This is a genomic window from Arthrobacter yangruifuii, assembly GCF_009192775.1.
GTDB lineage: Bacteria > Actinomycetota > Actinomycetes > Actinomycetales > Micrococcaceae > Arthrobacter_B > Arthrobacter_B yangruifuii.
Window position 1 is genome coordinate 570,379 of the sequence record NZ_VTFX01000004.1, and the last position, 57,671, is coordinate 628,049.

A 57,671-nucleotide genomic window follows, 5' to 3' on the forward strand; every position below is an offset into this window, starting at 1 on the left:
CGCGGTGTCGAAGACGCGCTGGGAGTCCGGATCGGACTTGAGCAGTTCGCGCAGCTCGTCGGCTTCGCCGTACCGCTTGGCGTCCTTGTTGTGCACGTCCTGCAGGGACAGGCCCTTGCCCATGACGTCCGGCGGCATGGCCTTGGTGAGCCGCTCCCCCACGGAGAACGGGTAGCCCATGACGCGGGAGGAGTCCTTCAGCGCCTGCTTGGCCTTGATGGTGCCGTAGGTGACGATCATGGAGACGCGGTCCGCGCCGTATTTCTCGGTGACGTAGTGGATCACCTCGGAGCGGCGCCGATCATCGAAGTCGACGTCGAAGTCAGGCATGGACACGCGGTCCGGGTTCAGGAAGCGTTCGAAGATCAGCCCGTGGTTCAGCGGGTTCAGGTCGGTGATGCGCATGGCATAGGCCACCATGGAACCGGCGCCCGAACCGCGGCCGGGACCGACCCGGATGCCGTTGTTCTTGGCCCAGTTGATGAAGTCGGCCACCACGAGGAAGTATCCCGGGAAGCCCATCTGGGTAATGATGCCGATTTCGTATTCGGCCTGTTTGCGGACGTCGTCGGGGATGCCCTTCGGGAACCGGTAGTGCAGGCCGGTTTCCACTTCCTTGATGAACCAGGATTCCTCGTTCTCGCCGGGCGGGCAGGGGAAACGGGGCATGTAGGACGCCTTGGTGTTGAATTCGACGTCGCACCGCTCGGCAATGAGCAGCGTGTTGTCGCAGGCGTCCGGGTAGTCGCGGAAGATGGCCCGCATCTCGTCCGGGGATTTCAGGTAGAACTCGTCGGCGTCGAATTTGAAGCGCTTGGGATCGGCCAGGGAGGAGCCTGACTGCACGCACAGCAGGGCGGCGTGGGCGGAGGCGTCTTCGGCGTGGGTGTAGTGCAGGTCATTGGTGGCCACCAGGGGCAGCTGCAGTTCCCGCGCCAGCTTGACCAGGTCCGCCTGCACATTGCGTTCAATGTCCAGCCCGTGGTCCATGAGTTCGCAGAAGAAGTTCTCTTTGCCGAAAATGTCACGGAAGTCCGAGGCGGCCTGCACGGCCTCCTTGTACAGTCCCAGGCGCAGCTTCGTCTGCACTTCGCCGGAGGGGCAGCCGGTGGTGGCAATGAGGCCCTTGCCGTACGTCTGCAGCAGGTCCCGGTCCATGCGGGGCTTGTAGAGGTAGCCCTCGAGCGATGCCAGGGAGGACATCCGGAAGAGGTTGTGCATTCCCTCGGTGTTCTCGGCCCACATGGTCATGTGCGTGTAGGCGCCGGCACCGGAGACGTCGTTGCGTCCGCCGTCGCCCCATTTCACACGGGTTTTGTCCGCCCGCGCGGTTCCCGGGGTCAGGTAGGCCTCAACGCCGACGATCGGTTTGATGCCGGCATTGCGGGCCTTGTTCCAGAAATCGAACGCACCGAAGACAAAGCCGTGGTCGGTGGTTGCCAGGGCATTCATGCCCAGTTCCTCCGCATGGCTGAACAGGTCCGTCAGCCGGGCGGCACCGTCCAGCATCGAATACTCGGTGTGGTTGTGAAGATGGGCAAACGATTTTGACGTACTAGTTGCAGAAGCCACCTGTACATTCTAGGCCCCGGCGCGGGGGCACTTTGCCGCCGCCGCGCGGGGGCTGCGTCACTGTCCGGACGCGCCGGAGGCGGCCTAGATTTCTCCGCTGCGCAGGGCGTCGACGGCGTACTGCAGGTCCTGCGGATATTCGCTGACGTATTCCACGTAGTCGCCGGTGCCGGGATGGGTGAAGCCCAGTTTCCGGGCGTGCAGCCACTGCCGGGTCAGTCCGAGTTCCGCCGCCAGTTTGGCATCGGCACCGTAGGTGAGATCACCGGCGCAGGGGTGGCGGAGGGCGGAGAAGTGGACCCGGATCTGGTGGGTGCGGCCGGTCTCCAGGTGCACTTCGACCAGGGACGCCTTCCCGAAGGCTTCCAGCACCTCGTAGTGCGTCACCGACGGACGGCCACCCTCCACCACGGCGAACCGCCAGTCGTAGCCGGGATGCCGGCCGATCGGGGCGTCGATGGTGCCCTTCAGCGGATCGGGCAGGCCCTGGACCACCGCGTGGTACATCTTGTCCACCGTGCGTTCCTTGAACGCCTGCTTCAAAAGCGTGTACGCGTGCTCGGTCTTGGCCACCACCATGACGCCGGAGGTGCCGACGTCGAGCCGGTGCACGATGCCCTGGCGCTCCGGGGCGCCGGAGGTGGAGATCCGGTAGCCTGCCGCGGCCAGCGCGCCTACCACGGTGGGGCCGACCCAGCCGGGCGAGGGATGGGCGGCCACGCCCACGGGCTTGTCGATCACCACAAAATGCTCGTCGTCGCCCAGGATCTTGAGGTCATCCACCGGTTCGACGACAACGGCCAGCGGATCCCGCTGTTCCGGGACATCCGCCGTGATTTCCTGGCCGGCGTGCAGTTTGTCCGATTTGCCCAGCACGCGGCCGTTGGAACTGAAGTAGCCGTCCACGCACCAGGTGGCTGCGACGGACCGGGAGACGTCCAGCAGGCCGGCCAGTACGGCATCGGCCCGCTTGCCGTCGGCGTCCTCGGGGACCGCAAAAACTGCATGGAGCTCATTCATCGTGTTGCCTCGTCGTCATTGTGCTGCGGGTGTGTATCTGACTTGCCGGACGGGATCCGCGCCCCGTCCATGCCGATTCCGCGCAGGGTCAGCAGGCAGACAAGAATCACGCCGCAGACGACGCAGGAATCGGCAATGTTGAAAATCGCGAAGTTGGGAAGGGCAATAAAATCCACCACGTGGCCCTGGCCGAAGGACGGTTCGCGGAACAGCCGGTCGGTCAGGTTGCCCATGGCGCCGCCGAGCACCAGGCCCAGGGCCGTTGCCCAGGCCAGGGAACGCACCCGGAACATGAGGTAGAGCAGGAAGCCGCAGGCGAGCACCATGATGATCGTGAACACCCAGGTGTAGTCGGTGCCGATGGAGAACGCCGCTCCGGGATTACGGATGAAGTGCCAGCGCAGGACCGGCGGCAGGACGTCGGTGATCTGGCCCTCCGTCATGGTGCGGACCACCCAGAGTTTGGTGAGCTGGTCGAAGACGACGGCGGCGGCGGCCAGGGCCAGCATGACGAGCGCCGGGAGGCGCCTGCGGGCACGCCCGTGTCCGGCTCCGGTGCTGTCCGGGGTCTGTGCTGAGGAAGTGGTCATGGTGCTTTCAGAATTGGATGCCCCGGCGGGAAGCAAGGTACGAAACGGAAAAGGTGCGCGGATCACAGGGAGGACCCGGCCGGAAAACGAAGGGCCGGTGGCCGGGGTGACCCGGCCGCCGGCCCTTACGTTGTTCCAGTCAGCTTCTGCTGCCTGTGTTCTGCGGTGTTCACTTGCAAAGCTTTGCCTGGGTATCAGTTTAACCGATGATCCAGGCGGGTACGTGCCGGCGGAAGTTACGCGTCGGCCGTTTCCGAAGCTACGGAACCGTGTGAATCCAGATCACGCAGCTGGGATTCGATGTACGTCTTCAGGCGTGCGCGGTAATCCCGTTCGAAACCGCGCAGCTGCTCGACCTTGCGCTCCAGGACAACCTTCTGCTGCTCCAGGGTGCTGAGGATCTTGCGGCTCTTCTCCTGCGCATCGGTGACGAGCCCGGTGGCTTCGACCTGCGCTTCGGCGATGATCTTGTCGCGCTGCTCCACGCCGGCACCGACGTAGTCGTCGTGCATCTTCTGCGCCATGGCCAGGATGCCTGCAGCGGTCTCCGTGTTGCTGACGGCAGGAGACGGAGCGGGCTCCGGCTTGGTCTCCATGGGTTCGGGAATGTCCTCCACGACGGAAGCTTCAGCCTTCGACGCCGCCTTGGCGTTCCCCGCCTTTTCGATCTTGGGGGCTGCAGACACCGGCGCCGGGACGGATTCCGCCGCGGCAGGAGACTCGCCGGCGTTGTCGCCGGACGCAGCTGCAGCCAGCTGACTGCGGAGATCTTCGTTTTCGGAGTTCAGCCGGCGCAGTTCAACCACGATCTCGTCGAGGAAGTCATCGACTTCGTCCTGGTCATAGCCTTCCCGGAACTTGGTCGGCTGGAACCGCTTGTTGACAACATCTTCTGGCGTCAGAGCCATCTGGTCACCTCATACTGGATTATAAGATTCGCCTGCGAGTCAGGCAGGCGGCTCTACGTAGAGAATTACGGACATACAAAAATGCACGTTTGTATTTCGGCTTCACACTATATCGTTTGGTTTCCGAAGACTAACCGGAACCGCGGCGGCGCAGGTGGTTTTAGCGCGCGAGGCCTACGACAATCTGCGTGAGAATTGATACGAGGATGAACAGGACCAGGAACGCCAGGTCCAGCGCGACTCCGCCGAGGCGAAGCGGCGGGATGATGCGCCTCATCAGCCGGACGGGCGGGTCCGTGACACCGTACACGCCCGTGGCGAGTACGAGTGCGGGGCCCTTGGGCCGCCACTGCCGGGCAAACATCTGCACCGCGTCATAGACGATCCGCAGAATAAGTGCGAGCTGGAAGAGCACCAGCACCAGGTAGACCAGGGGAAGAATGATATTCACGCGAAGGCTTTCATTTCCGGAAGTCGGTTGGCAGCCTCTGCGGACCGTTGGTACGGCGCCGCGTTAGCTCTGGTTGAAGAAGGCAGACTGCGATTCACTGATCTTCTTGTCGTCTCCCAGAACTTCCACGTAGGAAGGCGAGAGCAGGAACACCTTGTTGGTGACACGCTCAATGCTACCGCGCAGGCCGAAAACGAGGCCGGCGGAGAAATCGACGAGCCGCTTGGCGTCTGCTTCTCCCATGTCGGTGACGTTCATGATGACGGGGATGCCGTCACGGAAGCTTTCGCCGATGATCTTGGCGTCGTTGTAGGACCGGGGATGGACGGTCGTGATCTGGCGCAGGCCCGACACGTCCTCACGGGACGACGGTGCTCGCTTGATGGGTGTCACGGGTGCGCGGTACTCCTCTACTGCATTGCGGACGACAGGGGCGGGAACGGCCTCCGGAGCCTCCTCGTCGGGCTCGTGGGCGGGAGCAAAGTCTTCCTCCCGGGCAGGGGCTTCCCGCAGGTGCCGCTGTTCGGACTCGTAGTGCTCGTCACCATCGGCGAGCCCAAGGTAGATCATTGTCCTGCGCATTGCGCCAGCCATGGTTGCTCCTCATAATCCTTCAACGCCGGTGACCGTGACGGTACTGCTACCGTACGAACGGTACTGCCCGGCGGCTGTCTGGTGTTCGTACTTTGACGCTACCGCACGTGCGGGCGCGGGCCCAGAACATCGGAGCCGATCCTCAGGTGTGTCGCTCCGTGGGCGGCGGCCGCCTCGAGGTCCGAGCTCATGCCTGCCGAGATATTCCGCGCGGAGGGATGGTCCGCCTGCAGCTGTTCCGACAGCTTCCGCAGATGCGCAAAAGCCTCGCCCGCGTCCCCGCCCAGCGGTGCCACCGCCATCAGGCCGGACAGCGCCAGCCCCGGGGTCCGGGCGACGGCTTCGGCCAGGCGCGGCAGGTCTGCAGGGGCCGCCCCTCCGCGTCCCGGGTCCGCATCGCGTGCCGGGGCCGTGCGCAGATCCACCTGCAGGAAACAGTTCAGGTCCGGGCGGGGTGCCCGCCCTTCGCCGTCGAGCCGCCGCTGCTCGGCGGCCATGGCCTTCCCCAGAGCGGTCACCAGGGACAGGCGGTCGACGGAGTGGACGGAGGTGGCGTAGCGGACCACGGACTTGGCCTTGTTGGACTGCAGCTGGCCGATAAAGTGCCAGCTCAGGGACAGCGGGGACAACTCGGCAGCCTTTGCTGCGGCTTCCTGGTCCTTGTTTTCACCGACGTCCCGCACCCCGAGCCCGGCGAGGATCTCGACGTCGGACGCCGGGAAATACTTGGTGACAACGATGAGGTGCGGTTCCGCGGCGTCGGCGGGGCGGCCGGCGGCGGCGATCCGTTCCCGGACGCGCTGCAGCCGGTCCCGCAGCTCATCGGCCCGGGAGGAAGGGGTGGAGAGTAAATTCATGGTCTTTCCATTATCCCCGGCGCAGTGCGGGTGGCGGGCGCAGGGGCAGGGGCGTTGCAGAATCGGGGGCGTCGCAGAATCAGGGGCGTCGCCAGATCACGCCGGCAAAGCGGCCGGCAGCGGGACTCCGGCGATGGGAGAACAACTCCTCATTCTCCAGCGTGCATCCCGGGACCCGCTCCACTGCGACGCCGAGTCCGGCAAGCTGGGCTTCGGCACCGGCTGGCAGGTCAAGGGCTGGCGTGCCGCTGCGGGTGGTGGCCGTTACCGCCGGCAGCAGGGCGGCTGATTCGGCCTGCATGGCGGCAGGAACCTCGTAACACCGCCCGCAGACGCAGGGACCGATCCAGGCCCGTAGTCCGGTTCCGCCGGCCGCACGCATCCGCCCCACCGCGGCGGGCAGGATGTTGTCCAGCAGTCCGCGGCGGCCGGCATGCACAGCGGCCGTGACGGGCACTCCGCCGGGGCCTGTGCCGGCCAGCAGGACCGGAACGCAGTCGGCAACCATCACCGCCAGCGGCGCGCCGCCGTCGGCACTGATCAGGCCGTCCGCCGTGGGGGCTTCGCCGCCGGGTTCCCCGGCCTCCGCCACCACGGCGGAGTGGATCTGGTTCATAAAGCGCAGCGAACCGGGAGAAATCCCCATGGCCGCCTCAAGGGCCGCCCGACGCCGAAGGACCGCGTCCGGGGCATCGCCGACATGCAAAGCGAGGTTGCCCGCGGAGGTGTTGGTGAAGCCCACCTCCAGGTTGTCGCCAACCCGGCTGTGCCACCAAAACATCCGGGACAACCCCGCCGTCATGTTCAGCTGTTCTTACGCTGTTTTGCCGTCAGTCTTCCTACTTCAGGAAGTCCGGCACATCCAGGTCATCCGGACGGCCGGTGGACAGATCAGATTCCACTACTGCCGGAAGATCGATATCGAAGCCGGCATCCGCCGGAACATCGTTGTGCTGGTGCGACCGCTGGGACCAGGCCGAGAGGCCTGCGGAAGCCGGGACGGTAGCCCCGAAGCCGCCAGCAGCTGCTGCCGAGGCAGGCGGTGCAGCGGGCTCGGCCGGCTTGTGCTGCGCCGGCTGGGAGGTGACGTCCACCTGGTCGAAGCCTGCGGCAATTACGGTGACCCGTGCTTCATCACCGAGGGCATCGTCAATGACGGCGCCGAAGATGATGTTGGCTTCGGGATGGGCCACTTCCTGGACCAGGCGTGCAGCTTCGTTGATCTCGAACAGGCCGAGGTCGGAGCCGCCCTGGATGGACAGCAGCACGCCGTGTGCGCCGTCAATCGAGGCTTCAAGCAGAGGAGACGCTATTGCCAGCTCCGCAGCCTTGACTGCGCGGTCCTCGCCGCGGGCCGAACCGATACCCATGAGGGCCGAACCGGCGCCCTGCATCACGGACTTCACATCCGCGAAGTCGAGGTTGATCAGGCCCGGGGTGGTGATCAGGTCGGTGATGCCCTGAACGCCGGAAAGCAGGACCTGGTCCGCGGAGCGGAAGGCGTCCAGCATGGACACGTTGCGGTCACTGATGGAGAGCAGACGGTCATTCGGGATGACGATCAGCGTGTCGACTTCTTCACGCAGCGTATCGATACCGGACTCGGCCTGGTTGGAACGGCGCCGGCCTTCGAAGGTGAAGGGGCGGGTCACAACGCCGATGGTCAGGGCGCCGAGGGAGCGGGCGATCCGTGCAACAACGGGAGCGCCGCCGGTACCCGTACCGCCGCCTTCGCCGGCGGTCACGAAGACCATGTCCGCCCCGCGGAGGACTTCCTCGATCTCCTCGGCGTGATCCTCGGCAGCCTTGCGGCCCACCTCGGGATCAGCGCCGGCGCCCAGGCCGCGCGTGAGTTCGCGTCCGACGTCAAGCTTCACGTCGGCGTCGCTCATCAGCAATGCCTGGGCATCGGTGTTGATGGCGATGAACTCCACGCCGCGGAGGCCTACATCGATCATCCGGTTGACGGCGTTCACGCCACCGCCGCCGATGCCGACGACCTTGATGACGGCCAAGTAATTCTGCGGTGCTGCCACGTCCTGTGTCCCTTGTTCGAATCTCTGCAACTTGATGTTTTCTGCAACTGCATGTTTTGCTGCGCAACTGCCAGCCTTCGGCCGCTGCGTATGTCCTGCGAACCGGCCCTGCCTGCAGACCGGTTCCCGGCCGCCGGCACCCATGATCCCCCGCAGTGCGGGATTTTCACTGGCTGCCCGGCCGAAAACCTTGAACCGACAAAACCCTAACCCTCAGGTTGAGGGTTATAGTTATGTCAAGTAATTCATTACTTTGAACGCTATGGGGCCGACGGCACTTGCGCAAATACCGCCCCCGCGTGTCGGCCGATTCTTTCCGAACGGCCTTTTCGTGTCGCCTGCGGCCGGCCGCAGGTTTCCGCGGTAAAACGGCGTGCGGTTCCCGCCCGGATCAGCGGGTCACCGGCCGCTCCGGGGTGCTGACGTCGTAGACGGCCACCGGCGGATCCGACGGTTTCATTTTCAGGAGCGCCTCCAGCACGCGCGCCTTCGCTTCATTGGCATCGGCACTCCCCCAGAATACTGTCTGGCCGCTGTTGAGCTTCAATTCGATCGAATCAACTGTCTGGGCGGAAGCGTTCTCCAGCCGGCCGAGCACCTCCGGCGGAAGCGTGGCAAGCACGGCTGTGATGCTGGGGAAGACCTTCGCGTTCACGGCCTCGCCGCCCCCGGCAATCAGCGGAAGCTGTGCCGCCGCCCGGTCCGGTACCGCAGCCAGCCGGCGGCCCTCCTCGTCAATGAGGACATGTCCTCCGCCCTCCTGCAGGACAGCCACGGGAACGCGTTCCGTCACCGTGACCACCAGGGTGGAGGGAGGCTGTGCCGCCACCTTGATGGTGTCGATTTCCGGCCGGTCTTTCAGCAGCTGTTCCACGTCGGCATCGGAGATGGTGGGCAGGGTCTGCCCCTTCAACGGTTCCAGTGCCGCCGCGGCCTGTTCCTGCGGCAGCAGCGACGTCCCCTCGACCACTACGGTCTTCAGGGCCAGCATCGGCGAAAAGTACAGCAGGGCAAAAAACAGGCCTGTAGCGACCAGGGCGGACCCGGCCGTGATCCAGGCCAGCCGCCGCCGCCGGCGTGCGGGCGGCTCCGGGAACGCCAGCACTGTTCCGGCGGTGCCGGGGCCGCCGGACGGTGCACCGCCGGCGGGGCGCTGGGACACCGCGGCGCGCCGCTCCGCCTGGGGAGCCGCCGACTTCGCGGCAGGCCTGCCTGCGGACGTCACTGCAGGGTTGCCCGCAGGCGCCGCCGCGGACCGGCGTGCAGAACTGTCCGCGGGGGGCTCCGGGTCCAGGGCGCGGGTGGCCGTGATGGTTTCATCGCCGCTCCCCCGGCGCTTCCTACCGGCCATCGGCGGCGTTTCCGGCGGAGGCGGCGGAGGCGGCGGAGCGGGCCGGGACGGCTGCCAGGCGGGCTACCAGTTCGGCACCGAGGCCGGTGACGTCGCCGGCTCCGACCGTCAGGATGATGTCGCCGGCATCCGCGCCGTCGGCAACCTGCGCCACAGCCTGGTCCGCAGTGCCGGCGTATCCGCCGGTGACGTGCAGGCGGGAGGTGATCAGTTCACTGGTAACCCCGGCGATGGGGTCTTCCCGGGCCGGATAGATGTCCAGCACGGTGGCCGTGTCAGCCAGATCGAGCGCCGCGGCGAACTCCGCGGCGAAGCTGCGGGTCCGGCTGAACAGATGGGGCTGGAACAGCACATGCACCCGGTGTGCGCCGGCGACCGTGCGGGCCGCCTTGAGCGCTGCCGTGACTTCGGTGGGGTGATGGGCGTAGTCGTCGAAGACCTGCACCCCGCGGGCGGCGCCCCGGAACTCGAAGCGCCGGGCGGCACCGGAGAAGGTGCCCAGGCCCGCCGCGGCCACCTGCGGGTCCACGCCCAGCTCCAGGGCCACGGCAAAGGCCGCGGCCGCATTCAGGATGTTGTGGGCGCCCGGAACCTGCAGGACAAGCGGAACCTCGGCCACGCGGCCGTCGGCCGTGTAATGCAGGGTGCTGACCGAGCCGGCGCCGTCCGGCCGGGTGTCCGAAACGCGGACTTCCGCGTCCTCAGCGTAACCGTAGGTCACCGCGCGGACATCCGGGCTGCGGTGCACCAGGCTGGCCGCACCGGCGTCGTCGGCACATGCCACCAGGAGCCCTTCCGGCGGCAGCAGCGCCGCGAAGGCGTCGAAGGAGGCAAAGACCGCTGCCTCGGTGCCGTAGTGGTCCAGGTGGTCGGCCTCGACGTTGGTGACCACGCTGATGCGCGGGGTGTAGTTCAGGAAGGACCCGTCGGATTCATCGGCTTCGGCCACAAACACCGGTCCGGCGCCGTGGGCTGCGTTGACGCCGAGTGCGGCAACATCGCCGCCGATGGCGAAGGACGGATCCAGTCCGGCCCCGCGCAGCATGACGGTGATCATGGCCGTGGTGGTGGTCTTGCCGTGCGTTCCCGCCACCGCCACCAGGTCCTGCGAACCCATGGCCGCGGAGAGGGCGACGGAACGGTGGATGATCCGCAGTCCGCGGGACCGGGCCTGCGCAAGCTCCGGGTTCGTTTCGCGGATGGCCGTGGAGACGACCACGGTGTCGGCATCCGCCACGTGGGCGGCGTCGTGCCCTAGGAATACCCGGGCCCCCAGTGCTTCGAGGGCGCGCAGCCCCGGGGAGTCCTTGGCATCGGAGCCGGACACGGGAATGCCCTGTGCCAGGAGCACCCGGGCTACGGCCGACATTCCGGCGCCGCCCAGGCCGATGAAGTGGACCTGTCCCAGATCCTTTGGGTTCAGCCGGTTCATGCCTGTGACCTATCGCTTGCTTCGAGGATGAATGCCGCCATCCGCTGGTCCGCGTCGCGGATACCCAGCGCCGCCGACGCCGTGGACATCGCGTTCAGCGCCGCCGGATCGGCCAGCAAAGGTATCAGCCTCTCGGAAATCCAGTCAGCTGTGAAGAGGGAATCGGCAACCGTCAGTGCTCCGCCCGCGGCCACCAGGGCTTCGGCGTTGAGGGCCTGCTCGCCGTTGCCGTGCGGCAGCGGGACCAGGACCGCGGGAAGCCCGACGGCACTGATTTCGCAGACCGTTCCGGCTCCGGAACGGGCCAGCAGCAGGTCCGCGGCCGCATAGGCCTGTTCCATGCCGTCAATGTATTCCACCTGGGTATAGCCGCGCGCGGCAACGGGATTGCCGGCGGCGTCCACCAGGGACTTGCCGCGGCCGGTGATGTGCAGTGTCTGGATGCCGGCAGCGGCCAGCGCCGGAAGCGCCCGTTCCACGGCGCGGTTGATGCTCGCGGCACCCGAGGAGCCGCCGGTCACCACCAGCGTGGGCCGGTCCTGCTCAAGTCCCAGGGCCGTCCGCGCCGCATTCCTCGCGGCGGCACGGTCCAGTCCGGAGATTTCCCGGCGCATCGGCATGCCCACCCAGATGGCCTTCGGCAGCTTGGTGGCTTCAAAGGCGACGCCGGTGACGTCGGCGAAGCGCGCGCCCACGCGGTTGGCCAGGCCGGGACGGGCGTTGGCCTCATGCACGATCACCGGGAGGGAGCGGCGGCGCGCGGCCAGGTACACCGGAGTGGAGACATAGCCGCCCACGCCCACCACGACGTCGGCCTGCGCCGCGTCCAGGATCTGCCCGGCCTGCCGGACGGCACGGACCAGGCGGGACGGGAGCCGGACCAGGTCCGCGGAGGGACGCCGGGGCATGGGCACCCGGTCGATGGTGGCCAGCTCGTAACCCGCTGCCGGCACGAGCCGCGCTTCCATTCCCGAGGCGGTCCCCACCACGGTGATGCGGGCGTCGGGGCGGTGCGCCCTGACGGCATCGGCAATGGCCAGGAGCGGGCTGATGTGCCCGGCGGTGCCGCCTCCGGCCAGGACTACGGACAGGGAGTGCTGCGTCATGGAGCTGTTGGTTCACTTTCGGGGATTTTGCGGGCAAAGGAGAGCAGGACGCCGACGGCGGCAAGCGTGAAGGTCAGGGAGGATCCGCCGTAGGAAATAAACGGCAGCGGAACACCGATGACGGGCAGCAGCCCGGTGACCATGGCAATGTTCACGGAGGCCTGGCCGATGATCCAGACCAGGATGGCGCCGCAGACGATGCGGATGAACGGATCGGTGTGGCGCATGGTGACCCGCACAGTGGCGATGGCAAGGACCGCGAAGAGGCTGACCACCACCAGCGTGCCGAGCAGGCCGAACTCTTCGCCGATGATGGCGAAGATGAAGTCATTGTGCGCTTCCGGGATCCAGTTCCATTTCTGCCGGCTCTGTCCGATGCCGACGCCGAGCCAGCCGCCCGAGGCCAGCGCGTACATGCCGGCATTGGCCTGGTCGCACAGGCCCGTGCTGCAGTCCAGCTGCAGCCAGGCGCTGATGCGGCTGGAGCGGTTGCTGCTGACCAGGGACATCAGGACCGCTCCGAAGGCCGCCCCTGCGCCCAGGACACCGAGGAAACGCAGCGGTGCTCCGGCGAAGAACAGCGCCGCCATCATGATCATGCCCATAACGATCACGGTGCCGAGGTCGCTTCCGAGCATGACCAGGAGGATCAGGAGGCCGCCGCCCGGAACCACCGGTATCAGCGCGTGCTTCCATTCGTTGATCAACCGGCCCTTCATGGACAGGACCGCGGCGAACCAGATGACCATCGCCAGCTTCGCTGCCTCGGAGGGCTGCCCCGTGATGGGACCGATTTCGATCCAGTTCTTGTTGCCGTTGACTTCCTTGCCGATCACCAGCACCAGCACCAGCAGGATGAAAGCCAGGCCGTAGAGGAACCAGGCCAGGGCCCGGTAGTGCGACGGGCCCAGCCGCGACAGCCCCAGCATGGCAATGACACCTGCTGCGGCGAACATCGACTGCTTCAGGAACAGGTCGAAGGTTGTGGCCGCTCCGGCGTCGCTCCCGGCCGCCGCGGCAATGGACTCGACCGAGGACGCCGAGAGCACCATCATCAGGCCGATGGCCGTCAGGGCCAGGGTGGCGCCGAGGATCATGTAGTAGCTGGAACCCGTGGCGCTGCGTCCGCTTCCCTCCAGCAGGACGAGGAAGCGTTCCACCAGCGACGCCGGTTTGGCCAGCAGTTTCCCGCGGCGGTTTGCAGGGGCCGGTGTTGTTCCGGCCTTCGGGCCGGTTTTTGCCTCGCCCGTGCCGCCGCCGGCAGTGGCTGCGGGATTGCGGCGCAGGACCGGCTTGCGTTTGCTGCCGGTGGGCGTGGTAACCAATCTAGGGCTCCTTTGGAGTCTGTGCCTGTCCCGGTGCCTGCTGCTCGCCCACATACCCTGCGACGGCTTCGATGAAAGCCTCGCCGCGGTGGGCATAGGAAGTGAACTGGTCCATGGAAGCTGCTGCCGGAGCCATCAGGACGGTGTCTCCTGGTTCGGCCACGGCGGCCGCCGCAGCGACGGCACGGACCATGATCTCTTCGGCGCTGGTGACGGGCGCCGCGGGCTGTTCCCCAGTCTGCTCCTCCAGCGCGTGGATCACCGGCACATCGGGCGCGTGTTGCGCCAGCGCGGCCTGCAGCTCGGCGCTGTCGGCACCGATCAGCACCACCGCCCTGAACCGGCCGCGGTGTTCTGCCACCAGGTTGTCGTAGCTGACGCCCTTGGACAGGCCGCCGGCAATCCAGACCACACTGGAGAACGCAGCCAGGGACGCCGCTGCCGCGTGCGGATTGGTCGCCTTCGAGTCATTGACCCAGAGAATGTCGTTGAGGCGGGCCACCGGCTGGATGCGGTGGTTCCCGGGTGAGTAGGCGCGCAGTCCGTCGCGCACCGCCGCCGGTTCGACGCCGAAGGCACGCACCAGCGCAGCCGCCGCCAGGGCGTTGGCCACCATGTGCCGGGGGGCGTACTCCCCCAGATCGGACATGGCCGCGAGCTCTGCGGCGGAATCCTTGCGCTGTTCGATGAAGGCGCGGTCCACGAGCAGCCCTTCGACTACTCCGACCATGCTCACCGCCGGCACGCCGGTGGTGAAACCGACCGCGCGGCAGCCTTCGACGACGTCGGCTTCCTCGACCATGTGTTCGGTCTCGTACTGCTCGGCGTTGTAGATGCAGGCGACCTGCGTGTTTTCGTAGATCTTGGCCTTGTCGGCCATGTAGGCCTCGTAGGAGCCGTGCCAGTCCACGTGGTCTTCGGCGATGTTCAGGCACACGCTGGCCAGCGGGGAGATGGAATGCGTCCAATGCAGCTGGAAGCTGGACAGCTCCACCGCAATGGCGTCATAGCCCTCGGGATCGCGGATGGCGTCGAGGATCGGGGTGCCGACGTTCCCGGCGGCGATGGCGCGAAGCCCGGCGGCGCGGAGCATGCTTTCGGTCATGGTGACGGTGGTGGTTTTCCCGTTGGTGCCGGTGATCGCCAGCCACTGGGCCGTCCTGCGGCCCTCGCGGATCCGCACGCGCCAGGCCAGCTCGACGTCGCCCCAGACGGGAATGCCCGCCTCGGCGGCAGCTGCCAGCACCGGGTGCGTTGGCCGGAAGCCCGGGGAGGTCACCACGAGGTCGGGAACTGAGCCGTCGACCCGGGGCAGGCCTGCCACGGCGTCGGCACCCAGGAGGATGTCCGCAGCGCCGACAATGCGGAGGGTGTCCGCTTTGGCCCGGTTCTCGTCGGTGTCCCCGGCGTCCACCACCACTACCCGTGCGCCGAGTTCAATCAGGGTGTCGGCAGCGGAGAAGCCGGAGAGTCCGATGCCGGTGACCACCACGCGCAGTCCGGTCCAGTCTGCGTCCCACGTGGTCAGTTCCTCGAGGGGAGCACTCACAGTCCCACCACCCATTCCGCGTAGAAGATGCCCAGCGCCACGGCAACGCAGAGCCCGGCGATGATCCAGAACCGGACCACCACGGTCACCTCGGCCCAGCCCTTGAGCTCGAAGTGGTGCTGCAGCGGCGCCATCTTGAAGACGCGTTTGCCGCCGCTGATCTTGAAGTACCCCACCTGGATGATGACGGAGAGGGTGATGATGACGAAGAGCCCGGCAAGGATCACCAGCAGCAGTTCGGTCCGGGAAAGGATGGCGAAGGCGGCAATCGCACCGCCGATGGCCAGCGAGCCGGTGTCGCCCATAAAGATCTTCGCCGGGGCGGTGTTCCACCAGAGGAACCCGATCAGGGCACCGGCCATGGCGCCGGCCAGCAGGGCCAGGTCCATCGGGTCACGGACCTCGTAGCAGACGCCTTCGGCACCCGGTGAACCGCAGCTCTGGTTGTACTGCCAGATCCCGATCAGGAAGTACGCGCCGAACACCAGCACGGAGGCGCCCGCGGCGAGCCCGTCGAGGCCGTCGGTCAGGTTCACGCCGTTGGTAGTGCCGGTGATGATGATCAGGGACCAGATCACGAACAGGATCGCACCGATCACGGAGCCGGCGAAGGCCAGGTCAAAGCCGGTGTCCCGGATGAAGGAGACCGCGGTGGAGGCCGGGGTCCTTCCCTGATCATTGGGGAACTGCAGGGCCAGCACGGCAAAGGTAATGCCCACCACGGCCTGCAGGATGATTTTCGCCCGGGCGTTCAGGCCCAGACTGCGCTGCTTGGAAATCTTGGTGTAGTCGTCAATGAAGCCGACCATGCCCATTCCCACGGTGAGCAGCAGGACCAACAGTCCGGACGCCGTCGGGCTGAAGGATCCGAAGCCCAGCATGCCGCTGATGAGGTGGGTGATGAAGTACGCGGCGACCACCGAGGCAACAATGACGGCGCCGCCCATGGTCGGGGTGCCGCGCTTGGTGTGGTGCGAGGTGGGGCCGTCGTCGCGGACGAACTGGCCGTAGCCCTTCCGCACCAGGAAACGGATGAACAGGGGTGTTCCGGCAAAGGCGAAGACCAGAGCCAGCGAAGACCCTACAAGCAGGGAGATCACAGGTTCTCTCCTCCGGTCCCTTCGGTGCGCGCCGGCTCGGACGCCGGATCAGTTGCTGCGGACGGTGGTACAGGGGACAAGGCTATCCGATCGCCGAGGAAGCGCAGGGCCGCCCCGTTGGAGGATTTGAACAGGACAAGGTCGCCGGGGGCGAGGGATTCCCGGAGGATACGCTCGGCGTCCTCGGCGGTCTCCACGAAGGTGGATTCCTCTCCCCAGGAGCCCTCCATCACCGCACCGGTGTGCATGGCACGGGCCCCGGTGCCCACGACAATGAGTTTGGAGATATTCAACCGGACCGCGTAGCGGCCGATGGCGTCGTGCTCGGTGACGGAATCCTCGCCGAGCTCCAGCATTTCGCCCAGCACCGCCCAGGTGCGCCGTTCCCGGCCGAGCTCGGCGAGGGTGCGCAGGGCGGCGCGCATGGATTCGGGGTTCGCGTTGTAGGCGTCGTTGATGACAGTGACGCCGTCGGCGCGGTCGGTGCGCTCCATGCGCCACCGGCTTGCCGCGGTCCGGCCGGACAGGCCGGCAGCGATGGCTGCACCGGGAATCCCGGCGGCGTAGGCGGCTGCGGCGGCCGCCAGGAGGTTGGCTGTGTGGTGGGCGCCGATCAGTCCGGAACGGATCTCGTGCCGGCTGCCGTCGGGCAGCAGGAGCGTGAAGACCGGCCGGCCCTGGCTGTCCGTCCGCGCGTCGAGGGCGCGGACGGCGTTCTTGGCGCCGTGTGCTTCCTCCGGCGAGGAGGTGAAATAGAGGACCGGGGCCTGGGTGCGCTCGGCCATCGCCGCAACGCGGATGTCATCGGCGTTGAGGATGGCGGTGCCGCCGGCGGGCAGGGCTTCAACGAGTTCACCCTTGGCGACGGCGATGTTGTCCACGCCGCCGAACTCGCCGGCGTGGGCGGACCCCACGAAGAGGACGACGCCGATGTCCGGTTTCACCATCTCCGCCAGGTAGCGGATGTTGCCGATGCGGGTGGCGCCCATCTCCATCACCAGGTAGCGGGTGCCGTAGCCGGCGGTGAACACAGTCAGCGGCAGGCCCACTTCGCCGTTGTAGGAGCCGACCGGAGCCACGGTGGGTCCGGAGGGCTGCAGGATCCCGGCCAGCAGGTCCTTGGTGGTGGTCTTTCCGGCTGAGCCGGTGATGCCGATAACGGTTAGCTCGCCGTGCGCCCGGAGCCGGCGCACGATCTCCGCTGCGAGGGCACCCATGGCCAGGACGACGTCGGGCACCATCACGGCAGGGTAGGGATCCCCGGCGTCGTCGGACACCGGCCGTTCGACAAGGGCCAGCAGGGCACCGCGGGCGAAGGCCGCGTCCACGAACAGGTGGCCGTCGGAGTTCTCGCCGGGCTTCGCTATGAACAGCGATCCCTGAACGGTTTCGCGCGAATCCGTGGTGGCGGATGTCACGACGATACCCGGAGTCCGTGCGGCCGGGCCGATCAGCTCGCCGCCTGTAATTGCCGCTATTTCGGCTGCATTTAGTTCAATCATGACGATTTAGGACTCTACCCCGTCGCTGGAAAGGGCAGTGAATCCGTATCTTGTCAAAGCCCGGCGCAGCTCCACCCGGTCATCCAGGGCAAGATTCTCCCCCATGACCTCCTGCCAGACTTCGTGGCCGCGGCCGGCCACGAGAACGGTGTCCTGCGGGCGCGCCAGTTCCACGGCACGGTCAATGGCAGCGGCACGGGGGGCCACCTCCTCGATAACGCAGGCAAGGCCCTCGGCAGTCCGTGCGGCGTCGGCCCCGCGCAGGACATCGGCGCGGATGGCTGCGGCGTCCTCACCGTGCGGGTCGTCGTCGGTAACGAGGACGATGTCCGCTCCCCGGGCTGCAATGGCTCCCATCAGGGGGCGCTTGGTCTGGTCCCGTTCACCGGTGGCGCCGAAGACAACAATGACCCGGGCATCGCTGCCGGGACCCCGTACCGAGGCAAGGGTGCGGCTCAGCGCATCCGGGTTGTGAGCAAAATCAACGATGGCCGCCGGTGCTTCACCAATCAGCTGCATGCGGCCGGGCACTTCCACCGTGAACGGGTCGGCGGCATCCAGGGCATGCTGGACGGCGTCTGCGGGGACGCCGGACGCCAGCACCATAACGGTGGCCAGTGCCGCATTGGAGACGTTGAAGGTGCCGGGCAGGGCCGTGGAGACCCGCAGCCGCTCCCCCGCCGGGCCGCTAAGGAGGAAACGGTGTCCCAGCCCGCGCGGCTCGATGCCGGTGACGGACCAGTCCGCGCCGCCGGCAGGGCCGTTGCCGGCACCGTCGGTGGCCAGGGTCAGGACGGGGACTCCGGCCCGGGCCGCCATCCTGGCGCCCCACTCGTCGTCGACGGTGATGACGGCGCGGCGCGAGCGGTCCGGCTGGAAGAGTGCTGCCTTGGCGGCAAAATACTCCTCCATGGTTCCGTGCAGGTCCAGGTGGTCCTGCGTGAGGTTGGTAAACCCGGCGACGTCGAAGCGGACCCCGTCCACCCGGCGGTAGGTGAGCGCGTGGGAGGACACTTCCATGGTGGCGGCGTCCAGGCCGCGTTCCCGCATCAGCGCGAGCAACCCGTGGACCTGCGGTGATTCCGGGGTGGTCAGCACACTCGGAATGGCCTCGCCGCCGGCGAGGATCTCGATGGTGCCGATCAGTCCCGTGGTGCGCCCAAGGGCCTGCAGCAGCGAGTTGACGAAGTAGGAAGTGGTGGTCTTACCGTTGGTGCCCGTAATGCCGAAGAGGGCGGGCCGGGGCCCGTCCGCGGGAACACTGTTGAAGACGGCGGCAGCCAGCGGACCCACCAGCCGGCGGACTTCCCCGGCCACGAAGACAGGGATCCGCACGCCGTCCAGATGCTGCAGTCCGGCGGCATCCGTCAGGACCGCGGCGGCGCCGGAAGCCTGTGCTGCAGCGGCGAAACGCGCGCCGTGGTGCCGGGCACCGGCGACGGCCACGTACAGGTCACCGGGGAGCACCTCCCGGGAATTAATGGTCAGCCCCGACAGCGCGGTCTCCCAGGCCGATTCCGCCGTTCCGGCAGCCGGTGCAATGTCCCGCAGGCCCGCGGGCAGTGCCTGCACCGCGGCACGCATGGTCACCGGTTCCACGGCCGCTGGACGGAGACCGGATCCGGAGGGGGAATTTTCACTTATTGGCACTTCAATGCTCTCCGATTTAGTACTCAATGGGGTAGGTCTCAGGCTTACCCGTGGAGGGTGGCACGTTGTTGCTGACGAGCGCCTGTTCCATGACCTTCTGGAAGGACTGGCCCGGAATGATGTAGTAGAGGTCGCCCTGGGGCCGCTGAAGGGTCACCACAACCACGTACTTAGGATCCTCCATGGGTGCAATACCAGCATAGGAGAGCGTCGAGCCCGAGTAGCCGCCGTTCGGGCCGGGGGCTTCCGCCGTACCCGTCTTGGATCCGACCCGGTACTGCTTCAACGCGCCGGTCTTGCCGGAGCCGTCCTGGGTGACGGTTTCCAGCATGTGCTGGACCTGTTTTGCGGTGTCCTCCGAAACCACCCGCGTGCCGGGTTCCTTTTCGACGGGCTGCTCGGTGCCGTCTTCCGTGATGACGGAATCGATGATGCTCGGCTGGATACGCACGCCGTCGTTGGCGATGGTCTGGTAGACACTTGCCGTGTGCAGGGCGGTCTGGGTCAGGCCCTGGCCGAACAGCACGGTGTACTGCTGCCGTCCGTCCCAGTTTTCCGGCGCGGGGAGGAGACCGGATGTTTCGCCGTTCAACCCGACATTCAACGGCATGCCAATGCCGAATTTCCGCAGCCAGTCGTACCGTTCCTGCGGCGTCAGCTGCTGCCCGATCTGCACCGTTCCGGTGTTCATGGACTTGGCCAGCACACCGGCGGCCGTCATGTTCTGCTTGCCGTGTTCGAAGGCGTCCTTGAAGGTCTGGCCGTCGACGGTGTACGTGGAGTCCAGCTCGAAATGTGATTCGGGGGTGATCAGGCCCTGCTCGATGGCAGCCGCCATGGTGATGACCTTGGTGGTGGACCCGGGCTCGAAGGAGTCGGTCACGGAACGGGCCTTGCGGGAATCCGCCGGGGTGTCCCCGGGGTTGTTGGGATCAACAGTGGTGGACTCGGCCAGCGCGATCACCCGTGCCGTCTCGGCCTCCATGACCACGATGTTGCCCCATTCGGCACCGTACTCATCGACCTGGGCCGCAATGGTCTGCTGCGCAAACCACTGCAGGTCCTGGTCAATGCTCAGCTTGAGGGACTCTCCGTCATGGACGGGGACATCCTCGTTCGTTGCGTACGGGATGCGGATACCGTCGCCGCCGATCTCGTAGGTCTTGCTGCCGGCCTCACCGGCGAGGATTTCATCCTGCGTCAGTTCCAGGCCTTCCTGTGCCCCTTCGGTGCCAAGGAAACCGACAATGGAACCTCCCACGGCGCCGGAGGGATAGGTCCGCAGCGTGGTCCGGTCCGCATAGACCCCGGGGAACTTCACCGCGAGGACCTTTTCCTTGATTTCGGGAGTGACGGTCTTGGCAACGAAGTTGAAGCCCCTGTCGCCGAGCAGGGCCGAGCGCAGGGTGTCGGGATCCTGTCCGAGGATGGCCCCGAGTTCCCCGAACGCCTGGTCAAAGGTGACGTCCTGGAGTTTGCCTTCCGCGTCACGGCGCTTGTATTCCTCACCGATGTCCTGGGAAAGGCGCTGGTCCACCACAATGTCGAACCGCTCCACGCTTCGGGCGAGGTAGTTGCCCTTGGAATCCAGGATGCTGCCGCGCAGGGCCGGAACGGTGACCGTCATGAGGCGTTTGTCCACGGCGCTCTGCGCCATGCCGTCCGGATCCACCGCCTGGACCCAGAAAAGCCGGGTGCCCAGGGCCACCAGCAGCACCAGGGCAAGGATCAGGCCGGTGCGCAGCCGCCCGGTGACGATTGCCACCCTGTGGTTGTCCGGGCCGGATGTTTTTGCCACAACGTGTCCTCGTCTTGCCGAATTTCTGGGAACTGCTTAGCTTGGATCAGTTTTCGCCGAGCTGCCCGGGGGCAGGAATGGTTCCGCCGTTGAAGTCCGTTCCGGGGACGGCCTCAGGGGCCTGGGCCGGAATTTCCGCCGGCATCTCGACGGGTGGCTGGACAGCGGCTTCGGCTGCTGCGCGGGCAGCTTCCTCTTCCTCGAGTGCCCGTACGGTGTCCCGTGCCTCTTCGGGAGGCGCTGCCTGCACCGGTGTGACCGGCTCGTTGAGAACGTTCGGCGCACCGATCATCTGTTCCGCCGGCTCGCCTTCCTTGGCGGCCTCGGGGCTGCCGGTGACGGCCAGTGTCTGGAGGTCGATGGTACCGAAGCTGGGTGAGGAGACCATGCCGAGGTCCGCGGCCGCAGCGGCCAGGACCTGCGGGGCCTGGTGGTTTTCAATGTCCTGGGTCAGTGCCTCGTTGCGCTGTTGCAGTTCGGCCTTCTGGCTCTGCAGCTGCACCAGTTCATACTGGCCGCCCGAAACCGAGATATTGAGCAGCAGCACGGAGGCCAGTCCCAGGACAAGCGCGGCGAAGCAGAAAACCGCAAAGGGAGCCCGCCTGCGGCGTGAGGCGGCCGGCACCAGGGACAGCGGTGTGCGCCGCCGGACAGCGGGCGCCGGTGCGGCCGTATCCCAGTCAAGGGCTCGCGCCGTGTTGCCTACGACGGCCTTAGCCGCCACGGTGTTGTATCGGGCCGTCGGCCGACGTTCACTCATTATTTCCTGGCCCCATCCATGGGTTTGCGGATTCGTTCTACTGCGCGGAGCTTTGCTGAGGCTGCACGGGGATTTTCTGCAATTTCCCCGCCCGTGGGCACCTCGGTGCCCTTGGTCAGCCTCTTGAGCTGGGCCTTGTGTTGTTCAAGTTCAACGGGAAAACCCTTGGGTGCGGAGGACTGTGCGCCGGCGGCAAAGATGCCCTTCACAATCTTGTCCTCGAGCGAATGGTAGGACATCACCACCACGCGTCCGCCCAGATTCAGCACGGACAACGACGCCGGGATGGCACGTTCAAGGACATCCAGCTCCTCGTTAACCTCGATCCGCAGCGCCTGGAAGGTCCGCTTCGCCGGATGCCCTCCGGTCCGTGCGGCGGCAGCGGGGACCACGCCGCGGATAGCCTCGACCAGTTCCCCGGTGGTGCTGAACGGCCGGGAGGCGCGGGCGGCGACGATGGCCGATGCGATGCGCCCGGCAAATTTCTCCTCGCCCCATTTGCGGATGATGCCCACCAGTTCAGCTTCGCTGTAGGTGTTCACAATGTCGGCTGCCGTACGGCCGCGGGTGGTGTCCATCCGCATGTCCAGGGGTGCGTCATAGGAGTAGGCGAAGCCGCGGTCCCGTTCGTCGAGCTGCAGTGAGGAAACGCCCAGATCAAACAGGGCGCCGTCAATGCCGTCGAACCCGAGGTCCGCCACGACGTCCGCTATCTCGTCATACACCGCGTGGACCAGGTCGATGCGGTCCGCGAAGGGCTCCAGCCGTTTGCCGGCCAGGTCCAGGGCCTGGCGGTCCCTGTCGATGCCGATCACATGCAGCTGCGGAAAGCGCTGCAGCATGGCCTCGGAGTGCCCGCCCATGCCCAGGGTGGCATCCACAACGACGGCACGGCCGCTCTCGGCTACGGCACGTTCAATGGATGGAGCCAGGAGGTTGATGCAGCGGTCGCGCAGCACGGGAACATGCCGTTCCTCGGTGGGGCGCTCTTCGCTCATCTAGGGCTTCCTTCGGATACATAGTGGTGGTGGGCGTTGCGGGCGGCTCTGTCATCAGACCCCCATCCGCGCCTCACCGCTGCACACCGCCTGGCTCCGGGGAAGGGAAGCCAGGTGGCTCTGCGGTGGGGCGGCGGGAGATCTCATGACAGCCCCGGCCCGGTAGGGTCGTCCGGTTGTTTCGAACCGGTACTGCTAGAAAATCCCGGGAATCGCGTCTTCGTCTGTTTCGGAAAACGCGGTTTCCTGTTCTTCCAGATAGTTCTGCCAAGCGGTCGCATCCCAGATCTCGGCCCGCGTGCCTGCGCCGATGACGACCAGTTCGCGCCCGAGTCCTGCGTACGATCTAAGTGCCGGAGGGATGGTTACCCGCCCCTGCTTGTCCGGTACTTCGTCAGAGGCTCCGGACAGAAAGACCCGAATGTAGTCACGCGCCTGGCGGGAGGAAAGTGGAGCTTCCCGCATTTGGTCGTGGACCCGTTCGAATTCCTTCCGGCTGAAGACGTAGATACAGTGCTCCTGGCCCTTGGTCAGCACCAGCCCGTCGGCAAGTTCCTCGCGGAATTTTGCCGGGAGGATCAGTCTCCCCTTCTCGTCCAGACGAGGTGAATGTGTTCCCAGGAACATCACGCACCGCCCTGTCTGATTGGGGGTAAACCCCTCGAGTACCGCCCCTACCCTCTTATGTCCCCCACTTTACTCCACTTCCCTCCACAGTCAACGTCCCGGCCGGTTATATTCCCGGCGCGTCGAACCCAAAATCCTTATGTTTGAGCGGAACCCGGCCGGTGGAGCGCGGTGGAGGAAAAAACGACCGCCCGGAGACACAGCCGGAGCATCGGAAGCGGGAAAAGGGCATAAAAAAGGACCCGTCGAAACGGATCCTTTTTCGGCTTATCTACCTTCCGAACGGGGCCTCACGAGTGCCGGGCCACGCGCACCCTGAATTTGCCGGACAGGTCAATGCACTCTAGGGCTGGTCGCGCTTGCGTTCGTCCCACTTGTTTTCCAGATTGTTCATGAATCCGCGCTGGGCGCTGGACTCGCGTTCCTTCCGGCCGTCCGCCGCTTTGGGCGGGCTCTTCCGTCCGCGCGTGGTTGCGTAGTAGACACCGGCCCCCATCACCAGGAACCCCAGGACGCCGACCACGATGCCCGCTTCCGTAATTCCCAGAAGCAGCACCCCCAACCCCACGATGGCCAGCAAAGCACCCAGCACTATCCGCCTGGTGGAGATCCCGCGGCCGCCGGACGTAGCCATTGAGTTCGCGAATTTTGGATCTTCGGCGTGTAGTTGCTGCTCCAGCTGATCCAGCAAGCGCTGCTCATGTTCCGACAGTGCCATTACTGCCTCCTTGCCGTCCGGTTCTGCCCCTGTAAACCAACCAACGAACGTGTGGCGCCGGATGTTCCCGCGCAGGCCCGCTGCTGCTTTGCACTTAGTCCTAGGATAGGTGGCAACCGGTCCGCACGAAAGCCGCGGGTCTACGTATTCGGCCGGGCATCCGGCGGCGGCTTCCGGGAAGACGGGGCGATCAGCCGGGCAGGGACAACACCCAGCTCGCCGAAACGCCGGTTGATCCTGTCCAGGGCGTCTTCGGCCGAGCGCCAGTTGTCCTCCCGTCCGTCCAGGGTCAGCTGCATTGCGGCCCCTTCGGCGGATTCAAGCTGCTCCGCCCGCAGGCCGATCAGCCGGACGCTCTGGGGCCGCGGCCCCAGAGCCGTCAGCAACCCCCTGGCCGTCTCGTAGATCATCTGGGCACTGTCCACCGGCTCGGGAAGGGTGCGCGTCCGCGTCAGCGTGGTGAAGTCGGCGTAGCGAAGCTTCAGGGAGACGGACCTGCACTGGAGGCCGGCGGCACGCAGGCGTACCGCGCTGCGGTGTGCCAGCCGAAGCAGTTCCGTGTGCAGCACGTCATCGCTGCTGACATCGGAGGCGAAGGTTTCCTCTGCGCCGATGCTCTTTTCCTTCCGCACCGGAGTCACTGCACGCGGATCCCGCCCCCAGGACAATTCGTACACGTGGTCGCCCACCGCGCCGAGGAGCCGGCGGAGCACGCTGGGCGGGGTATTGGCGACGTCGGCAACCGTGGCGATGCCTACCCTGGCCATTGCCTCGCGGGTTTTGGCCCCGACCCCCCACAGTGCTGATACATCGAGGGTATGCAGGAAGTCCACGGTCTGTTCCCTGGGCACCAGCAGCAAGCCGTTGGGCTTGCACCGGGTGGAGGCAATCTTGGCCACGAACTTGGTGGCAGCAATGCCTACGCTGGCAGTCATGCCCAGTTCCGCGGCGACGCGGCTGCGGATGAGCTCCCCGATGACACGCGGCGGACCGAGCCGGCGCATGGATCCGGCGATGTCCAGGAAGGCCTCATCCACACTGAGCTGTTCCACCAGCGGAGTGATGGACTCGAAGATCTGCATCAGCTGTCCGGAGAAGGTGCGGTACTCCTCCTGGTGTGGCTCCAGGACCACCGCCTGCGGACACTGCCTGCGGGCAACAGACATGGGCATGGCGGAATGGACTCCGTACCGCCGTGCCTCGTAGGACGCGGAGAGGACTACGGACCGCCCTCCCAGCCCGCCGACAATGACGGGGGCACCTATGAGGTCCGGCCGTTTAAGGAGTTCAACCGACACATAGAAGGCATCCATATCCACGTGCATTATGGTGCAGTCGAGGTTGCCGCCGCCGGCGTTGGAACCATTACTCACTCCCTCATCGTAGCCAGCCCCTCCCCCGTTCCGCAGACGCCCGCCGGGCAGCGCTTCCGCCCGGTGCCTGCCGTCTCCGGGGACCGCTTCCGCTTCGCCTAGACTGGGGGCAGGCCCCTGACCCCCACCGATGCGGAATCCGATGAAAAAGACCCTCTCGATGCTCTCTGCCGCGGCCCTGCTCCTAGCGGCAGCCGGATGCTCCAACGGCTCCGCGGAAAGCACCGCCACCCCCTCCGGCACCGCTTCGGCTGCCTCATCCCCCGCACCCGGAACCTCGGATTCCCCGTCGCCGTCGGCGTCGCCCGTGGCCCTCGCGGCTGACTTCCCCGCCACTCTGATCCCGGTCATGGACGGCGCAGAGATCCTCGCGAGCACGGTGGACCGGGCAAACGGCACCCTCACCGCCGTCCTGGTCCAGTCCACGGAGGCACCCGCCGAAGGGATCTTCCCGTTCTACGACGCGAAACTCACCGCCCAGGGATTTGCCGCCGCCCAGACCGCCCCGGGTTCCCCCTCTTCACGCGATTACGTCCGGACCGGTCCCGGAGATCCCGAGACCGTCAACATCACGGTCATTGCCGGTAAAGACGGCGGCCCGGCAACCGTGACTGTCGGGGCGACGGTACTCACGGAAAAGACGGAACAGCCGTGACCTTTTCCCCCGTCGAAACCGCCCGGGAAGAACAGGCCGCATACCGGGACCTGCTTGGCACGGAGCTCGAGGACTTCCTGGCCCTCCAGCATTCGGTCCTTGAGGACATCTCGGGAGAGGCACTTCCCCTGCTGGATGCGGTGCGCAACCTCGCCCGGGGAGGAAAGCGCCTGCGCGGACTGCTCGCCTACTGGGGCTGGCGCGGCGCCGGAGGAGCTGCCTTGCACCCGGAGGCAGTCAAGGCGGGCGCGGCACTGGAACTGTTCCAGAGCGCGGCACTGATCCACGACGACATTATCGACCGCTCGGACACCCGCCGGGGCGGACCCAGCGTGCACCGCATCTTCTCCATGGCGCATGCGGAATCCGACTGGCATCTGGACGGATCCCACTTCGGTTCGTCTGCCGGGATCCTTGCCGGCGACCTCTGCCTTTCCTTCAGCGAGGAAATGTTTTCCGCAGTGGGGCCGCGGGCTGCGCACGGCACCGAAGCACGGCGGATCTTCAACCGGATGCGGACCGAGGTCATGGCCGGGCAGTACCTCGACATCCTCGAGGAAGTGGCCGGTCCCGGCCACGATCCCGAACATGCCGTGGTGCGGGCACTGAACATCCTCCGTTATAAGGCAGCGAAGTACACCACCGAGCATCCCCTGACGCTCGGCGGCGCCCTGGCCGGCGCCCGGCCGGAATTCCTGGCCGGGTATTCACGCTTCTCCCTGCCGCTGGGCGAGGCCTTCCAGCTTCGCGACGATGTCCTGGGCGTCTTCGGGGATCCGCAGACAACAGGCAAGCCGGCCGGGGATGATCTGCGCGAGGGCAAGCGAACGGTCCTGATTGCCTATGCCCTCTCCCGCGGGAGCGAGGACGCCCGGGAGGAAATCACGGCGCGCCTGGGGGATCCGGAACTGGACGACGACGGAGTGGACCGCCTGCGCGGGATCCTTCGGGACACCGGAGCGCTGGAGGCAACGGAGGAACTTATTTCGCGGCATACGGAGGCAGCCTTTTCGGCCCTGGCCGCGCTTCCCCTGGATGATGTTCCCCGGGCCGCCCTCGATGCCCTGGCCCACTCGGCGGTAAAACGCAGCGCCTAAAGCAAATATGCGCCAATACTAAGTGTGCATATAAAAAAGGGAGCTTCCCGTCCGTTGACGGGCAGCTCCCTTTTTAGTGCTGCGGGCGCAATTGTTACCAGCCCAGCGCCTGGGCGCGGCGGCGGATCTCCGTCTTGCGTCCCTCACGGAGGGCATCCACGGGACGCCCGGGCAGGGTGTCGTCGGCAGTAAACAGCCAGCGGATCATCTCATCGTCGTGGTAGCCGGCGTCGTTGAGCACCGAGATGGTGCCCTTCAAACTGTCCAGCACGGCGCCGTCAGCAATAAAGGCGGCCGGAATACTGCGGATCTTCCGCTCCCCGAGGCGCACAGCCACCAGGGCACGCTCCTCCAGCAGGCTATGCACCTTGCTGATAGGAAGGTCAAGTTGTTCAGCCACATCGGGCAGGGTCAGCCAGTCGGAAACGAGTTCCTGTAGTTCATTCACTCTCCAAGGGTGCCATGTCCGGGGCGGGCCCGGCCACTTTGCCGTTTGGGTCCGGGGGTGAAACGTCAAAAGTAAGGCCCGGGTATTGTGCGCACGCGCCGTTAGTGTAAATTCACATGGGTACCTTTAATCACATGAGTCACTAACACATCGTTGGTCAATCAAACAACAGTAGTAACACCCGTTCCATTACTTGTCATTAATCTTAGGATTCGCAGGGAACGGACATCACAGATGAGGAAACACCACTATATGAGCACTCAGTCGACGACGGGATCGCAAAAAACGCGTTCCGGTGCCACCGGAATGCCGCGCAAGCTGAGTGTTGCCGTGACCACCGCGGCCATACCGGCAGTGATGCTGTCCGCCCTGGCTCTCGCGGAGCCGGCTGCTGCGGCCCCCGCTGCACCGCAGAACTCCCTGTTCCCCCAGCTTCCCCTGCAGGCCGTCAAGAACCTGAACACGGGCGTGGCCACCTCGCACCTGGCCACCCAGATGCCGGCAACGCTGCCGGCCGAGTCGGCCGCCCCCGCTACCCACCGCATTGTTTCCGGTGACACCGTCATCTCCATTGCCGTGCAGTACGGACTCTCCCCGGACGAGCTGCTGCGCGTAAACAACCTCCAGCCGACGTCGCTGATCTTCGCCGGCGATGACCTCCGCCTGGCCGGTACGTCCGCCCCGGCCGCCCCCGCCGCAGCCGCAGCCGCAGCAGCTTCCCCCGGCGGCACCTACACGGTGGTCTCCGGCGATACCCTGGGCGCCATTGCGGCCAAGCACGGCGTCAGCCTCTCCGGCATCCTCGCCGCCAACGGGCTGAGCCTCACCTCCGTGATCTACCCGGGCCAGACACTCCGGATGGATTCCCAGGCAGCTCCCGCCGCGCCGGACCAGGGCAAGACGGCACCCGCCGCGGGAGCCAGCTACACGGTCGCCGCCGGCGATACGCTCAGCGCCATCGCGGCCAAGCACGGCGTCAGCCTCTCGGGTGTCCTCGCCTCGAACGGCCTGACCCAGTCCTCGGTCATCCGCCCCGGCCAGCAGCTTCGCGTTGACGGGAGCACCGTCAGCGTCACAGCTGCCGCGCCCGCTTCCGCGCCCACGGATCTGGTGCCGAACACGTTCCTGCACTACACCTACCCCGACCACGTAGTCGCCGATGCCAACCTGAACAAGCAGGCACTGAATTCGGTTCCGGTCCCGGACCGGGCACAGATGCAGCAGATCGTGGCCGACACCGCCGCGCAGATGGGCGTGGACCCGGCCCTGGCACAGGCTTTCGCTTTCCAGGAATCCGGCTTCGATCAGCGGGCCGTCTCCCCCGCCAACGCCATCGGCACCATGCAGGTCATTCCCTCTTCCGGGGAATGGGCCTCGGACCTCGTCGGCCGGAAGCTGAACCTGCTGGATCCCTACGACAACGCCACTGCGGGCGTGGCCATCATCAGCGCCCTCATCCGCAGCAGCGACAGCCTGGAAACCGCAATTGCCTCGTACTACCAGGGCCAGTACTCGGTGACCACGCACGGCATGTTCGATGACACGCGCGGCTACGTCCGCTCGGTGCTCGCCCACCGCGCGTCCTTCCAGTAACACAGTCCAGCAGAGCCGCCGAAGGGTCCGGATCGGGTGTCGATCCGGACCCTTTCGCGTACCCCCATTAGGATCGAAGGGTGCATGAGCCCGTGAAAGACTCCCTCGTTGAGACGCTGGTCGACGACCGTTACTTCGTCAGGTCCCTGATTGCCCGCGGCGGAATGTCCAGCGTTTACCTCGCCACCGACCGCCGGCTGGACCGCGACGTGGCCTTGAAGGTGCTGTATCCGCACCTGGCAGCCGACCGCGGCTTCCTTCGGCGGTTTGAAAGTGAAGCCAAGTCCGCTGCCCGGCTTTCCCACCCGCATGTGGTGGGTGTCCTGGACCAGGGCATCGCCGAGAACCTGGCCTACCTGGTGATGGAGTACGTTCCCGGCCGGACGCTGCGCGGCCTGATGGAGGAACGCGGGCCGCTCTCGCCGCGCCTCGCCCTGGCCCTGATGGACGCAGTGGTGGAGGGACTGGCCGCGGCACACGACGCCGGCCTGGTCCACCGCGACGTCAAGCCGGAGAATGTGCTCCTCGCGGATAACGGCCGGATCAAGATCGCGGACTTCGGGCTGGCCCGTGCCGTGTCCACCAGCACCAACACCGGAACACTCGTGGGCACGGTGGCGTATCTGGCCCCCGAACTCGTGACCGCGGGCGGCGCCGATGAACGCAGTGACGTCTACTCCGCCGGCATCATGCTTTACGAAATGCTCACCGGACGCCAGCCGTTCACCGGGGATTCCCCTATTCAGGTTGCCTTTGCCCACGTCCACTCCTCCGTGCCCGTTCCGTCCGCCCTCTGTCCCGGATTGGCTGAAGACCTGGACGAGCTGGTCCGCTGGTGCACGGCCAAGGACCCGGAGGAACGCCCGGTCAACGGCCGCGCCCTGCTGGGCGAGCTACGCCATATCCGCAGCTCCCTGAGCGACGCGGAGCTGGACTTCCGGTGCGGCCCTTCCCCGGACGGCGGGCCGGCTGCCTCCGGCGCCCCCACAGAAGCGTTGTCCGGCGTGACGGAAGTACTGGCCGGTGCTGCTGCCGGCACCGCCGTGATCGACGCTTCCGCTCCGCGCCCGGACGGGACCGGTTCCAATTCCACCGAGGTCATCCACCGCAGCGGCAACGCCACCACGGTGCTGCCCTCCGGCCGAAACCCCGGCAGCCGTGACGATGCGGACGCCGGCGGGTACGCCGACGACGATTATGACGCCTACGACGACGGCGGTGAGGGCGACGACGGTGACGACGACGCCGGCCAGGGCGCCCCGCGGCGGCTCACCAAGCGGGATGAACGCGCCCTGGTGCGGCGCAGCGACCGCGAGGCGCACCGCCCCCGGATGTCCCTGCGCAGCGGAAAACCCCGCCGCCGCGGCATCCTGCTGGGCCTGCTGCTGACGGTCCTGCTCGCGGCAGCTGTTTTTGCCGGCTGGTTCTTCGGCGCCGGGCCCGGCGCCCTGGTGTCCGTTCCGGACGTGAGCAATATTTCCGCCGAGGACGCCGGCACGCAGCTGGGCGACGCCGGGCTGACCTACAGCACCAACGAGGTGTTTGACGAGGCCGTCGCGGCCGGGCTGGCCGTGGGAACCGATCCCGCCGCCCCCCGGGAGGTCAGGCGCTTCCAGCCGGTGACGCTGCTCGTGTCCAAGGGACCGCAGTTATTTACGGTTCCCAACGTGGTCCAGCGAACAATCGAAGCGGCCGGAGAGAATCTCCGGGATGCCGAGCTTTCCGTAGGTGCGGTCACCGAGGAATACAGCGAAAGCGTTGCCGCGGGCAGCGTCATCAGCCAACAGCCGCTGCCCGATACGCTGCTGCGGCTGGGTGCTCCGGTGGACCTCACGGTGTCCCGGGGACCCGCACCCGTAGAGGTTCCCGGGGTGACCGGACTGGACGAGGAAGCCGCGGTGAAAGCCCTCGAGGACGCCGGGCTCACAGCCGCCGTCGCCCCGGACAAGGCGAACAGCGCCTCCGTGCCCGCCGGCGCAGTTGTGGCCCAGGATGCTGCCCCCGGCGGCCTGCTGGAGCGCGGCTCCACCGTCACGTTGACCATCTCCCTCGGCCCGCGGATGGTCGAGGTCCCGAACTATGTGGGACAGCGCGCCGAATCCGCACGGGCTGATCTGGAAAGCCGCGGGTTCACCGTGGAAGTGGAGAACCTGCTGGGCGGGCTGCTCGGACTGGTCCGGGACCAGGAACCGGGCGCAGGCACCGCCCCCGAGGGTTCCACCGTCACGCTGAAGGTGGTGTAGCCCCCGGGGCGGTTCCTGCGCGGCAGGGCGGGATCAGCTCCTGCGGGACAGTGCGCCGGCCACCAGGAAGGCCATCTCCAGGGACTGCATGTGGTTCAGCCGCGGATCGCAGACCGATTCGTAGCCCTCAACGAAGGCTTCCTGGTCCACGGGGTCAGCGCCGCCCAGGCACTCCGCGACGTCGTCTCCCGTCATTTCCACGTGCAGGCCGCCGGGGAAGGTGCCCAGCGAATCGTGCACCTCGAAGAACCCGCGCACTTCGTCCATCACGTCATCGAAGTTGCGGGTCTTGTAGCCGTTCGGGGACGTGACGGTGTTGCCGTGCATGGGGTCCGTCACCCAGAGCACCTGGGCGCCGGAGGCGGTCACTTTCTCCACCAGGGAGGGAAGTTTCTCGCGGATATTCCGGGCACCCATCCGGGTAATGAAGGTCAGCCGTCCGGGTTCACGGTTCGGATCGAGCCGGTCGATCAGGGCCAGCGCGTCTTCGGCGCTGGTGGTCGGGCCCAGCTTCACGCCGATCGGGTTGCGCACCCGGGACAGGAAGTCCACATGGGCGGAGTCCAGGTCGCGGGTCCGCTCCCCGATCCACAGGAAATGCCCGGAGGTGTCGTACGGCTGGCCCGTGCGGGAATCCACCCGGGTCAGGGCACGTTCGTAATCCAGGAGCAGTGCCTCATGGCTGGCGAAGAATTCAACCCGTTTCAGTGCTTCGAAATCAGCACCGCAGGCGTCCATGAAACGGACGGCCCGGTCGATTTCCCGGGCGAGGGATTCATAGCGCGAATGTGACGGGTTGGAGGTGAAGCCCTTGTTCCAGTGGTGCACCAGACGCAGGTCGGCGAAACCGCCCTGCGTGAACGCACGGATCAGGTTCAGGGTGGACGCGGACGTGTGGTAGGCACGGACCATCCGTGCCGGATCGTGCCGGCGGGACTCGGGAGTGAAATCGAAGCCGTTGACCATGTCGCCGCGGTAGGCGGGCAACGTCACGCCGTTGCGGGTCTCGTCGTTGGAGGAGCGGGGTTTGGCGAACTGCCCGGCCATCCGCCCCATCTTGATCACCGGGACGGAGGCACCGTAGGTCAGGACCACGGCCATCTGCAGCAGGGTCCGGACACGGGCGCTGATCTTGTCTGCGGTGGCTGCTTCGAAGGTCTCGGCGCAGTCGCCGCCCTGCAGGAGGAAGGCGCGGCCCTGCGCGGCCTCGGCCAAACGGCTCCGGAGAACATCGACTTCACCTGCAAAAACCAGCGGCGGAACCATGGAGAGTTCGGCGATGGCCGCGTCATATCCAGGATCGTTGCGCCAGGTGGGCTGCTGGGAAATCGGCAGGGATCGCCAGTTGTCCAGCTCGGGGTGGCTAGCGGACGTAGCCGCCGCGCCGGAGAGCAGGGTGGGAAGGGACTCGCGGTGTACAGGTGTCTCAGTCACGGCTTAAGCGTACTTGGTGCCCCGTAGGAGCAAACAACGCCGTCACAAATGCGTCCCGGCACGAAACACGGGGTCGGAACGCATGCCGGGACGGCCATGGGGCGCAGCACAATCACCACCAGTCACCATCCGGGACAGCGGGAGCCGGTTGCCGTTTCCGGTCCGGAGGACCTAGGCGCTGTGGGACGCCGGGCCCGAGGTGCGGCCGTCGCCGTCGTCCGGCGTATCCGTTTCCGACCCGTTGGTGCGGGCACCGCCGGGCTTGGCTGTGGCGGATCCGGCAGCGCGGGCACCGTTGGTTCCGGGCATCCGGTGGAGGAAAGTCATCCGGCGCGCAGTTCCCGCCTCCGGCCCGGCTGCGTCGGAGCCGTCCGCTGACGGTGCCGCGGTTTTGTCCTTGTTTTTTGCCCCGGCCGTACCGATAACGGTGACGGCACCGGGACGCTTGGCGCCGCGCCGGGCGGCCACGGCAGGGCTTCCGGCCGGTGCATCCGCATCCGCTTCCCCGCCGTGCCCGGTACCGGGGGGAAGGCGCACCGCAGCGCTCCGGGCCTCAGCCGCTTTGCCGCCCTTGCGTGCAGCGAGCTTTTCCTTAACGGTGCTGGCGTATACGTCCACGTATTCCTGGCCCGACAGGCGCATGAGTTCATACATGATCTCGTCGGTCACGGACCGCTGGATGAACCGGTCATTCTCGAGTCCGGCGTACCGCGAGAAGTCCAGCGGTTCGCCCACGATGATGCCGATCCGGCGGATGTTGGGGATCCGGCGTCCGATCGGCTGGACCTTATCGGTTCCGATCATTGCCACCGGAATGACCGGCACGCCGGTGGAAAGCACCAGCTTGGCCACGCCGGTCTTGCCGCGGTAGAGGCGTCCGTCCGGGCTGCGGGTCCCTTCCGGGTAGATGCCCAGCAATCCGCCGTTTTCCAGGACGTCAACGCCGGCCTTGAGGGAGGAAGCGGAGGCCGCACCGCCGGAACGGTCCATGGGCAGCTGGTTGGCGAGCCGGAAAAACGCAGCGGTGAGCTTTCCCTTAATGCCTTTGCCGTTGAAGTAGTCGCTCTTGGCGAGGAAGCTCACCGGCCGGGGTACGGCCAGCGGCAGGAAGATCGAGTCGGAGAACGACAGGTGATTGCTCACCAGGACGGCAGGCCCGGATTCAGGGATGTTGTCCATTCCCTTGACCCACGGCCTGAAGAGAAGATTCACCACCGGCCCGATGAATATCGTCTTCATCACCCAATAGAACACGCGGCTTGATCTCCTGTTCGGACAAGACAATAACGAGGGACCCGATTGGTTCCCCAGACTCTACTGTATGCGCGCTTATCCGCGCTGGTGAATTCAACGCGTACTGCACCTGCCGACAGTTTCCCCCGTCCGGGGTCCAAAAGGCCCCTGCTAATGCAACCATAGACACATGACTTCCCTCCCCGGCGCTGATGCCTTCCACTCCGAGGGTCACGGCCCCAACGCGGGCGTAGGCGTGCTCCTCAGCCACGGATTCACCGGATCCCCGGTGAGCCTGGCTGCCTGGGCGCGCTCCCTCGCGGACCGCGGCTACGCCGTGAGCCTGCCGCTGCTGCCGGGCCACGGAACCAGCTGGCAGGAACTGGCACGGACACCCTGGCAGCGCTGGTACGAGGAATACGACCGCGCATATACCGTCCTGCAGGAACGGACCGCCTGCGTGGTCTCCGCCGGGCTGTCCATGGGCGGTGCCCTGGCACTGCGGCTGGCGGCGCAGCGGCCGGTGGCCGGCGTCGTCGTCGTCAATCCCGGACTCACCTTCGCCGATCCCCGGGCCCGCTACTCGGGCGCGCTGAAGTACGTCCTGAGATCGGTCCCCGCCATCGGCAACGACATCCGGCTGCAAGGGCAGGACGAAGGTGCCTATTCCCGGACCCCCGTGGCCGCAGTCCACCAGCTGGGCAGGCTTTTCCGCGATACGGCGGCCTCGCTGCCGAACGTGGCCGCCCCCGTGCTGGCGTTCCGGTCACGGGTGGACGCGGTGGTGCCGGAGTCCAGCATGGACGTGCTCCGCGGGGGTCTCGTGAACGCGGAGCTTGAGGTGGTACCGCTGGAAAACAGCTATCACGTAGCCACCATGGACCACGACGCACCGCTCATCTTCGAACGGTCGCACGAGTTCATCCAACGCGTCAGCGCCGGAGTCCGGGCATGACTGAACGCGAGCCGGAACACAACGAGTCCACGGACGAGGAAGTCTGGCTGGATCTGGTGGCCCGTCTGGAGCACATGGACGCCGCCGATCCCGTGCGGCCGCAACAGACACCGCCTTCCGGGGGCGCCCAGGATACTGCCGCCCCGGACGGTGCCGGCGCGGACGGATCCGGCAGCGGCGAGCCGGGCAAGGCCGGGCCTTCCCGCGATCCTGCGGCGCCGTCTCCGGCCGACAGGACCCGGGCGATCTTCCGGAACCAGCTGCCCTCGGCTGCCGGACCGCGGGACTACATCCCGGAGGATGACGGGGACGACGGCGGTTTCGTCCCGCCGGAGCCGCCGCCGCTGGGCATGGGTGAACCGCTGGTGGTGCTCAGCTGGCTGGGCACCCTGGCCGGTCCGCTGCTGCTGCTGGTGTTCGCAATGTTCTGGCGTGATGTTCCCCTGGCCGTCATCCTGGGCACCGTTGCCGTTTTTGCCGGGTCGGCCGGCTACCTGCTTTTCCGGCTCCCACAGCACCGCGATGAGGACGACGACGGCGCGGCTGTGTAGGTCCGGCGCCTTCCCCTTCCGGAACGGCGCGGTTCAGCGGCGTGCGGCAATCCGCGACAGGTCGGCCGCTCCGATCATTCCCGCTGCAGGACCCAGGGCGGCGAGCTCCATCCGGGCCGCCGGCCGGAAGCCGCGCCCGGTCAGGTTGCGGGCAAAGGACCGCCGTGCCGGTTCCAGCACCAGGTCCCCGGCATCGCTCAGGCCGCCGCCGATGACGAACATCCCCGGATCGAGGGCCGCGGCCAGATTGGCCAGGCCCAGCCCCAGCCACTGCCCCACCTCGTCCAGCAGTTCCACGGACGCCGGATCGCCCTCGAGGGCAAGGCGCGTCACGACGGCGCCGGTCACCCGATCCGTATCGCCGCCCACGGCCCGGAGCAGTTCCTGGGCCACCGGCGAGTTGGCCGCCGCCAGCTCCCGGGCCTCCCGGCCCAGGGCATTACCCGAGGCGTATTGTTCCCAGCAGCCGCGGTTGCCGCATTCGCAGCGGTGTCCGCCGGGCATGATGATCTGGTGGCCGAACTCGCCGGCTACGCCGTGCCGGCCGCGCTCAAGACGGCCGTCGACCACCATCGCCCCGCCGATTCCAGTGCCCAGGGTGACGCAGACCAATCTGCTCTCCCCCGCACCGGCGCCGAACCGATATTCGGCCCAGGCGGCGGCGTCGGCGTCGTTGACCAGGAAGACCCGCCGCCGCAGCAGCCGTTCCAGGTTCTCTCGGAGCGGCTCGTTGCGCCAGGCCAAATGGGGGCTGAACAGTACGGTGCTTCCGGCCAGGTCCATCCACCCGGCCGCACCGATCCCGACCGACCAGACGTGGTGGTCGGTGGACAGTTCCCGGACGAGGTCCACAATGACGGCTTCGACTTCACGCGGATCCTGGCCGGGCGTGGAACGGCGTGCCTCTTTCAGGACGCGCCCGTCGCCGTCGACCAGCCCGGCGGCCACTTTCGTTCCGCCGATGTCGATGCCGATGGCCAGGCCGCGCCGGCGCATCCGGTTCGGCAGCCGGATGGGCCGTCGGGGCCGGAACGGCTCCGTGGCCGCGGTCCGTCGCTGGGGCGGGGTGGAAAGGGGGCGGGTAACGGGTGCTGGGGTAACTGGACGCATCAGAAACCTATTCTAGGGAAACGGCAAGAGCAGCGACGCCTTCGTTATAGATCCGCAAGGTTACCGGCCGGTATTTAATGTGATCTAGGTTATAGGCTGGCAGTGCCTACGGGCCATCCGGATATCAAAGGAGCTATCGTGCGAGAATTCAGCGTTCCCGTCCTGGCGGAGTCCCCGCCGACGACGAACATCACCAACCTGCTGCTCGACCAGGCAGCCAAGCCCAGCAACCCCGCTCTCTTTGCTGTCCGGAACAGTCAGGGCGAATGGGAGCGGATCAAGGCCACGGAGTTCGCCAAGGACGTCCGCGCACTGGCCAAGGGCCTGATCGCCAGCGGCATCAAGCCCGGCGACCGCGTGGCCATCATGTCCCGGACCCGGTACGAGTGGACCCTGGTGGACTTTGCAGTCTGGTTCGCCGGCGCCGTATCGGTGCCCGTCTATGAGACCTCCTCGCCCTCCCAGGTCGCCTGGATCCTCAGTGATTCCGGCGCCGTCGCCATCATCGTGGAGGCCGCCCGGCACGAAAACATTGTCCGCACGGCGGCAGCCGATGAAGACCTTTCGCAGGTAGCCAACGTCTGGCAGATCGACGGCGGCGGACTGGATGCCCTGCGCGCCGAGGGCGCCTCGGTGAGTGACGAAGATCTCGAGAAGCGGCGCTCCGCAGCGCAGATGGCGGATCTCGCCACCATCATCTACACCTCCGGCACCACCGGAAAGCCCAAGGGCTGCGAGCTCACGCACGCGAACTTCGTGGATCTGTGCCGCAACTCCGAACTGGCGGAGCCCGAGGTGGCGCGCGAAGGCTCACAGACCATCATGTTCCTGCCGCTGGCGCACGTCCTTGCCCGGTTCATTTCGGTCCTCAGCGTGTCCACCGGAGCCACCGTGGCACACACCCCCGATGTAAAGAACCTCCTCCCGGATCTGCAGAGCTTCAAGCCGACCTTCATCCTGGTGGTTCCGCGCGTGCTGGAAAAGGTCTTCAACGCTTCCATGCTGAAGGCCGAAGACGGCGGGAAGGGCAAGATCTTCTCCGCCGGTGTGGCGACGGCAGTGGCCTGGTCGAAGGCAAAGGAGGAGGGGAAGGTGCCGCTGGGCCTGACTCTCCGGCACGCCCTCTTCGACCGCCTGCTGTACGGCAAGATCCGCGAGGCCATGGGCGGCAGGGTGGACTACGCCGTCTCCGGCGGGGCTCCCCTGGGTGAACGGCTGGGACACTTCTTCCACGGCATCGGCCTGCTGGTGCTGGAAGGCTACGGGCTGACGGAGACCACTGCCCCGCTGACCACCAATACCCCGCAGCTGGTCAAGCTGGGCACAGTGGGCGCACCCCTTCCCGGCAACAGCGTGAAGATTGCCGACGACGGCGAGATCCTGGCGAAGGGGATCAGTGTTATGAAGGGCTATTACAACCGCCCTGAGCTGATGGAGGAAACCTTCACGGACGGCTGGTTCCATACCGGGGACATCGGTGAACTCGATGCCGACGGCTTCCTGAAGATCACCGGCCGGAAAAAGGAAATCATCATCACCGCCGGAGGCAAGAACGTGGTCCCCTCCCAGCTGGAGGATTCCATCCGTGCCGATGCGATTGTTTCCCAGTGCGTGGTCGTCGGGGACCAGAAGCCGTTCATTTCGGCCCTGATCACGGTGGACGAGGAAGCCCTGCCCGGCTGGCTGGGACGCCACAAGCTGCCCACCACCATGACCGTGACCGAAGTCGCCAAAACCGACGAACTGCAGAGCGAGCTGCAGGCGCTGGTGGACCGGGCCAACAAGAAGGTCTCCTCCGCCGAAGCCATCAAGCAGTTCCGCGTGGTCCCGACGGATTTCACCGAGACCAGCGGGCACCTGACGCCGTCCCTGAAGATCAAGCGCGCCCAGGTCCTGCGCGACTTCGCGGACGTGGTCGAGGAGATCTACAGCGGTCAGCGCGTCTGACCTCCCGTCCCGGCCGGGCCGGAGCCGCCTCCTACAGGCGGTTCCGGCCCGGCTTTTCCGTTGTCTTCAGCGACAGCAGGGCGTTTTCCACGACCTCGGTCAGCGCGGGGTGGATCCAGTACTGCCCGCGGGCCATAGTGGCCGCATCCAGCCCGAACTCCATGGCCTGCACCAGCGGCTGGATCAGCATGGATGCCTCATGGCCCATGATGTGGGCACCGAGCAGCCGCCCGGTTTCCTGCTCCGCCAGCAGCTTCACGAAGCCGGTGGAATCCTCCATGGCCCATCCGTACGCCGTCGAACCATATTCCTGGACCGCCAGGGCCAGTTCGACGCCGCGGGCTTCCGTGTCCGCCAGGGCCTGCTCCTCGGTCATCCCCACACTGGCGATCTGCGGGCTGCTGAAGACGGCTGCCGGCACGAAACGGTGGTCCATGGTGCGAAGGTCCCCGGGATGCACCAGGTTGTGTGCCACCACCCGGGCCTCGTGGTTGGCCACATGCTTGAGCTGATAGGGGCTGCTGATGTCGCCCAGCGCCCAGACCCCCGGCACCGGAGAGCCAGCTGACAGTACGCGTCCGTGGCCGTCCACCGCCAGGCGGCCGTCAGAAGTGACGTCAAACCCGGCGGCCGCGACGTCCAGGCGGTCGGTGTTGGGCGTCCGTCCCGTGGCCACGAGCACCAGATCCACGTCCAGGGCGGATTCTCCGGCGGGGCCGGTGAGCACGGCATGCACCGATCCGTCGGCGTTTTCCACCAGCGAATCCACGGTGGTGTTCAGCTGAAGGTTCCACTGCTTGGACGCCTCCGCCGTAAAGCGCTCGGACACGGTGCCGTCCAGGGAACGAAGCAGTGCCCCCGACCGCACGGCCACGGTGACGTCCGAGCCGAAAGCGGAGAAAACGAACCCGAACTCCGCGGCAATGTACCCGCCGCCGATGATCAGCACCCGGGCCGGCAGCTCATCGATGCGCATCACCGTATCGGAGGTATGGACCTGCGGCAGGTCCATCCCCGGCGTATCCGGCAGGACCGGACGGGAGCCTGCGGCCACGACAATCTCGTCGGCCGTAATCTTTTCCCCGGATGCGGTCACCAGGGCATGGGGAGAGACGAAGCGGACGTATTCGCTGAAAAGCGTGACGTTGTCAAGCTCCTCGTCCCGGTACCGGCGCCCGCCGTCGGAGATGGCGTCAATCCGCGCGAAAATCCGGTCCCGGATATCCCGCCACCTCACCCCCGCAGTCACCGAGTCCACGCCCAGCCGGGCGCCGTCGACGGCGGCGGCGGCCAGCTGGGCAGGGTAAACGAACATCTTGGTGGGGATGCAGCCGACGTTGAGGCACGTTCCTCCGAACGTGCCTCCGTCGATGATCGCTACCTTTTTGCCGTCCCACTCCGGGGTGATGAGCGAGTTGCCGGAGCCGGAACCGATAATGGCCAGATCGAAGTGAGTCACGCCTTCAGTCTAGGCAGACAACCTCCCGCAATCACTTCCGGGTTCACTTCGGGGCAATGACCAGGAGCAGGTCTCCGCCCTGGACCTGTTCCACCCGCGAAATGGCGACGCGTTCCACCGTTCCGGCGACCGGGGCCGTAATGGAGGCCTCCATCTTCATGGCTTCGATCGTGGCAACAGTCTCCCCGGCGGCTACCTCCGAGCCTTCCTTGGCAACGACCGTGACAGCGCCGGCGAAGGGAGCCGCGACGTGCCCGGCCTCCGCCGGATCGGCCCGCTCCGCCGATTTGGTGGTGCTTTCAATGCTGCGGTCCCGGACCGAGACGGGCCGCATCTGCCCGTTCAGCGTGGTCATCACCGTACGCATGCCTTTTTCATCCGGTTCGGACACGGCATCCAGCGCCGCAATCAACCGCACGCCCTTCTCCAGTTCAATGACGTGTTCTTCCCCTCGGCGCAGCCCGTAGAGGTAATCGCGGGTGTCGAGGACCGAGACGTCGCCGTAGGTTTCCCGGACGGTGGCGAATTCCTTCGCCGGACCCGCGAACAGCAGACGGTTCAGGGTTTCCTTCCGGGTCGCGGAGTCCGCGTGCAGGCCGGCCTTGTCCACCTCTGTCAGGTCGACGCGGCGGGGCTTGATCTCGCGTCCCTGCAGGGCCTTGGTCCGGAACGGTTCGGGCCACCCTCCGGGCGGATCCCCGAGCTCGCCGCTGAGGAACCCGATCACCGAATCCGGGATGTCGTAGTTCTGCGGGTTCTCCTCGAAGTCCTCCGGTGAGACGTTGGAGCCGACCAGCTGGAGGGCAAGGTCCCCCACTACCTTCGACGACGGCGTGACCTTCACCAGTCGGCCGAGAATCCGGTCGGCGGCGGTGTACATGTCCTCGATGGCTTCGAAACGCTCCCCCAGTCCCAGGGCGATCGCCTGCTGGCGCAGGTTGGAAAGCTGGCCGCCGGGAATCTCGTGGCGGTACACGCGTCCGGTCGGACCCGCCAGCCCCGATTCGAAGGGTGCGTACACGCGCCGCACAGCCTCCCAGTACGGTTCCAGTGCGCCTACGGCGTCCAGGCTGATGCCGGTCTCCCGCTCGGTGTTGGTCAGCGCGGCGACGAGGGAGGACATGGACGGCTGGCTGGTGGTGCCGGCCAGCGGGGCGCTGGCGACGTCCACTGCGTCGACGCCCGCCTCGGCCGCGGCCAGCAGGGTGGCCAGCTGCCCGCCGGCGGTGTCGTGCGTGTGCAGGTGGACGGGCAGGTCGAACCGCTCCCGCAGCGCCGCGACCAGCTTGGCCGCCGCAGCCGGGCGCAAAAGCCCGGCCATGTCCTTGATGGCCAGGATGTGGGCGCCGGCGTCCACTATCTTCTGGGCCAGGTCCAGGTAGTACTCCAGCGTGTACAGGTCCTCCTTCGGGCTGAGCATGTCTCCGGTGTAGCAAAGCGCCACTTCAGCCACGGCTGTCCCGGTCCTGCGGACGGCACGGATGGCAGGCTCCATCTGCGAGACATCGTTCAGGGCATCGAATATGCGGAAAATGTCCACACCGGTGGCGGCAGCTTCTTCGACGAACGCTTCGGTGACTTCGGTGGGATACGGCGTGTAGCCGACCGTATTCCGGCCCCGGAGCAGCATCTGGATGCAGATATTGGGCAGCTCGTGCCGCAGGGAGGCGAGCCGTTCCCACGGATCCTCCCCCAGGAAGCGCAGGGCGACGTCGTAGGTGGCACCTCCCCATGCTTCCACGGAGAGCAGTTCCGGCGTCAGCGCGGCTACCGCTGGTGCCGCCGCCACGAGGTCCCTGGTTCGCACCCGGGTGGCCAGCAGCGACTGGTGGGCATCGCGGAAGGTGGTGTCCGTGACGGCCAGTTCGCTCCGCTGCCGCAGATCCGCGGCGAAACCCTCCGGACCCAGTTCCAGCAGCCGCTGCCGTGAACCGGCTACGGGTTCGGGCAGGCCGGTAGGCAGTTTCACCGCCGGGTCAGCGTGCACCACGGGCTCGCCGTACGGCTTGTTGACCGTAACGTCGGCGAGCCAGTTGAGCAGCTTGGTGCCGCGGTCGGCGGAGCCGCGGGCGTTGAGCAGCTCGGGACGTTCCTCGATGAAGGATGTGGCGACGTCTCCGGCCACAAAGTCCGGATCATCCAGGACGGCCTGCAGGAAGGAGATGTTGGTGGCCACGCCGCGGATGCGGAACTCGGCCAGGGCACGCCGTGCCCGGTTGACGGCAATCGGGTAGGTCCTGCCGCGGCAGGTGAGCTTGACCAGCATGGAGTCGAAGTGCGGGCTGATCTCGGCACCTGCGTAGACGGTGCCGCCGTCGAGCCGCACCCCGGCACCGCCGGCGGAACGGTAGGCGGTGATCCGGCCGACGTCGGGCCGGAATCCATTGCCCGGGTCCTCGGTGGTGATGCGGCATTGGAGGGCTGCCCCGCGGATCTGCAGCTCATCCTGCTGCAGGCCCAGGTCCGCCAGCGTCTCGCCGGCCGCGATCCGCAGCTGGGACTGGACAATGTCCACGTCGGTGATTTCCTCGGTGACGGTGTGCTCCACCTGGACACGCGGGTTCATTTCGATAAAGACGTGCTGGCCGGCACGTTCCCCGACGGTGTCCACGAGGAACTCCACGGTTCCGGCGTTGACGTAGCCCAGGGCCTTGGCGAACTTCACTGCGTCCCGGTACAGGGCCTGGCGGATGTTCTCATCCAGGTTGGGGGCAGGCGCTATCTCCACCACCTTCTGGTGGCGCCGCTGCAGCGAGCAGTCCCGTTCAAACAGGTGCACAATGTTGCCGTCCGCATCGGCCAGGATCTGGACTTCAATGTGCCGGGGCCGCAGGACCGCCTGTTCCAGGAAAACGGTGGAGTCGCCGAACGCCGTTTCCGCTTCCCGCATGGCCGCCTGGAGCGCTTCCGGGAGCTTATCGGCAGTGTCGACCCGGCGCATCCCCCGTCCGCCTCCGCCGGCCACGGCCTTGACGAAGATCGGGAAGCCGATGTCCTCGGCTTCGCTGAGCAGCTTTTCGACGTCGTCGCTGGGCTGGGTCGAGCGCAGCACCGGGATACCGGCCTTCCGGGCCGCGTTCAGGGCGTGGACCTTATGCCCTGCCAGCTCCAGGATGTCCGCAGGCGGGCCCACGAAGGTGATACCGGCGTCGGCGGCAGCGCGGGCGAGGCCAGCGTTTTCGGACAGGAAGCCGTAACCGGGGTAGATGGCATCACAGCCGGATTCCTTGGCCACCCGGATAATTTCGTCCACGTCCAAGTACGCCCGGACCGGATGCCCCTCTTCACCGATCAGATAGGCTTCGTCGGCTTTCTGGCGGTGGATGGAATTGCGGTCCTCATGGGGAAACACGGCCACGGTCTTGGCGCCCAGTTCATAGGCTGCGCGGAAGGCGCGGATGGCAATTTCGCCTCGGTTCGCGACCAGTATCTTCGAGAACATGGATCTCCTGCGTCGATTGCGGACGGGGCACCCGGACAGGTGCCGCCGTTCTTACGGGTTCTCCGCCGCGGCACGAGGGAAGCCCTTCGCCGCCGGGATTCTCCGGCGGACGGGACCCGGGGCTGCCGTGGGGAACGTCACACGGCACCAGTCTAAACGCCAGCCCGGGAAAAGCCTGCTGCCGGAGCAGCGGTTGTCCGTCACATAGAATGAGTCAGCTAGCCCTCCGGCGGTTCCCCGACACGTAAGGTTTTGGTTCAACAAGTGCAAGTAGTGAGCATCAGCAGCCTGAAGGGCGGCGTGGGTAAAACCTCCGTGACCCTGGGCCTGGCATCCGCAGCGCTGGCCGCGGGCATTCCGACGCTCGTAGTGGACCTGGACCCGCATGCCGATGCCACCACCGGCCTGGGTGTCAGCCTGGGCGCCGGAAAGCAGCTGGGAATCGGCGAGATGCTCCGCACCGCCCGCCGCGCGGAGCTCTCGGACAACGTGGTGCCCAGCGGCTGGGTGGCAAACGCCCGCCGCCTCCGCAAAGGCACCGTGGGCCGGAAGCCGGTGCTGGACGTTGCCATGGGGTCGGCGTACTCGGGCATTTATGACCGGCCGGACCTGAGCAGGCGCGATGTCCGGCGTCTGACCACCCTGCTGTCACGGGTGACCGGGTACGGACTGGTCCTCATTGACTGCCCGCCGTCGCTGAACGGCCTCACCCGCATGGCCTGGACCGCCAGCAACCGCGTGATGCTGGTAGCCGAACCCGCACTGTTCTCCGTGGCCGGCACCGAACGCACCATGCGTGCCCTCGAACTGTTCCGCGCGGAATTTGCCCCCAATCTCGGCCCCGCCAGGATCATCGCCAACCGGGTGCGCGCCACCTCCAACGAACACGCCTTCCGGCTGGCGGAAATGAAGCAGATGTTCGGCGACCTGGTGCTCACACCCACCATTGCGGAGCAGGCGAACTGGCAGCAGATCCAGGGTGCGGCCCACTCGGTGCACCACTGGCCGGGCGAGTCGGCCAAGCAGTCAGCCGCAACCTTTGATGCCCTGCTGAAGAACCTCACGGATTCCGGCGGTGTCCGCAACCGGGTGGCGCGCCGCCCGGTTGCCTAGGGCCGGCGAAGCACCTCCGGAAACAGGAAAGGAAGGGCGCCCCCGGGGGTGCCCTTCCTTTTACGTGTGTGTAGCTGAAGCCGGTCTGCCGGGTGCCTTGGATTCTCCGGGTGCGCTGGATTCTCCGGGTGCGCTGGATTCTCCGGATGCTTGGCTAACCGGTGTGGCTCAACTGATCTTCCGGGCGATGCGGCGCTGGCTCAGCTCGTCTCCGGGAAAGTCCTGATCGTTCACGTGCTCACTGGGCAACTGCGCAAGGCTCCCCTCGACCTCACGCCAGACCCGGCCCACGGCAATGCCGAAAACTCCCTGGCCGCCCTGTACCAGGTCGATGACCTCGTCCGCCGATGTGCATTCATAGACACTGGCGCCGTCGCTCATCAAGGTGATCTGCGCCAGATCCTCGACACCGCGTTCGCGCAGGTGCTCAACGGCGGTACGGATCTGCTGCAGGGATACGCCGGTGTCCAGCAGCCGCTTGACTACTTTCAGGACCAGGATGTCGCGGAATCCGTAGAGGCGCTGCGTGCCGGAGCCGGCGGCCCCGCGGACGGCCGGTTCAACCAGGCCGGTGCGGGCCCAGTAATCCAGTTGCCGGTAAGTGATCCCGGCTGCCTTGCAGGCGGTGGGGCCGCGGTAGCCTGCGTCTTCGTCGAGAACAGGCAAATCCTCGGTGAACAGCAAGCCCTGGGCGCTCCGGGAAGGGATGCCCCCCGGTGCCGCGGCGTGATCGCCGGCATCGCCTTTCGGACTCACGTGTGCCTCCTAGTAACGGTTCCCCTGGGGGTCGGCACGGGCCGAGCTGTCGGGGCGTCTTCAGTGTGCCCCGAGAACTCCCCCGGTGCAATGGGAACTCTATGCTTCGACGTTAGAACCGACGGGCACCAAGGTCAAAGATGCCGGGAACTTTTCCGCCGCGTGTCGGCAGACACCGGCTGCGGAGAGGTCAGCGCTCGAAGTCTTCCGGCTCGACGTCGGCCAGGAATTCCCGGAACTGGCGCATCTCCTGCTCAGCGTTGTCCTGCTCTTCTTCGCCTTCAGGCTCGGCATCAGCAATCCGGACGCCGGCTTCGTTGAGCACCTCGTCGGCACAGTAAATCGGGCACGGAATCCGCAGCGCGACGGCGATCGCGTCGGAGGCCCGTGAATTCACGGCGGTGCCGTCTTCGAAAACAATCTCCGCGTGGAAGACAGTGTCCTCCACGGAGACCAGGCGAACGAAGGTCACCTCGCGCTTGAGGGCGTGGATCAGGTTGACCAGCAGGTCATGGGTCATCGGACGCGGGGGAACGATCCCCTGCTGCACGAACGCGATGGCACTGGCTTCGGGCGCACCGATCCAGATGGGCAGATGCCGTTCACCGTTGACTTCCTTGAGCAGGACCAACGGCTGATTGGACGGGAGCTCTATCCGCACGCCCACCACTTCCACTTCCTGCATATCAACCCTCCATACGCGCAATTTGACCGTGTACCAGAGCGCTGTGCAGGCTCAGGCAAAGGTCGCTGATTTCCCGGGCGGTCTCCGCGGCACGCGCTTTTGACGCGACGTCGCGGCGGGAAGCCACAGGGGCCACAACGCGTTCAACCAGCCCCAGTTCGCGGTCAGCGGCGGCACGGAACGGACGCAGGTGGCGTGGTTCAATGCCGTGCGCTTCAAGCTGGACGCAGGCCTTGGCTACTTTCAGGGCATGCTCGTCATAGGTCTCGTCAGTGCCGCTTATCAGTCCGTAACTGATCAGGCTGCGGACCAGTTCCGTGCTGGCCCCGGACTCCCGAACCAGTTCCCGGAAGGTCAGCGCCCGGGCATGGGCGCGCGCGGACAGTTCCCCGGCCAGCTGGTCGGATACGGCCCGGGGTGCAAGCGACATGCCGCCGGGCAGCGATTCCGGCCGCTCGCCCCTGTCGATCGCGTCCAGATAATCCTTGATGACCTTGAGGGGGAGGTACTGGTCCCGCTGCAGCGCGAGCACAAACCGCAGGCGTTCGACGTCGGCAGGTGTGTATTTCCGGTATCCGGCGGCGGTGCGCTGCGGTGTGACCAGGCCCTTTTCCTCCAGGAAACGGATCTTTGACGCGCTGATGGCAGGAAACTCTGCGCTGAGCTCGCTGAGGACCTCGCCGATATTCAGCACCCCGCCGCGCAGCCGTTCGGGTCCGGTGGTACGCCTGACTGGCTGTGATGCTGACATGTTTACTACCTTATCTGCCCGACGCCGGGGCCTGAGCCTAGTTTCCGGCAGATGCGGGGCGGGCCGCGTAGAAAGTGAGCCGGAACTTGCCGATCTGCACCTCGCTTCCGGTGCGCAGCAGCACGCTGTCCACCCGGTCATGGTTGACGTACGTGCCGTTGAGGCTCATGGAGTCCACTACCCGGAATCCCTCCGGGGTGCGGCGGAACTCCACGTGCTTGCGCGACACCGTGACATCGTCAAGGAAAACATCGGCATTGGGGTGCCGGCCGGCGGTGGTGACGTCCTGGTCCAGGAGGAACCGGGCACCGGCATTCGGACCGCTGTGAGCAATCAGCAGGGCTGAACGCGCCGGGAGCGCGGCAACGGCGGCGCGCTCGTCCGGGGTCAGTTTCGGCTCCACCGAAGTGGAGTCAGACATCGGGGGAAGACTGATGGATGTGGTGTCTTCGACGCCGGGTGCCTGTCGGCTGCCCGCCCCTTCGGCGCTGTGCTGCTGGCCCGCCATGTGCAATTTCCTCCCCAAAAAGAAAACCGATCAGCCGAAAATAGCTGGCTGACCCGGTTCCGATGACTGTTTCTGCCTTACGTGCTGTATCAGACTACCTGTTACGGGCCCGGCACGGCACTGGTTCTTCCGGGGCGTCGAAACACTTCGATTTACAGCGCTCTTCCCTGCAACGTCTGCAGGGTCTCCCGGCTATGACGCTTCCGGAGTCTGCTGATGATGAATCAGCCGCGGCCGCCCCGCTTCGAGAAGGTAGGCGGACAGCATGACGGCCTGATACTCATCCGGACCCCGGTTGCCCGTGAACCGATAGGCGATGCTTGCCGTGTCGGCCGTGCCGAAGTACCAGAACGGGGCAATGTCGATCCGGTCCCAGCCAGCCGAAGCGGCAATCGCCGCAACGCATTCCCCCTTATTCAGGACTGCTCCGGGCACGACGACCAGCGCGTCTTCATGCAGCAGCTCCTCGTACGCCGGTGCGCCGTCGAGGGCCAGCCTTTGCTCCAGGCGGACAAGGGCCTCACGTGCCAGTTCGGAGGGAATGTCATCGCTCACGGCCGGGCACCTCCTCGGCGATCCGGGCTGTCAGGCCGTTCGGATCCGGATCGGACTCGTTCAAGGACACGGCCCGTGACTTGCTTTCCATTGACGACCCTCCTTTGGGAACTGCCTTTAGTCTGCCGCAGCCCGTCCGTGCACGGAAGGTTCCGGTGCGGGCGGATTCGCGGCGGCCGGGCTGTTCAGGAGCCCGGTGACAGACGCAGGATGCGGTCATCATCCGGGCCCGGTTTCCCGCGGCCGTCGGTGTTGTTGGTCAGCACCCACAGGCTGCCGTCGGGCGCCTCCACCACGTCGCGCAGCCTGCCGTACCCCCCGGATTCGGCGGCACCCGCGGGGTCCTGCAGCGGAACCCGCCGGAGGCGTTCCCCGCGGAGGTTCGCGATGTAGACCGACCCGTTGGCGACGGCGATGCCACTGGGGCTGGCGTCCTCCGGCGTCCACTGCTGCACGGGATCAATGAACCCTGCCTCGCCGGCGATGCCTTCCACCTCCGGCCAGCCGTAGTTGCCGCCCGGCTCAATAACGTTGAGCTCGTCCCAGGTGTCCTGTCCGAACTCACTGGCGTACAGGACACCGTCAGGGTCCCAGGCGATACCCTGCGGATTGCGGTGACCGTAGCTGTACACCAGCGAGCCGGGGAACGGGTTGTCCCCGGGCGCGGCGCCGTCGGCGGTCATCCGCAGGATCTTGCCGGAGGGGGAATCCCGGTCCTGGGCACTTTCCCGGTCACCGGCGTCGCCCGTGGTGGCGTAAAGCATGCCGTCGGGGCCGAAGGCGATGCGTCCGCCGTTGTGGACGCGGCCGGCGGGGATCCCGTCCAGCACGGTCTCGGCCGGCCCCAAGGCCAGCGCCCCGGCCGTCCCGGTCAGGTCCCGCCGCTCAATCCGGTTCTCCTGCCCGGCAGTCAGGTAGGTGAAAAGGACTCCGTCCTGCACGGCAATCCCCAGCAGGCCGCCCTCGCCACTGCCTGCGGCGTCCGCTATAACGCCCACTTCCCGGCTGCTGCCCTCGGCGTTGAGCTCCAGGATCCGGCCGGAGTCCCGTTCGCTGACCAGCGGGACGCCGTCGCTGAAGGCGATGGACCACGGGGCGTCCAGGCCGGTGGCCAGCACAGCCGGGGTTGCCGGGGCTGCCGTCCCGGAGGTGGAGGGCGCGCGGGCGACACCGGAAGCGGAGTGTCCGGTACGGGGCTGCCGGTTCCCGTGCACGCTGCAGCCCCCGAAAGGGCCAGCACTGCTGCAACCGTGGCAGTCCGCCTGCTTCGCATCCGCCGTCCGTTCTCGATGCCTGCCTCCCGGTCCTGCCCGGACCCGAACCCTATCCGCTGTTCTTGCTGAACACCAGGTCCTCCGGGGCGGTGACCGGGTCCAGCACGTCCGCTTAACGACAAAAGCCCGGCAGAACTTTCGTTCCGCCAGGCTATCTGTCGGGTTGACAGGATTTGAACCTGCGACCCCTTGACCCCCAGTCAAGTGCGCTACCAAGCTGCGCCACAACCCGTTACCCGGCCGGTTTATTTCCGGCCGAACCAACTCAAATACCTTACACCACAATCGGCGAAAGTCCCGAATCGGGTCCGGGTCCGGAGCCGCACCACCGGCCGGGGCCCGAGGCAACACCCCCCGGAAAGCGCGAAACCCCGGCCCCGCTCCCCCCGCAGGGGACCGCAGGACCGGGGCACGCGATGCCTCAGCTGAAGATTTAGCGCTTGCTGGCCTTGCCGCGCTTTTCACGCACGCGCATGGAAACCTCGATGGGCGTTCCTTCGAAGCCGAAGGTCTCACGCAGCCGGCGGGTGATGAAGCGCCGGTAGCCGGGATCCAGGAAGCCGGTGGTGAACAGCACGAACTTCGGCGGGCGGGAGGAAGCCTGCGTGCCGAAGAGGATGCGGGGCTGCTTGCCGCCGCGCACGGGGTGCGGATGCGCCGCGACGAGCTCACCCAGGAAGGCGTTGAGCTTGCCGGTGGGAATGCGCTTGTCCCAGCTTTCCAGGGCGGTGTCCAGTGCGGGCACCAGCTTGTCCTTGTGCCAGCCGGTCTTGGCCGAGATGTTCACGTGCGGCGCCCATTCAACATGGGCCAGGTCACGCTCGATCTCGGTCTTGAGGTAACGGCGGCGGTCGTCGTCGAGCAGGTCCCACTTGTTGAAGGCGAGGACCAGCGCGCGGCCGGATTCGATTGCCAGCTGCAGGATGCGGACGTCCTGTTCGCTGAGGACTTCGTCCACGGCCAGGAGAACGACGGCGACTTCGGCCTTTTCCAGCGCGGCCTGCGTACGCAGCGAGGCGTAGAAATCCGCGCCCTGAGCCATGTGCTGGCGGCGGCGGATACCGGCGGTGTCCACGAAGCGCCAGGTGCGTCCGCCCAGTTCGACCATTTCATCCACCGGGTCGCGGGTGGTTCCGGCGAGGTCGTCAACGACCACACGCTCGGAGCCGGCCAGCTTGTTCAGCAGCGAGGACTTGCCCACGTTCGGGCGGCCGATCAGCGCGATGCGGCGCGGGCCGCCGGAGCGGTCCAGTCCGCCGTACGCGGAGTACTCGGGCAGGACGTCCAGGACGGCGTCGAGCATATCGCCGGTGCCGCGCCCGTGGAGGGCGGAAACCGGGTACGGCTCGCCGAAGCCCAGGCCCCAGAGCGCCGAGGCGTCGGCTTCGTTCTGGATGTCATCGACCTTGTTGGCGACGACGACGACGGGCTTGCCCTTGCCGCGCAGCATCCGCACCACGGCTTCGTCGGTGGCGGTGATGCCAACGGTGGCATCCACCACCAGCATCACGGCGTCTGCGTGGTCCACGGCGATTTCGGCCTGGTCCGCCACGCGGGCGTGGATGCCCCGGGCATCATGCTCCCAGCCGCCGGTGTCCACCAGGGTGAAGTTCACGCCGTTCCAGGTCGCCGGGTAGGACACCCGGTCACGGGTCACGCCGGGGGTATCCTCGACAACTGCCTCGCGGCGGCCGAGGATACGGTTCACCAGGGTGGACTTGCCGACGTTCGGGCGTCCAACGATGGCGACCACGGGATCCTGGCGCAGAGGTGCGTCTTCGTCATATTCCTGGAAGCCGCCGGCGAGCAGCGCGGCGTCTTCTTCATCAAGCTCATAGTCCTCGAGACCGGCGCGCAGGGAACGGGCGCGGATATCGGCCTCGTCCTCGTCCATTGCCGCCAGGCGCTCGTTGACCTGGTCTTCTCCGGACGGGATGAACTCGTCCGTGGAGGCCCCGTCACCGGCGGTGTCGTCGTTGAAAGGTAATCCGTTCATTAAATTGCTTTCTTTCCGTTGAGGTCTGCAGCACTGCGTACAGGCCGTCGCCGGACGTTCAGCCCGGTAAGAGTGAGGGAGGATTTCCGGCAGCATAAGCGCCGGACACCCTCCTCCCATTGAAACACGGGCGGGTGCCCATGGTTGGTGCCGGGTCCTCCGGCAAGGGGGTCAGTGGGTGCTGGTGAACACGACGTCCAGGACCGCGGAAACGGTCTCTTCGAAATCGAGGTCGGAGGAATCGATGGTGACGACTCCGTCGGCTGCCTGCTGGAAGTCCACCACGGTGGAATCCTTGGCGTCGCGGACCAGGACCTGTTCCTTCAGCGCCGCAGCGGTCTGCGTGCCGCCGAGCTGGATGCCCCGGCGGCGAAGCCGGGCTTCCTCGCTGGCGGTGAGCAGGATGCGGACCTCGGCATGCGGGGCCACCACGGTGGTGATGTCGCGGCCTTCGGCGACAATGCGCAGGCCGGAATCCCGAATCAGCTGCTGCTGGCGGCGGACCAGCTCGGCACGGGCGCCCAGCGTGGTTGCCACGGCGCTGACCGAAGAGGAGACGACAGGTTCCCGGATCGCGTCCGTGACGTCGCGTCCGGAGACCCGGACCCACTCCTCATCCGGAGACAGGCTCAGGGCAATGTCGGCGTTCTCCGCTGCGGCCTCCACGGCCACGGAATCCGTCAGATCAATTCCGGCCTCCATGCAGGAGAGCGTGACGGCACGGTACATGGCACCGGTGTCCAGGTAGGCGGCATGCAGGCGGCGCGCCACTTCCCGGCTGATGCTGGACTTGCCCGAACCCGACGGCCCGTCAATTGCCACCACCAGCGGCTTGCCCTGCCGGAACCGGGCCGGATCAACTCTTGAACTCACTGCACTACCTTCCACCCGCGGGCGCTTAATTCAGAAACAAGGTCATTCACCCGGCCAGGCAGGACGGAGATTTCCGCCCGTCCCACCTGCCGGCCGGAGGCATGCTCCAGCCGCAGGTCTTCCAGGTTCACACCGATCTCACCGATCTCGGTGAGCAGCCGGCCAATCTGGCCCGGCGTGTCATCCACGAGCACGGTGAAGGACACAAAGGTCTGCGCCGGTCCGCCGTGCTTGCCCGGGATCCGCGCCTGCCCTGCGTTGCCTTCGGCGATCAGCTGGGCCATGTCCAGGCGTGCACCGTCCGCCACCGGATCCTCGAGGGTGCGGATCAGCCGGTTCAGGTCCTCGCGGACCCCGTGCAGGATCGGCACCAGCCGGCCGGCGTTGCCGCTGAGGATCTGCACCCAGAGCGTCGGATCGCTGGCGGCAATCCGGGTCACGTCCCGCAGGCCGTTTCCGGCCAGGGCCAGGGACTGCGGGGGCGTTTCCTGCAGCCGGCTCGCCACCAGGGAGGCCATGACCTGCGGCAGGTGCGAGGTCAGCGCGACGGACGCGTCATGTTCCTCGGCGGGCATGCGGGACACCACGGCCCCCAGATCGAAGGCCAGGGCTTCGGCACGGCGCACGGCGTCCGCAGACGCTTCGGGCGGCGCGCAGATTACCCACGGCATCCCGTTGAACAGTTCCGCCCGAGCCGCGACCGGCCCGGATTTCTCCCGGCCCGCCATCGGGTGGGTGCCCACGTAACGGCTCAGGTCGGCGTCGTGCTCCCGCAGATCCGCCAGGACGGCGGACTTGACGCTGGCAATATCGACGACGACGGCGGCCGGCCAGTCCTTCAGCGCTGCGGCGGCCAGGGTGGCTGTGACGTCCGGCGGTGCGGCAACCACCACCAGGGAAGGCGCAAAGCCGGCGCCGGCCGCGCTCAGCAGCCGTCCCGCGCCGATGTCGCGGGCCACCGCCTCTGTGGAGGGAGACAGGTCCGAGAGCACTACATCGACGCCGCGGGCGGAAAGCCCCAGACCGATGCTGGTCCCCAGCAGTCCCGTGCCGATGATCAGCACGGATCCGGACAGGTGGGTGCCCCCGTCAGCGGCAGCGGCCATCGGCTAGAGCCCTACGGAAGCGAGGAGGTGGCCCACCTCGCCGCGGCCGAGGACGCGGATGCTGCCCTGGCGCTGGTCGCCCAGGCTGATCGGGCCGATCTTGGTGCGGACCAGGCGCTCCACCGGATGCCCGACAGCGTCGAACAGACGGCGGACAATGCGGTTGCGGCCCGAGTGCAGGACTACCTCCACCAGGATGTGGCCGGGGGTGGAGTCCACCAGTTTGAAGGAGTCGACCTTCTGGAACCCGTCTTCAAGTTCAATGCCTTCACGCAGCTGGGCGCCGATACCCTGGCCCATGGGGCCGCGGACCTGCACCAGGTAGGTCTTGGGCACTTCGTAGGAGGGGTGCGTGAGCCGGTTGGTCAGCTCGCCGTCGTTGGTCAGCAGCAGCAGGCCCTCGGTTTCATTGTCCAGGCGGCCCACGTGGAACAGGCGCTCGTGCTGGCTGGACGGCTTGAGGTAGTCGCTGATGCACGGACGTCCCTCGGGGTCATCCATGGTGGAGATGACGCCGCGGGGCTTGTTGAAGACGTAGTACTTCTGGGTTTCGTCCAGCTGCAGGCGCATGCCGTCCACGTGGATGGCCACAACGGCCGGATCAACGCGGACGCCCAGTTCGGTGACAACCTGACCGTCAACCTCGACGCGGCCTTCGGCAATCATTTCCTCGCACACGCGGCGGGAGGCCACGCCTGCACTGGCCATGACCTTCTGCAGGCGGACACCTTCGGGGTTGTGCTGTTCGGAGATCACCGGGGCAGCGGGGCGGCGGGTGGCCGAACGGCGCACCGGGCCCAGGTTCTGGCCGAACCGCTCGTTGCGGAAGGCACGGTCACCGCTCTTGCGCTGCCCGGCCTGGGGGCCGCCGAACTTGCCGGCACCGGTCTTGGACGCCCCGGACTTGAAGCCGCCCGACTTGGGGGCACCGGTTTTGGGTGCACCGGATTTGGCGGCGTTTGAGCTGGTTCCGAAGGCCTTCACGGCGTCGGACTTAAACTTCTCGGGCCGGACCTCGGGGGCGGGACGGTAGCCGTTGGCGCGTTCTTCGCCCTTCTTCAGGCCGGATGCCGAGCGCGGACCGCCGGTGCGGTCGGAGGAGGGCTTGGAGCCGCGGCCGAAGCCCTTGCCGCCGGCGGGGCCACCGGCACTGCGTCCGCCGCCGCGCGGGGTATTGCGGCCGGATCCGGAACGGGGTGCTGGTGTCATGAGTAAGTCCTTTGGGTGTAGCGGTTAATAAGTAGTGTCTTCATATTCGGCCAGGTTTTCCAGCCCGGGCAGGTGCGGTGCAATCTGCGGAAGATCGTCGAGACTGCCCAGACCAAGCCGTTCCAGGAAGTACGGCGTGGTCCGGTACAGCAGCGAACCGGTTTCCGGTTCGGTGCCGGCGTCGACGATCAATCCACGCTGAACCAGCGTTCGGACCACCGAATCGACGTTTACTCCCCGGATCGCGGAGACCCGGGCCCGGGAGACGGGCTGCCGGTAGGCAATGACCGCCAATGTTTCCAGTGCGGCCTGCGACAGCCGGGCACTCTGGCCTTCCAGTACAAACTTCGACACAACGGGCGCATAGTCAGCGCGGGAAAAAATCCGCCATCCGCCTGCAACATCGCGGAGTTCAAAACCACGCGGTGCGCCCTCGGGTCCACCCCCAGTATAGCCGTCATACTCCAGCCGCAGTTCCGTGAGGGCGGCGAGCACTTCCTGCTCCGGTACGCCGATCACCGAGGCCAGCAGTGCCGGGGCCGCGGGTTCGTCCACCACCATCAGCACCGCCTCGACGGCGGCCTTCACCCCGCCGGGCAGGGCCGCGGCGTCATCGGTGCTCTCCCCGGTACCCGTTCCGGTACCGGAAGCAGGTTCAGCCGTCATGACCGTGCCCCTTCCAGTTTCGTATGATTCGTCCCGCGGCCTGCACCGCCGGCGGGTTCGGACTCGTATTCATCCACGCCCGCAAAACCGGCGCCGGCATCCGCCGTCCCGGTCCAGATAATGCGCAGCTCCCCCAGCGGGGTTTCCTGGTCAAAACTCACGGCCCCGTCACGGAACAGTTCCAGCAGCGCCAGGAAGCGGGCCACCGCGACCGGCCCGTCGGCGTCGGACACCAGGACCGCGAACGTGGCCGACCCGTGTCCGGCGAGCCGTTCGGCCAGGATCAGTGCCTGTTCCCGGACACTGGTTTTGGGCGCGTGCAGGTGGTCCAGCTCCACGCCCGGGGGCTGCTCGGCACGCGGCTGCAGCGCTCGGGCGGCAAGGTCCGCAAGCTGCCCGGGCGTGGTGCGCCAGACAAGCTCCGGGAGCATGGCCGCGAAGTGCGGATCCAGGGATACCTGCCGGGGGAAGCGCTGGGCTTCTTCGGAGAGCCGGTCCCCCATGAGGCGGGCCATCTCCCGAAATGCCTTGTACTGCAGCAGCCGGGCGAACAGCAGGTCCCGAGCCTCCAGCAGGGCCACGTCCTCCTCGTCCTCGACGTCGCCGGCCGGAAGCAACCGTGCGGCTTTGAGGTCCAGGAGCGTGGCGGCAATGACCAGGAACTCGCTGGCCTCGTCCAGGGCAACCTCCGGGCCGGTGCCGAACAGTTCCCGGATATACCCGAGGAACTCATCGGTGACGGCAGCCAGGGCAATCTCGGTGATGTCCAGTTCGTGTTTGGAAATCAACCCCAGCAGGACGTCGAACGGTCCGGTGAAGTTCGTCAGCCGGACTTCAAAGCCGGTGCGGGACTCCGTCTGCGTGGACGCCGGCTTAGGGCGCGCCGCCGCGGGCAATCAGTTCCTTGGCGAGACGGCGATAGGAGTCGGCGCCCGGGTGGTTGCCGGCGTAGGAGGTGATCGGTTCGGCAGCCACGGTGGCATCGGCGAACTTAATGGTCCGCTTGATGACCGTCTCGAAGACCTTGTCACCGAAAGCTTCCACCAGGCGGGAAATGACCTCGCGGCTGTGCAGTGTACGGGCGTCGTACATGGTGGCCAGGACGCCGTCCACCTGCAGCCCCGGGTTCAGCCGGTCCTGGACCTTCTCGATGGTCTCCACCAGCAGTGCGACGGCGCGCAGGGCGAAGAACTCGCAGATCAGCGGGATGATCACACCGTGTGCCGCGGTCAAGGCGTTGACGGTCAGCAGGCCCAGGGACGGCTGGCAGTCGATGAGGATGACGTCGTAGTCATCCGAGACCCGGCGCAGGGCGCGTTCGAGCACCTGCTCGCGGGCCACCTCGTTCACCAGCTGGACCTCGGCGGCGGACAGATCGATATTGGCCGGCAGCAGGTCGATGTTCTCGATGGACGTTTCGTGGATGGCCTCGCGGATATCCACCTTCCGGTCCATCAGCACGTTGTAGACGGTGAGGTCCAGTTCGTGCGGATTGGCTCCCATGCCGGCGGACAGGGCGCCCTGCGGATCAAAGTCGACCAGCAGGACCCGGCGGCCGGCCTCGGCGAGGGCAGCGCCGAGGTTGATGGTGGAAGTGGTCTTGCCGACCCCGCCCTTCTGGTTCACCATCGCAATGATCCGGGCAGGACCGTGCGAGGTGAGGACGGGAGGCTCGGGGAATACCGTCAGGGGACGTCCGGTAGGGCCCATCACCGTCTCGGGTGCGGTTGCGTCCTGCAGAGTTGATGAACTCTGATCGCTGCTCACGTATAAATCCACGCTTCCGTATATAGCTGTGCTGCGGGGTGTCTTTGTCAAGGTTACAGCCGCACAATGGCCATCCCGCGAATCAGGCCGCGGCCACCGGCGAGCCTTGACGCTCAAGTAGAAGTCGAATGTTGCGGCCGCACCGCCGCATGGAGGTGCATATCGTGCCAGCCGTCGGCATGCCGCAGGGCGCTGCGCCTGGTTCCCTCCAGTTCGAAGCCCGTTTTCCGGGCTACCCGGCAGGAGGCCTCGTTGCGGATCGAATGGGAAAGCTGGAGGCGTTTGAGGCCCACCGTCCCCAACGCCCAGCTTTTCAGTGCATGCACGGCGCGCGGTGCCACTGACTTTCCCCGTTCCGCTGAAAGCACCCAGTACCCCAGCTCGCCGTCGCCTTCGTAGAGGTTGATGCGGCTTAGTGCCGCCCGTCCCACGACTCTGCCGTTACCGGCGCATACGGCCCAGTTGGCCCCGGTCTCTTCCTGCCAGCGGACTCCCCAGCGGCGGGTCCACTCAACGGCTTCATCTTCGGTCGACATCGACCGGCGGTTGTAGTGCGAGATGTCCGGTTCGCTGTATGCCTTCGGCACCGCCGAGGCATCGGCGGCGGCCCAGGGACGCAGGAACAGGCCTTCTGCCTCGAGGGCGGGCTGCTCCTCGCGGTTCAGCGTCCCCCGCGGCAGATACGGGCCAAGTGCTGTCATCGGAAACCACCGTTACGTTGAGCGGAAAGTGAGGACCATTATCCACGCCGTGGTTTGCCGTGCCGGACGCAGCCGCGGCAGGGCAGAAAGAAACGCGCCCCGCCCCGGGGTCAGCCGGGACGGGACGCGTTCTTCGGTGCTGCCGGTTCGGATACTCCGGGTTAGTGCCGCGTTCCGGCGGACTCACCGGTGACTGCGGTGCTGCCTGCCGGGCCGGGCACCGTTGC

Annotated in this window: 51 protein-coding genes, 1 tRNA gene and 1 pseudogene (2 of these 53 only partly in view); 8 read left to right on the forward strand and 45 right to left on the reverse strand. The window is 66.7% G+C overall.

Annotated elements, in window-relative coordinates:
- The 23 genes from dnaE to dinB all read right to left on the reverse strand — a co-directional run.
- Nucleotides 1–1,572: the start of a DNA polymerase III subunit alpha gene (dnaE, locus tag GD627_RS10590; protein WP_146362450.1), read on the reverse strand. 1,968 nt of this gene lie to the left of the window's left edge; 1,572 of the gene's 3,540 nt are visible here — the first part of the coding sequence; its start codon is at nt 1,570–1,572; its stop codon lies off the left edge, out of view.
- Between the two features lie 84 nt (nt 1,573–1,656).
- Nucleotides 1,657–2,592 carry an RluA family pseudouridine synthase gene (locus GD627_RS10595; RefSeq protein WP_146362451.1) on the reverse strand — a complete coding sequence of 312 codons (936 nt, stop codon included), beginning with the start codon at nt 2,590–2,592 and terminating at the stop codon, nt 1,657–1,659.
- Nucleotides 2,589–3,182: a signal peptidase II gene (gene lspA, locus GD627_RS10600; protein WP_146362452.1), complete on the reverse strand. Its 594-nt coding sequence runs from the start codon at nt 3,180–3,182 to the stop codon at nt 2,589–2,591. Before lspA ends, GD627_RS10595 begins: the two co-directional genes overlap by 4 nt.
- 236 nt (nt 3,183–3,418) lie before the next feature.
- Nucleotides 3,419–4,090: a DivIVA domain-containing protein gene (locus tag GD627_RS10605; RefSeq protein WP_152272449.1), complete on the reverse strand. Its 672-nt coding sequence runs from the start codon at nt 4,088–4,090 to the stop codon at nt 3,419–3,421.
- A gap of 160 nt (nt 4,091–4,250) precedes the next feature.
- Nucleotides 4,251–4,541 carry a YggT family protein gene (locus GD627_RS10610; protein WP_146362454.1) on the reverse strand — a complete coding sequence of 97 codons (291 nt, stop codon included), beginning with the start codon at nt 4,539–4,541 and terminating at the stop codon, nt 4,251–4,253.
- A 63-nt stretch (nt 4,542–4,604) separates the two neighbouring features.
- Nucleotides 4,605–5,135, reverse strand: a complete 531-nt coding sequence (locus tag GD627_RS10615) for a cell division protein SepF (RefSeq protein ID WP_146362455.1) — start codon at nt 5,133–5,135, stop codon at nt 4,605–4,607.
- A 98-nt stretch (nt 5,136–5,233) separates the two neighbouring features.
- The gene (locus tag GD627_RS10620) at nt 5,234–5,992 is read right to left on the reverse strand and encodes a YggS family pyridoxal phosphate-dependent enzyme (RefSeq protein WP_152272450.1); all 759 of its coding nucleotides are present in this window, start codon (nt 5,990–5,992) and stop codon (nt 5,234–5,236) included.
- Nucleotides 5,993–6,071: 79 nt separating this feature from the next.
- Nucleotides 6,072–6,794 (reverse strand): purine nucleoside phosphorylase YfiH/LACC1 family protein, encoded by a 723-nt coding sequence (locus GD627_RS10625; RefSeq protein ID WP_343032391.1) that lies wholly within the window; start codon nt 6,792–6,794, stop codon nt 6,072–6,074.
- A 37-nt stretch (nt 6,795–6,831) separates the two neighbouring features.
- Nucleotides 6,832–8,028: a cell division protein FtsZ gene (ftsZ, locus tag GD627_RS10630; RefSeq protein ID WP_146362457.1), complete on the reverse strand. Its 1,197-nt coding sequence runs from the start codon at nt 8,026–8,028 to the stop codon at nt 6,832–6,834.
- 391 nt (nt 8,029–8,419) lie between these two features.
- Entirely contained in the window at nt 8,420–9,379 is a 960-nt protein-coding gene (locus tag GD627_RS10635; protein ID WP_152272451.1) for a cell division protein FtsQ/DivIB, read from the reverse strand.
- Entirely contained in the window at nt 9,369–10,811 is a 1,443-nt protein-coding gene (gene murC, locus GD627_RS10640) for a UDP-N-acetylmuramate--L-alanine ligase (protein WP_152272452.1), read from the reverse strand. Before murC ends, GD627_RS10635 begins: the two co-directional genes overlap by 11 nt.
- Nucleotides 10,808–11,917 (reverse strand): undecaprenyldiphospho-muramoylpentapeptide beta-N-acetylglucosaminyltransferase, encoded by a 1,110-nt coding sequence (murG, locus tag GD627_RS10645; RefSeq protein ID WP_152272453.1) that lies wholly within the window; start codon nt 11,915–11,917, stop codon nt 10,808–10,810. Before murG ends, murC begins: the two co-directional genes overlap by 4 nt.
- On the reverse strand, nt 11,914–13,242 hold the full coding sequence (locus tag GD627_RS10650; protein ID WP_246165430.1) for an FtsW/RodA/SpoVE family cell cycle protein: 1,329 nt from the start codon (nt 13,240–13,242) through the stop codon (nt 11,914–11,916). The genes murG and GD627_RS10650 overlap by 4 nt, the downstream gene beginning before the upstream one ends.
- 1 nt (nt 13,243) lies before the next feature.
- On the reverse strand, nt 13,244–14,806 hold the full coding sequence (murD, locus tag GD627_RS10655) for a UDP-N-acetylmuramoyl-L-alanine--D-glutamate ligase (RefSeq protein WP_152272455.1): 1,563 nt from the start codon (nt 14,804–14,806) through the stop codon (nt 13,244–13,246).
- Nucleotides 14,788–15,891, reverse strand: coding sequence for a phospho-N-acetylmuramoyl-pentapeptide-transferase (gene mraY / locus GD627_RS10660; protein WP_146362463.1), 1,104 nt, complete (start codon nt 15,889–15,891; stop codon nt 14,788–14,790). The genes murD and mraY overlap by 19 nt, the downstream gene beginning before the upstream one ends.
- Nucleotides 15,888–17,393, reverse strand: coding sequence for a UDP-N-acetylmuramoyl-tripeptide--D-alanyl-D-alanine ligase (locus GD627_RS10665; protein WP_152272456.1), 1,506 nt, complete (start codon nt 17,391–17,393; stop codon nt 15,888–15,890). Before GD627_RS10665 ends, mraY begins: the two co-directional genes overlap by 4 nt.
- A gap of 6 nt (nt 17,394–17,399) precedes the next feature.
- Nucleotides 17,400–18,977 (reverse strand): UDP-N-acetylmuramoyl-L-alanyl-D-glutamate--2,6-diaminopimelate ligase, encoded by a 1,578-nt coding sequence (locus GD627_RS10670; RefSeq protein WP_152272532.1) that lies wholly within the window; start codon nt 18,975–18,977, stop codon nt 17,400–17,402.
- Nucleotides 18,978–19,059: 82 nt separating this feature from the next.
- Nucleotides 19,060–20,841 (reverse strand): peptidoglycan D,D-transpeptidase FtsI family protein, encoded by a 1,782-nt coding sequence (locus GD627_RS10675; RefSeq protein WP_152272457.1) that lies wholly within the window; start codon nt 20,839–20,841, stop codon nt 19,060–19,062.
- 46 nt (nt 20,842–20,887) lie between these two features.
- Nucleotides 20,888–21,601: a cell division protein FtsL gene (gene ftsL, locus GD627_RS10680; RefSeq protein ID WP_152272458.1), complete on the reverse strand. Its 714-nt coding sequence runs from the start codon at nt 21,599–21,601 to the stop codon at nt 20,888–20,890.
- The gene (rsmH, locus tag GD627_RS10685; protein ID WP_152272459.1) at nt 21,601–22,599 is read right to left on the reverse strand and encodes a 16S rRNA (cytosine(1402)-N(4))-methyltransferase RsmH; all 999 of its coding nucleotides are present in this window, start codon (nt 22,597–22,599) and stop codon (nt 21,601–21,603) included. Before rsmH ends, ftsL begins: the two co-directional genes overlap by 1 nt.
- A gap of 195 nt (nt 22,600–22,794) precedes the next feature.
- A complete protein-coding gene (gene mraZ, locus GD627_RS10690; protein ID WP_146362468.1) occupies nt 22,795–23,226 on the reverse strand; it encodes a division/cell wall cluster transcriptional repressor MraZ in 432 nt (143 codons plus the stop codon).
- 343 nt (nt 23,227–23,569) lie between these two features.
- Entirely contained in the window at nt 23,570–23,944 is a 375-nt protein-coding gene (locus GD627_RS10695; RefSeq protein ID WP_152272460.1) for a DUF3040 domain-containing protein, read from the reverse strand.
- Nucleotides 23,945–24,084: 140 nt separating this feature from the next.
- The gene (dinB, locus tag GD627_RS10700; protein WP_152272533.1) at nt 24,085–25,269 is read right to left on the reverse strand and encodes a DNA polymerase IV; all 1,185 of its coding nucleotides are present in this window, start codon (nt 25,267–25,269) and stop codon (nt 24,085–24,087) included.
- Nucleotides 25,270–25,459: 190 nt separating this feature from the next.
- On the opposite strand from dinB, the gene GD627_RS10705 reads away from it, so the two are divergent.
- Both GD627_RS10705 and GD627_RS10710 read left to right on the forward strand, forming a co-directional pair.
- The gene (locus GD627_RS10705) at nt 25,460–25,972 is read left to right on the forward strand and encodes a hypothetical protein (RefSeq protein ID WP_152272461.1); all 513 of its coding nucleotides are present in this window, start codon (nt 25,460–25,462) and stop codon (nt 25,970–25,972) included.
- Nucleotides 25,969–27,069 (forward strand): polyprenyl synthetase family protein, encoded by a 1,101-nt coding sequence (locus GD627_RS10710; RefSeq protein WP_194266029.1) that lies wholly within the window; start codon nt 25,969–25,971, stop codon nt 27,067–27,069. Before GD627_RS10705 ends, GD627_RS10710 begins: the two co-directional genes overlap by 4 nt.
- 94 nt (nt 27,070–27,163) lie before the next feature.
- Here GD627_RS10710 and GD627_RS10715 read toward each other — a convergent pair whose 3' ends face one another.
- Complete coding sequence (locus tag GD627_RS10715; protein ID WP_146362471.1) at nt 27,164–27,517, reverse strand: Rv2175c family DNA-binding protein; 354 nt, start codon at nt 27,515–27,517, stop codon at nt 27,164–27,166.
- Between the two features lie 252 nt (nt 27,518–27,769).
- Here GD627_RS10715 and GD627_RS10720 point away from each other — a divergent pair, with 252 nt between their 5' ends.
- Nucleotides 27,770–29,110 (forward strand): lytic transglycosylase domain-containing protein, encoded by a 1,341-nt coding sequence (locus GD627_RS10720; RefSeq protein WP_246165431.1) that lies wholly within the window; start codon nt 27,770–27,772, stop codon nt 29,108–29,110.
- A gap of 80 nt (nt 29,111–29,190) precedes the next feature.
- Nucleotides 29,191–31,353 (forward strand): Stk1 family PASTA domain-containing Ser/Thr kinase, encoded by a 2,163-nt coding sequence (locus GD627_RS10725; RefSeq protein ID WP_152272462.1) that lies wholly within the window; start codon nt 29,191–29,193, stop codon nt 31,351–31,353.
- A gap of 33 nt (nt 31,354–31,386) precedes the next feature.
- Here GD627_RS10725 and GD627_RS10730 read toward each other — a convergent pair whose 3' ends face one another.
- Both GD627_RS10730 and GD627_RS10735 read right to left on the reverse strand, forming a co-directional pair.
- Nucleotides 31,387–32,748: a class II 3-deoxy-7-phosphoheptulonate synthase gene (locus GD627_RS10730; protein ID WP_246165445.1), complete on the reverse strand. Its 1,362-nt coding sequence runs from the start codon at nt 32,746–32,748 to the stop codon at nt 31,387–31,389.
- Nucleotides 32,749–33,360: 612 nt separating this feature from the next.
- Nucleotides 33,361–34,041, reverse strand: a pseudogene (locus GD627_RS10735) (lysophospholipid acyltransferase family protein); the annotation flags it as partial.
- Between the two features lie 169 nt (nt 34,042–34,210).
- On the opposite strand from GD627_RS10735, the gene GD627_RS10740 reads away from it, so the two are divergent.
- Together GD627_RS10740 and GD627_RS10745 are read left to right on the forward strand one after the other, a co-directional pair.
- Entirely contained in the window at nt 34,211–34,975 is a 765-nt protein-coding gene (locus tag GD627_RS10740; protein ID WP_152272463.1) for an alpha/beta hydrolase, read from the forward strand.
- Nucleotides 34,972–35,526 (forward strand): hypothetical protein, encoded by a 555-nt coding sequence (locus tag GD627_RS10745; protein ID WP_152272464.1) that lies wholly within the window; start codon nt 34,972–34,974, stop codon nt 35,524–35,526. The genes GD627_RS10740 and GD627_RS10745 overlap by 4 nt, the downstream gene beginning before the upstream one ends.
- A gap of 33 nt (nt 35,527–35,559) precedes the next feature.
- Here the strand turns inward: GD627_RS10745 and GD627_RS10750 are convergent, their stop codons facing one another.
- Nucleotides 35,560–36,522, reverse strand: a complete 963-nt coding sequence (locus tag GD627_RS10750; RefSeq protein ID WP_246165446.1) for an ROK family glucokinase — start codon at nt 36,520–36,522, stop codon at nt 35,560–35,562.
- Between the two features lie 252 nt (nt 36,523–36,774).
- Here GD627_RS10750 and GD627_RS10755 point away from each other — a divergent pair, with 252 nt between their 5' ends.
- Nucleotides 36,775–38,583 carry an AMP-dependent synthetase/ligase gene (locus GD627_RS10755; protein WP_152272466.1) on the forward strand — a complete coding sequence of 603 codons (1,809 nt, stop codon included), beginning with the start codon at nt 36,775–36,777 and terminating at the stop codon, nt 38,581–38,583.
- 31 nt (nt 38,584–38,614) lie between these two features.
- Here GD627_RS10755 and GD627_RS10760 read toward each other — a convergent pair whose 3' ends face one another.
- Both GD627_RS10760 and GD627_RS10765 read right to left on the reverse strand, forming a co-directional pair.
- Complete coding sequence (locus tag GD627_RS10760) at nt 38,615–40,042, reverse strand: mycothione reductase (protein WP_152272467.1); 1,428 nt, start codon at nt 40,040–40,042, stop codon at nt 38,615–38,617.
- 43 nt (nt 40,043–40,085) lie between these two features.
- Nucleotides 40,086–43,484 carry a pyruvate carboxylase gene (locus tag GD627_RS10765; protein WP_152272468.1) on the reverse strand — a complete coding sequence of 1,133 codons (3,399 nt, stop codon included), beginning with the start codon at nt 43,482–43,484 and terminating at the stop codon, nt 40,086–40,088.
- Nucleotides 43,485–43,748: 264 nt separating this feature from the next.
- Here GD627_RS10765 and GD627_RS10770 point away from each other — a divergent pair, with 264 nt between their 5' ends.
- Nucleotides 43,749–44,597: a ParA family protein gene (locus GD627_RS10770; protein ID WP_146362481.1), complete on the forward strand. Its 849-nt coding sequence runs from the start codon at nt 43,749–43,751 to the stop codon at nt 44,595–44,597.
- Nucleotides 44,598–44,765: 168 nt separating this feature from the next.
- Here GD627_RS10770 and GD627_RS10775 read toward each other — a convergent pair whose 3' ends face one another.
- The 16 genes from GD627_RS10775 to GD627_RS10850 form a co-directional block, all read right to left on the reverse strand.
- Nucleotides 44,766–45,353 (reverse strand): MerR family transcriptional regulator, encoded by a 588-nt coding sequence (locus tag GD627_RS10775; RefSeq protein ID WP_146362482.1) that lies wholly within the window; start codon nt 45,351–45,353, stop codon nt 44,766–44,768.
- Nucleotides 45,354–45,543: 190 nt separating this feature from the next.
- On the reverse strand, nt 45,544–46,038 hold the full coding sequence (locus tag GD627_RS10780) for a bifunctional nuclease family protein (protein ID WP_146362483.1): 495 nt from the start codon (nt 46,036–46,038) through the stop codon (nt 45,544–45,546).
- Between the two features lies 1 nt (nt 46,039).
- Nucleotides 46,040–46,789 carry a transcriptional regulator FtsR gene (ftsR, locus tag GD627_RS10785; protein ID WP_152272469.1) on the reverse strand — a complete coding sequence of 250 codons (750 nt, stop codon included), beginning with the start codon at nt 46,787–46,789 and terminating at the stop codon, nt 46,040–46,042.
- A 37-nt stretch (nt 46,790–46,826) separates the two neighbouring features.
- Nucleotides 46,827–47,297 carry an FHA domain-containing protein gene (locus GD627_RS10790; RefSeq protein WP_146362485.1) on the reverse strand — a complete coding sequence of 157 codons (471 nt, stop codon included), beginning with the start codon at nt 47,295–47,297 and terminating at the stop codon, nt 46,827–46,829.
- Nucleotides 47,298–47,489: 192 nt separating this feature from the next.
- Nucleotides 47,490–47,852 carry a hypothetical protein gene (locus GD627_RS10795; protein WP_152272470.1) on the reverse strand — a complete coding sequence of 121 codons (363 nt, stop codon included), beginning with the start codon at nt 47,850–47,852 and terminating at the stop codon, nt 47,490–47,492.
- 185 nt (nt 47,853–48,037) lie between these two features.
- The gene (locus GD627_RS10800; RefSeq protein WP_194266030.1) at nt 48,038–49,066 is read right to left on the reverse strand and encodes a PQQ-dependent sugar dehydrogenase; all 1,029 of its coding nucleotides are present in this window, start codon (nt 49,064–49,066) and stop codon (nt 48,038–48,040) included.
- A 218-nt stretch (nt 49,067–49,284) separates the two neighbouring features.
- Nucleotides 49,285–49,358, reverse strand: a tRNA-Pro gene (locus tag GD627_RS10805).
- Between the two features lie 201 nt (nt 49,359–49,559).
- The gene (der, locus tag GD627_RS10810) at nt 49,560–51,122 is read right to left on the reverse strand and encodes a ribosome biogenesis GTPase Der (protein ID WP_152272471.1); all 1,563 of its coding nucleotides are present in this window, start codon (nt 51,120–51,122) and stop codon (nt 49,560–49,562) included.
- A gap of 171 nt (nt 51,123–51,293) precedes the next feature.
- Entirely contained in the window at nt 51,294–51,995 is a 702-nt protein-coding gene (gene cmk, locus GD627_RS10815; RefSeq protein WP_146362489.1) for a (d)CMP kinase, read from the reverse strand.
- Nucleotides 51,992–53,101: a prephenate dehydrogenase gene (locus tag GD627_RS10820; RefSeq protein WP_152272472.1), complete on the reverse strand. Its 1,110-nt coding sequence runs from the start codon at nt 53,099–53,101 to the stop codon at nt 51,992–51,994. Before GD627_RS10820 ends, cmk begins: the two co-directional genes overlap by 4 nt.
- Nucleotides 53,102–53,104: 3 nt before the next feature.
- Nucleotides 53,105–54,310, reverse strand: coding sequence for a pseudouridine synthase (locus GD627_RS10825; protein ID WP_152272473.1), 1,206 nt, complete (start codon nt 54,308–54,310; stop codon nt 53,105–53,107).
- 24 nt (nt 54,311–54,334) lie between these two features.
- On the reverse strand, nt 54,335–54,976 hold the full coding sequence (scpB, locus tag GD627_RS10830; RefSeq protein ID WP_152272474.1) for an SMC-Scp complex subunit ScpB: 642 nt from the start codon (nt 54,974–54,976) through the stop codon (nt 54,335–54,337).
- Nucleotides 54,973–55,872: a segregation and condensation protein A gene (locus GD627_RS10835; RefSeq protein ID WP_152272475.1), complete on the reverse strand. Its 900-nt coding sequence runs from the start codon at nt 55,870–55,872 to the stop codon at nt 54,973–54,975. The genes scpB and GD627_RS10835 overlap by 4 nt, the downstream gene beginning before the upstream one ends.
- Nucleotides 55,850–56,743 (reverse strand): ParA family protein, encoded by an 894-nt coding sequence (locus GD627_RS10840; protein WP_146362494.1) that lies wholly within the window; start codon nt 56,741–56,743, stop codon nt 55,850–55,852. Before GD627_RS10840 ends, GD627_RS10835 begins: the two co-directional genes overlap by 23 nt.
- Before the next feature lie 113 nt (nt 56,744–56,856).
- The gene (locus GD627_RS10845; protein ID WP_152272476.1) at nt 56,857–57,444 is read right to left on the reverse strand and encodes a GNAT family N-acetyltransferase; all 588 of its coding nucleotides are present in this window, start codon (nt 57,442–57,444) and stop codon (nt 56,857–56,859) included.
- Between the two features lie 161 nt (nt 57,445–57,605).
- Nucleotides 57,606–57,671: the final stretch of a cation:dicarboxylate symporter family transporter gene (locus GD627_RS10850; protein WP_152272477.1), read on the reverse strand. The gene runs 1,362 nt beyond the window's last position; 66 of the gene's 1,428 nt are visible here — the last part of the coding sequence; its start codon lies off the right edge, out of view; its stop codon occupies nt 57,606–57,608.

What these genes read in the sequence shown, in the direction of transcription:
- rsmH (WP_152272459.1), bottom strand. Translation starts at nt 22,599, where the DNA reads ATGAGCGAAGAGCGCCCCACCGAGGAACGGCATGTTCCCGTGCTGCGC.
- ftsL (WP_152272458.1), bottom strand. Translation starts at nt 21,601, where the DNA reads ATGAGTGAACGTCGGCCGACGGCCCGATACAACACCGTGGCGGCTAAG.
- GD627_RS10665 (WP_152272456.1), bottom strand. Translation starts at nt 17,393, where the DNA reads ATGATTGAACTAAATGCAGCCGAAATAGCGGCAATTACAGGCGGCGAG.
- GD627_RS10595 (WP_146362451.1), bottom strand. Translation starts at nt 2,592, where the DNA reads ATGAATGAGCTCCATGCAGTTTTTGCGGTCCCCGAGGACGCCGACGGC.
- ftsR (WP_152272469.1), bottom strand. Translation starts at nt 46,789, where the DNA reads ATGTCAGCATCACAGCCAGTCAGGCGTACCACCGGACCCGAACGGCTG.
- GD627_RS10820 (WP_152272472.1), bottom strand. Translation starts at nt 53,101, where the DNA reads ATGGCCGCTGCCGCTGACGGGGGCACCCACCTGTCCGGATCCGTGCTG.
- GD627_RS10625 (WP_343032391.1), bottom strand. Translation starts at nt 6,794, where the DNA reads ATGACGGCGGGGTTGTCCCGGATGTTTTGGTGGCACAGCCGGGTTGGC.
- murC (WP_152272452.1), bottom strand. Translation starts at nt 10,811, where the DNA reads ATGAACCGGCTGAACCCAAAGGATCTGGGACAGGTCCACTTCATCGGC.
- GD627_RS10695 (WP_152272460.1), bottom strand. Translation starts at nt 23,944, where the DNA reads ATGGCACTGTCGGAACATGAGCAGCGCTTGCTGGATCAGCTGGAGCAG.
- GD627_RS10620 (WP_152272450.1), bottom strand. Translation starts at nt 5,992, where the DNA reads ATGAATTTACTCTCCACCCCTTCCTCCCGGGCCGATGAGCTGCGGGAC.
- GD627_RS10845 (WP_152272476.1), bottom strand. Translation starts at nt 57,444, where the DNA reads ATGACAGCACTTGGCCCGTATCTGCCGCGGGGGACGCTGAACCGCGAG.
- der (WP_152272471.1), bottom strand. Translation starts at nt 51,122, where the DNA reads ATGAACGGATTACCTTTCAACGACGACACCGCCGGTGACGGGGCCTCC.
- GD627_RS10765 (WP_152272468.1), bottom strand. Translation starts at nt 43,484, where the DNA reads ATGTTCTCGAAGATACTGGTCGCGAACCGAGGCGAAATTGCCATCCGC.
- GD627_RS10750 (WP_246165446.1), bottom strand. Translation starts at nt 36,522, where the DNA reads ATGCGCCGGCGCGGCCTGGCCATCGGCATCGACATCGGCGGAACGAAA.
- GD627_RS10635 (WP_152272451.1), bottom strand. Translation starts at nt 9,379, where the DNA reads ATGGCCGGTAGGAAGCGCCGGGGGAGCGGCGATGAAACCATCACGGCC.
- dinB (WP_152272533.1), bottom strand. Translation starts at nt 25,269, where the DNA reads ATGCACGTGGATATGGATGCCTTCTATGTGTCGGTTGAACTCCTTAAA.
- scpB (WP_152272474.1), bottom strand. Translation starts at nt 54,976, where the DNA reads ATGACGGCTGAACCTGCTTCCGGTACCGGAACGGGTACCGGGGAGAGC.
- GD627_RS10705 (WP_152272461.1), top strand. Translation starts at nt 25,460, where the DNA reads ATGAAAAAGACCCTCTCGATGCTCTCTGCCGCGGCCCTGCTCCTAGCG.
- GD627_RS10605 (WP_152272449.1), bottom strand. Translation starts at nt 4,090, where the DNA reads ATGGCTCTGACGCCAGAAGATGTTGTCAACAAGCGGTTCCAGCCGACC.
- GD627_RS10720 (WP_246165431.1), top strand. Translation starts at nt 27,770, where the DNA reads ATGAGCACTCAGTCGACGACGGGATCGCAAAAAACGCGTTCCGGTGCC.
- GD627_RS10790 (WP_146362485.1), bottom strand. Translation starts at nt 47,297, where the DNA reads ATGGCGGGCCAGCAGCACAGCGCCGAAGGGGCGGGCAGCCGACAGGCA.
- GD627_RS10740 (WP_152272463.1), top strand. Translation starts at nt 34,211, where the DNA reads ATGACTTCCCTCCCCGGCGCTGATGCCTTCCACTCCGAGGGTCACGGC.
- GD627_RS10825 (WP_152272473.1), bottom strand. Translation starts at nt 54,310, where the DNA reads ATGACACCAGCACCCCGTTCCGGATCCGGCCGCAATACCCCGCGCGGC.
- murG (WP_152272453.1), bottom strand. Translation starts at nt 11,917, where the DNA reads ATGACGCAGCACTCCCTGTCCGTAGTCCTGGCCGGAGGCGGCACCGCC.
- GD627_RS10670 (WP_152272532.1), bottom strand. Translation starts at nt 18,977, where the DNA reads ATGCGTGCCGCGGTGCAGGCACTGCCCGCGGGCCTGCGGGACATTGCA.
- mraZ (WP_146362468.1), bottom strand. Translation starts at nt 23,226, where the DNA reads ATGTTCCTGGGAACACATTCACCTCGTCTGGACGAGAAGGGGAGACTG.
- GD627_RS10780 (WP_146362483.1), bottom strand. Translation starts at nt 46,038, where the DNA reads ATGCAGGAAGTGGAAGTGGTGGGCGTGCGGATAGAGCTCCCGTCCAAT.
- murD (WP_152272455.1), bottom strand. Translation starts at nt 14,806, where the DNA reads ATGGGTGGTGGGACTGTGAGTGCTCCCCTCGAGGAACTGACCACGTGG.
- lspA (WP_146362452.1), bottom strand. Translation starts at nt 3,182, where the DNA reads ATGACCACTTCCTCAGCACAGACCCCGGACAGCACCGGAGCCGGACAC.
- GD627_RS10745 (WP_152272464.1), top strand. Translation starts at nt 34,972, where the DNA reads ATGACTGAACGCGAGCCGGAACACAACGAGTCCACGGACGAGGAAGTC.
- GD627_RS10615 (WP_146362455.1), bottom strand. Translation starts at nt 5,135, where the DNA reads ATGGCTGGCGCAATGCGCAGGACAATGATCTACCTTGGGCTCGCCGAT.